General features: G+C 32.2%; 56 protein-coding genes (2 of these 56 running past the window's edge). 38 read left to right on the top strand and 18 right to left on the bottom strand.

From position 1 onward, the window contains the following. The 4 genes from SAMSHR1132_RS11900 to SAMSHR1132_RS11885 form a co-directional block, all read left to right on the top strand. On the top strand, positions 1 to 924 hold the 3' portion of the coding sequence (locus SAMSHR1132_RS11900) for an MDR family MFS transporter (RefSeq protein ID WP_000078863.1). 516 nt of this gene lie to the left of the window's left edge; the window shows 924 of its 1,440 coding nt (coding positions 517-1,440); its start codon lies beyond the left edge, outside the window; its stop codon occupies positions 922 to 924. Positions 925 to 1,044: 120 nt separating this feature from the next. Further along, positions 1,045 to 1,824, top strand: coding sequence for a transporter substrate-binding domain-containing protein (locus SAMSHR1132_RS11895; protein ID WP_000825919.1), 780 nt, complete (start codon positions 1,045 to 1,047; stop codon positions 1,822 to 1,824). Next, a complete protein-coding gene (locus tag SAMSHR1132_RS11890) occupies positions 1,805 to 2,524 on the top strand; it encodes an amino acid ABC transporter permease (protein ID WP_000479573.1) in 720 nt (239 codons plus the stop codon). The genes SAMSHR1132_RS11895 and SAMSHR1132_RS11890 overlap by 20 nt, the downstream gene beginning before the upstream one ends. Further along, positions 2,521 to 3,252 carry an amino acid ABC transporter ATP-binding protein gene (locus SAMSHR1132_RS11885; protein ID WP_000615469.1) on the top strand — a complete coding sequence of 244 codons (732 nt, stop codon included), beginning with the start codon at positions 2,521 to 2,523 and terminating at the stop codon, positions 3,250 to 3,252. The genes SAMSHR1132_RS11890 and SAMSHR1132_RS11885 overlap by 4 nt, the downstream gene beginning before the upstream one ends. Positions 3,253 to 3,346: 94 nt before the next feature. Here the strand turns inward: SAMSHR1132_RS11885 and SAMSHR1132_RS11880 are convergent, their stop codons facing one another. After that, a complete protein-coding gene (locus tag SAMSHR1132_RS11880; protein WP_001012242.1) occupies positions 3,347 to 4,597 on the bottom strand; it encodes an aminoacyltransferase in 1,251 nt (416 codons plus the stop codon). 295 nt (positions 4,598 to 4,892) lie between these two features. On the opposite strand from SAMSHR1132_RS11880, the gene SAMSHR1132_RS11875 reads away from it, so the two are divergent. From SAMSHR1132_RS11875 to nreC, 20 genes are all read left to right on the top strand, one after another. After that, positions 4,893 to 5,213 (top strand): DUF4467 domain-containing protein, encoded by a 321-nt coding sequence (locus tag SAMSHR1132_RS11875; protein ID WP_072292152.1) that lies wholly within the window; start codon positions 4,893 to 4,895, stop codon positions 5,211 to 5,213. A gap of 19 nt (positions 5,214 to 5,232) precedes the next feature. Continuing rightward, on the top strand, positions 5,233 to 5,832 hold the full coding sequence (locus tag SAMSHR1132_RS11870) for a DsbA family protein (RefSeq protein ID WP_000162802.1): 600 nt from the start codon (positions 5,233 to 5,235) through the stop codon (positions 5,830 to 5,832). Between the two features lie 271 nt (positions 5,833 to 6,103). After that, positions 6,104 to 6,355 carry a type II toxin-antitoxin system Phd/YefM family antitoxin gene (locus SAMSHR1132_RS11865; protein WP_000635923.1) on the top strand — a complete coding sequence of 84 codons (252 nt, stop codon included), beginning with the start codon at positions 6,104 to 6,106 and terminating at the stop codon, positions 6,353 to 6,355. After that, complete coding sequence (locus tag SAMSHR1132_RS11860) at positions 6,355 to 6,621, top strand: Txe/YoeB family addiction module toxin (RefSeq protein WP_000113258.1); 267 nt, start codon at positions 6,355 to 6,357, stop codon at positions 6,619 to 6,621. Before SAMSHR1132_RS11865 ends, SAMSHR1132_RS11860 begins: the two co-directional genes overlap by 1 nt. A gap of 296 nt (positions 6,622 to 6,917) precedes the next feature. Continuing rightward, the gene (gene adcA, locus SAMSHR1132_RS11855) at positions 6,918 to 8,462 is read left to right on the top strand and encodes a zinc ABC transporter substrate-binding lipoprotein AdcA (protein WP_000727753.1); all 1,545 of its coding nucleotides are present in this window, start codon (positions 6,918 to 6,920) and stop codon (positions 8,460 to 8,462) included. A 181-nt stretch (positions 8,463 to 8,643) separates the two neighbouring features. Further along, a complete protein-coding gene (locus SAMSHR1132_RS11850) occupies positions 8,644 to 9,111 on the top strand; it encodes an SRPBCC family protein (RefSeq protein WP_000153336.1) in 468 nt (155 codons plus the stop codon). A gap of 83 nt (positions 9,112 to 9,194) precedes the next feature. After that, positions 9,195 to 9,380 carry a hypothetical protein gene (locus tag SAMSHR1132_RS11845; RefSeq protein WP_000230291.1) on the top strand — a complete coding sequence of 62 codons (186 nt, stop codon included), beginning with the start codon at positions 9,195 to 9,197 and terminating at the stop codon, positions 9,378 to 9,380. 215 nt (positions 9,381 to 9,595) lie between these two features. Continuing rightward, positions 9,596 to 10,420: a formate/nitrite transporter family protein gene (locus tag SAMSHR1132_RS11840; protein ID WP_000572040.1), complete on the top strand. Its 825-nt coding sequence runs from the start codon at positions 9,596 to 9,598 to the stop codon at positions 10,418 to 10,420. 231 nt (positions 10,421 to 10,651) lie between these two features. Next, positions 10,652 to 11,188 carry a GNAT family N-acetyltransferase gene (locus SAMSHR1132_RS11835; protein WP_000169313.1) on the top strand — a complete coding sequence of 179 codons (537 nt, stop codon included), beginning with the start codon at positions 10,652 to 10,654 and terminating at the stop codon, positions 11,186 to 11,188. Positions 11,189 to 11,416: 228 nt separating this feature from the next. Continuing rightward, positions 11,417 to 12,148 carry a sirohydrochlorin chelatase gene (locus SAMSHR1132_RS11830; protein WP_001014056.1) on the top strand — a complete coding sequence of 244 codons (732 nt, stop codon included), beginning with the start codon at positions 11,417 to 11,419 and terminating at the stop codon, positions 12,146 to 12,148. Between the two features lie 63 nt (positions 12,149 to 12,211). Beyond that, complete coding sequence (gene nirB / locus SAMSHR1132_RS11825) at positions 12,212 to 14,617, top strand: nitrite reductase large subunit NirB (RefSeq protein WP_000166123.1); 2,406 nt, start codon at positions 12,212 to 12,214, stop codon at positions 14,615 to 14,617. A gap of 3 nt (positions 14,618 to 14,620) precedes the next feature. Next, positions 14,621 to 14,935, top strand: a complete 315-nt coding sequence (gene nirD, locus SAMSHR1132_RS11820) for a nitrite reductase small subunit NirD (protein ID WP_000403080.1) — start codon at positions 14,621 to 14,623, stop codon at positions 14,933 to 14,935. Beyond that, a complete protein-coding gene (cobA, locus tag SAMSHR1132_RS11815) occupies positions 14,926 to 15,903 on the top strand; it encodes a uroporphyrinogen-III C-methyltransferase (RefSeq protein ID WP_000109702.1) in 978 nt (325 codons plus the stop codon). Before nirD ends, cobA begins: the two co-directional genes overlap by 10 nt. Before the next feature lie 305 nt (positions 15,904 to 16,208). Further along, entirely contained in the window at positions 16,209 to 19,898 is a 3,690-nt protein-coding gene (locus tag SAMSHR1132_RS11810; RefSeq protein WP_000514371.1) for a nitrate reductase subunit alpha, read from the top strand. Next, positions 19,888 to 21,447, top strand: coding sequence for a nitrate reductase subunit beta (gene narH, locus SAMSHR1132_RS11805; protein WP_000692654.1), 1,560 nt, complete (start codon positions 19,888 to 19,890; stop codon positions 21,445 to 21,447). Before SAMSHR1132_RS11810 ends, narH begins: the two co-directional genes overlap by 11 nt. Next, the gene (gene narJ / locus SAMSHR1132_RS11800; RefSeq protein ID WP_000606764.1) at positions 21,440 to 22,015 is read left to right on the top strand and encodes a nitrate reductase molybdenum cofactor assembly chaperone; all 576 of its coding nucleotides are present in this window, start codon (positions 21,440 to 21,442) and stop codon (positions 22,013 to 22,015) included. The genes narH and narJ overlap by 8 nt, the downstream gene beginning before the upstream one ends. Next, positions 22,008 to 22,685, top strand: coding sequence for a respiratory nitrate reductase subunit gamma (gene narI / locus SAMSHR1132_RS11795; protein ID WP_000934158.1), 678 nt, complete (start codon positions 22,008 to 22,010; stop codon positions 22,683 to 22,685). Before narJ ends, narI begins: the two co-directional genes overlap by 8 nt. A gap of 18 nt (positions 22,686 to 22,703) precedes the next feature. Beyond that, positions 22,704 to 23,156, top strand: coding sequence for a nitrate respiration regulation accessory nitrate sensor NreA (gene nreA, locus SAMSHR1132_RS11790; protein ID WP_000186939.1), 453 nt, complete (start codon positions 22,704 to 22,706; stop codon positions 23,154 to 23,156). Positions 23,157 to 23,179: 23 nt separating this feature from the next. Beyond that, positions 23,180 to 24,214: a nitrate respiration regulation sensor histidine kinase NreB gene (gene nreB / locus SAMSHR1132_RS11785; RefSeq protein ID WP_000128184.1), complete on the top strand. Its 1,035-nt coding sequence runs from the start codon at positions 23,180 to 23,182 to the stop codon at positions 24,212 to 24,214. Positions 24,215 to 24,236: 22 nt separating this feature from the next. Then, entirely contained in the window at positions 24,237 to 24,890 is a 654-nt protein-coding gene (gene nreC, locus SAMSHR1132_RS11780) for a nitrate respiration regulation response regulator NreC (RefSeq protein ID WP_000706312.1), read from the top strand. 196 nt (positions 24,891 to 25,086) lie between these two features. On the opposite strand, the gene SAMSHR1132_RS11775 is transcribed toward nreC, so the two are convergent. Both SAMSHR1132_RS11775 and SAMSHR1132_RS11770 read right to left on the bottom strand, forming a co-directional pair. Further along, entirely contained in the window at positions 25,087 to 25,806 is a 720-nt protein-coding gene (locus SAMSHR1132_RS11775; RefSeq protein WP_000332057.1) for a MerR family transcriptional regulator, read from the bottom strand. Then, positions 25,785 to 26,699, bottom strand: coding sequence for a DUF2268 domain-containing protein (locus tag SAMSHR1132_RS11770; RefSeq protein ID WP_000276772.1), 915 nt, complete (start codon positions 26,697 to 26,699; stop codon positions 25,785 to 25,787). Before SAMSHR1132_RS11770 ends, SAMSHR1132_RS11775 begins: the two co-directional genes overlap by 22 nt. A 371-nt stretch (positions 26,700 to 27,070) precedes the next feature. Between SAMSHR1132_RS11770 and SAMSHR1132_RS11765 the strand changes: the two genes are divergently transcribed. Beyond that, positions 27,071 to 28,243, top strand: a complete 1,173-nt coding sequence (locus SAMSHR1132_RS11765; RefSeq protein ID WP_000278567.1) for a nitrate/nitrite transporter — start codon at positions 27,071 to 27,073, stop codon at positions 28,241 to 28,243. A gap of 89 nt (positions 28,244 to 28,332) precedes the next feature. On the opposite strand, the gene SAMSHR1132_RS11760 is transcribed toward SAMSHR1132_RS11765, so the two are convergent. Next, positions 28,333 to 28,770, bottom strand: a complete 438-nt coding sequence (locus tag SAMSHR1132_RS11760; RefSeq protein ID WP_048657553.1) for an Hsp20 family protein — start codon at positions 28,768 to 28,770, stop codon at positions 28,333 to 28,335. Between the two features lie 217 nt (positions 28,771 to 28,987). Then, positions 28,988 to 29,434 (bottom strand): MarR family winged helix-turn-helix transcriptional regulator, encoded by a 447-nt coding sequence (locus SAMSHR1132_RS11755; protein WP_000289218.1) that lies wholly within the window; start codon positions 29,432 to 29,434, stop codon positions 28,988 to 28,990. Positions 29,435 to 29,831: 397 nt separating this feature from the next. On the opposite strand from SAMSHR1132_RS11755, the gene SAMSHR1132_RS11750 reads away from it, so the two are divergent. Then, a complete protein-coding gene (locus tag SAMSHR1132_RS11750; protein ID WP_000730461.1) occupies positions 29,832 to 30,197 on the top strand; it encodes a DUF3139 domain-containing protein in 366 nt (121 codons plus the stop codon). Positions 30,198 to 30,381: 184 nt separating this feature from the next. After that, positions 30,382 to 31,659: a cation:dicarboxylate symporter family transporter gene (locus SAMSHR1132_RS11745; RefSeq protein WP_001173160.1), complete on the top strand. Its 1,278-nt coding sequence runs from the start codon at positions 30,382 to 30,384 to the stop codon at positions 31,657 to 31,659. 465 nt (positions 31,660 to 32,124) lie between these two features. On the opposite strand, the gene SAMSHR1132_RS11740 is transcribed toward SAMSHR1132_RS11745, so the two are convergent. From SAMSHR1132_RS11740 to SAMSHR1132_RS11725, 4 genes are all read right to left on the bottom strand, one after another. Then, positions 32,125 to 32,481, bottom strand: coding sequence for a DUF4889 domain-containing protein (locus tag SAMSHR1132_RS11740; protein ID WP_000727331.1), 357 nt, complete (start codon positions 32,479 to 32,481; stop codon positions 32,125 to 32,127). A gap of 264 nt (positions 32,482 to 32,745) precedes the next feature. After that, positions 32,746 to 33,168 carry a pyridoxamine 5'-phosphate oxidase family protein gene (locus SAMSHR1132_RS11735; protein ID WP_000070702.1) on the bottom strand — a complete coding sequence of 141 codons (423 nt, stop codon included), beginning with the start codon at positions 33,166 to 33,168 and terminating at the stop codon, positions 32,746 to 32,748. Between the two features lie 64 nt (positions 33,169 to 33,232). Next, positions 33,233 to 35,338: an AraC family transcriptional regulator Rsp gene (gene rsp / locus SAMSHR1132_RS11730; protein WP_000128373.1), complete on the bottom strand. Its 2,106-nt coding sequence runs from the start codon at positions 35,336 to 35,338 to the stop codon at positions 33,233 to 33,235. A 1,495-nt stretch (positions 35,339 to 36,833) separates the two neighbouring features. Beyond that, complete coding sequence (locus SAMSHR1132_RS11725) at positions 36,834 to 37,217, bottom strand: YbgA family protein (protein WP_000654862.1); 384 nt, start codon at positions 37,215 to 37,217, stop codon at positions 36,834 to 36,836. A 181-nt stretch (positions 37,218 to 37,398) separates the two neighbouring features. Between SAMSHR1132_RS11725 and SAMSHR1132_RS11720 the strand changes: the two genes are divergently transcribed. Next, positions 37,399 to 38,841 carry a sucrose-specific PTS transporter subunit IIBC gene (locus SAMSHR1132_RS11720; protein ID WP_001107105.1) on the top strand — a complete coding sequence of 481 codons (1,443 nt, stop codon included), beginning with the start codon at positions 37,399 to 37,401 and terminating at the stop codon, positions 38,839 to 38,841. Between the two features lie 95 nt (positions 38,842 to 38,936). On the opposite strand, the gene SAMSHR1132_RS11715 is transcribed toward SAMSHR1132_RS11720, so the two are convergent. Both SAMSHR1132_RS11715 and SAMSHR1132_RS11710 read right to left on the bottom strand, forming a co-directional pair. Continuing rightward, a complete protein-coding gene (locus SAMSHR1132_RS11715) occupies positions 38,937 to 39,881 on the bottom strand; it encodes a magnesium transporter CorA family protein (protein WP_000633072.1) in 945 nt (314 codons plus the stop codon). Between the two features lie 46 nt (positions 39,882 to 39,927). Next, positions 39,928 to 40,551, bottom strand: coding sequence for a TetR/AcrR family transcriptional regulator (locus SAMSHR1132_RS11710; protein WP_000656761.1), 624 nt, complete (start codon positions 40,549 to 40,551; stop codon positions 39,928 to 39,930). Between the two features lie 158 nt (positions 40,552 to 40,709). On the opposite strand from SAMSHR1132_RS11710, the gene SAMSHR1132_RS11705 reads away from it, so the two are divergent. The 5 genes from SAMSHR1132_RS11705 to SAMSHR1132_RS11690 all read left to right on the top strand — a co-directional run bounded on the left by SAMSHR1132_RS11705 (position 40,710) and on the right by SAMSHR1132_RS11690 (position 44,322). Further along, on the top strand, positions 40,710 to 41,987 hold the full coding sequence (locus SAMSHR1132_RS11705; RefSeq protein WP_001020033.1) for a YhgE/Pip domain-containing protein: 1,278 nt from the start codon (positions 40,710 to 40,712) through the stop codon (positions 41,985 to 41,987). A gap of 201 nt (positions 41,988 to 42,188) precedes the next feature. Next, positions 42,189 to 42,620: a DUF2871 domain-containing protein gene (locus SAMSHR1132_RS11700; protein WP_001253464.1), complete on the top strand. Its 432-nt coding sequence runs from the start codon at positions 42,189 to 42,191 to the stop codon at positions 42,618 to 42,620. 118 nt (positions 42,621 to 42,738) lie between these two features. Further along, complete coding sequence (locus SAMSHR1132_RS14155; RefSeq protein ID WP_031787226.1) at positions 42,739 to 42,840, top strand: hypothetical protein; 102 nt, start codon at positions 42,739 to 42,741, stop codon at positions 42,838 to 42,840. Between the two features lie 10 nt (positions 42,841 to 42,850). Beyond that, positions 42,851 to 43,885, top strand: a complete 1,035-nt coding sequence (locus tag SAMSHR1132_RS11695; protein ID WP_000655969.1) for an NAD(P)/FAD-dependent oxidoreductase — start codon at positions 42,851 to 42,853, stop codon at positions 43,883 to 43,885. Positions 43,886 to 43,920: 35 nt separating this feature from the next. Further along, positions 43,921 to 44,322 carry a GNAT family N-acetyltransferase gene (locus SAMSHR1132_RS11690; RefSeq protein ID WP_000241593.1) on the top strand — a complete coding sequence of 134 codons (402 nt, stop codon included), beginning with the start codon at positions 43,921 to 43,923 and terminating at the stop codon, positions 44,320 to 44,322. Between the two features lie 517 nt (positions 44,323 to 44,839). Here the strand turns inward: SAMSHR1132_RS11690 and SAMSHR1132_RS11685 are convergent. After that, positions 44,840 to 45,844, bottom strand: a complete 1,005-nt coding sequence (locus tag SAMSHR1132_RS11685) for an oxidoreductase (protein ID WP_000230420.1) — start codon at positions 45,842 to 45,844, stop codon at positions 44,840 to 44,842. Positions 45,845 to 46,037: 193 nt separating this feature from the next. Between SAMSHR1132_RS11685 and SAMSHR1132_RS11680 the strand changes: the two genes are divergently transcribed. Together SAMSHR1132_RS11680 and SAMSHR1132_RS11675 are read left to right on the top strand one after the other, a co-directional pair. After that, on the top strand, positions 46,038 to 46,553 hold the full coding sequence (locus SAMSHR1132_RS11680; RefSeq protein ID WP_000145514.1) for a GNAT family N-acetyltransferase: 516 nt from the start codon (positions 46,038 to 46,040) through the stop codon (positions 46,551 to 46,553). Between the two features lie 314 nt (positions 46,554 to 46,867). Continuing rightward, on the top strand, positions 46,868 to 47,497 hold the full coding sequence (locus SAMSHR1132_RS11675; protein WP_000827013.1) for a hypothetical protein: 630 nt from the start codon (positions 46,868 to 46,870) through the stop codon (positions 47,495 to 47,497). 153 nt (positions 47,498 to 47,650) lie between these two features. On the opposite strand, the gene SAMSHR1132_RS11670 is transcribed toward SAMSHR1132_RS11675, so the two are convergent. Continuing rightward, positions 47,651 to 49,324 carry a CDP-glycerol glycerophosphotransferase family protein gene (locus tag SAMSHR1132_RS11670; protein WP_000595295.1) on the bottom strand — a complete coding sequence of 558 codons (1,674 nt, stop codon included), beginning with the start codon at positions 49,322 to 49,324 and terminating at the stop codon, positions 47,651 to 47,653. 316 nt (positions 49,325 to 49,640) lie between these two features. Between SAMSHR1132_RS11670 and SAMSHR1132_RS11665 the strand changes: the two genes are divergently transcribed. Together SAMSHR1132_RS11665 and mqo are read left to right on the top strand one after the other, a co-directional pair. Then, the gene (locus tag SAMSHR1132_RS11665) at positions 49,641 to 51,239 is read left to right on the top strand and encodes an L-lactate permease (protein ID WP_000960865.1); all 1,599 of its coding nucleotides are present in this window, start codon (positions 49,641 to 49,643) and stop codon (positions 51,237 to 51,239) included. Between the two features lie 379 nt (positions 51,240 to 51,618). Next, positions 51,619 to 53,097 (top strand): malate dehydrogenase (quinone), encoded by a 1,479-nt coding sequence (gene mqo / locus SAMSHR1132_RS11660; protein WP_000211378.1) that lies wholly within the window; start codon positions 51,619 to 51,621, stop codon positions 53,095 to 53,097. A 114-nt stretch (positions 53,098 to 53,211) separates the two neighbouring features. Here the strand turns inward: mqo and SAMSHR1132_RS11655 are convergent, their stop codons facing one another. Continuing rightward, positions 53,212 to 54,294, bottom strand: coding sequence for an ABC transporter permease (locus SAMSHR1132_RS11655; RefSeq protein WP_000691018.1), 1,083 nt, complete (start codon positions 54,292 to 54,294; stop codon positions 53,212 to 53,214). Beyond that, entirely contained in the window at positions 54,291 to 55,019 is a 729-nt protein-coding gene (locus SAMSHR1132_RS11650; RefSeq protein ID WP_000194412.1) for an ABC transporter ATP-binding protein, read from the bottom strand. The genes SAMSHR1132_RS11655 and SAMSHR1132_RS11650 overlap by 4 nt, the downstream gene beginning before the upstream one ends. 133 nt (positions 55,020 to 55,152) lie before the next feature. Here SAMSHR1132_RS11650 and SAMSHR1132_RS11645 point away from each other — a divergent pair, with 133 nt between their 5' ends. Continuing rightward, the gene (locus tag SAMSHR1132_RS11645; RefSeq protein ID WP_000372848.1) at positions 55,153 to 55,716 is read left to right on the top strand and encodes a TetR/AcrR family transcriptional regulator; all 564 of its coding nucleotides are present in this window, start codon (positions 55,153 to 55,155) and stop codon (positions 55,714 to 55,716) included. Positions 55,717 to 55,891: 175 nt separating this feature from the next. On the opposite strand, the gene SAMSHR1132_RS11640 is transcribed toward SAMSHR1132_RS11645, so the two are convergent. From SAMSHR1132_RS11640 to SAMSHR1132_RS11630, 3 genes are all read right to left on the bottom strand, one after another. After that, on the bottom strand, positions 55,892 to 56,347 hold the full coding sequence (locus tag SAMSHR1132_RS11640) for a DUF3021 domain-containing protein (protein WP_000793157.1): 456 nt from the start codon (positions 56,345 to 56,347) through the stop codon (positions 55,892 to 55,894). Then, a complete protein-coding gene (locus tag SAMSHR1132_RS11635) occupies positions 56,344 to 56,787 on the bottom strand; it encodes a LytTR family DNA-binding domain-containing protein (protein ID WP_000977029.1) in 444 nt (147 codons plus the stop codon). The genes SAMSHR1132_RS11640 and SAMSHR1132_RS11635 overlap by 4 nt, the downstream gene beginning before the upstream one ends. A 162-nt stretch (positions 56,788 to 56,949) precedes the next feature. Next, positions 56,950 to 57,671 carry the 3' portion of a HAMP domain-containing sensor histidine kinase gene (locus SAMSHR1132_RS11630; protein WP_000477320.1) on the bottom strand. 652 nt of this gene lie beyond the right edge of the window, so only the last 722 of its 1,374 coding nucleotides appear in the window; the start codon falls outside the window, past its right edge; it ends in the stop codon at positions 56,950 to 56,952.

Here is a 57,671-nt window from a genome sequence, read left to right as displayed (position 1 = left end):
GCGATTACGTTTTTTATTGGTTTTAAAACAGTTAAAAATGTAGGGACAAATGTTAAAGTGCCTATCGACATGATTTCTATTATATTATCTGTGCTAGGTTTCGGTGGTTTATTATATGGTACAAGTTCAATTTCTGAAAAAGGATTTGATAATCCAATTGTATTAATATCAATGATTGGTGGCATTGTACTTGTCGCATTGTTTGTACTACGTCAATATCGTTTAACAACACCGCTGTTAAATTTTGGTGTGTTTAAAAACAAACAATTTACTGTTGGAATTATTATTATGGGTGTCACTATGGTTTCAATGATTGGATCAGAAACAATTTTACCAATTTTTGTACAAAACTTACTGAATCGTTCAGCTTTAGATTCTGGTTTGACTTTATTACCTGGTGCTATTGTAATGGCATTTATGTCAATGACTTCTGGCGCATTATATGAAAAGTTTGGTCCGAGAAAATTGGCGTTGGTAGGTATGTCTATTGTAATTATAACAACTGCCTACTTTGTTGTGATGGATGAACATACATCTACAATTATGTTAGCAACAGTATATGCAATTAGAATGGTTGGTATCGCTTTAGGATTAATACCAGTTATGGCACACACGATGAATCAATTGGCACCTGAAATGAATGCACATGGTTCATCAATGACTAATACAGTTCAACAAATTTCTGGTTCGATTGGTACAGCAATGTTAATTACTATTTTATCGCATGCTAGTAAAAACTTTTCGCCGAACATGTCCGATTATCACGGATTGAACAAAATTGAAATGATGAATCAAATTAAAATTGATTCGATGTTACATGGCTACCATACAGGATTCTTATTTGCTCTGTTGATTACAGTTATAAGTTTCTTTTGTTCATTTATGTTACAAGGTAAGAAAAAGCAAGTTGATGAGCATCAATAAATAAAAGTTGTTAGCTATATAACGCTTTTTAACAAAAGTTCAACATATTGACTTATCTGGCGTTTCAGATTAAAATATTTTTATTCCGATTAGAATAATAAGAATAAGGAGATATATTCTATGAAAAGACTTTTATTTGTGATAATAGCTTTTGTTTTCGTACTAGCTGCATGTGGAAATGATTCGTCAAAAGACAAGGAAGCTAGTAAAGATAGTAAGACAATTAATGTTGGTACTGAGGGCACTTATGCACCATTTAGTTTCCATGATAAAGATGGTAAATTAACTGGTTATGATATCGATGTTATTAAGGCAGTAGCGAAAGAAGAAGGGTTGAAACTTAAATTCAACGAAACATCTTGGGATTCAATGTTTGCAGGATTAGACGCAGGGCGTTTTGATGTAATTGCGAACCAAGTTGGTATTAATCCAGATAGAGAAAAGAAATATAAATTTTCAACACCGTACACATTCTCTAGTGCTGTATTAGTTATTCGTGAAAATGAGAAAGATATCAAAGATTTTGATGATGTTAAAGGTAAGAAGTTAGCACAAACATTTACGTCTAATTACGGTAAATTAGCTAAAGATAAAGGTGCTGATATTACAAAAGTTGATGGCTTTAACCAATCAATGGATTTATTATTGTCTAAGCGTGTTGATGGTACATTTAATGATAGTCTGTCATACTTAGATTATAAAAAACAAAAACCTAATGCTAAGATCAAAGCTATTAAAGGTAATGCTGAACAAAGTAAATCTGCATTTGCATTTTCTAAAAAAGTAGATGACAAAACAGTTCAAAAGTTCAACGATGGCTTGAAAAAAATCGAGGAAAACGGTGAATTAGCTAAAATAGGTAAGAAATGGTTTGGTCAAGATGTTTCTAAATCTAAATAGTGAACAACTACATGCACTTGATGCTGCAAAACAAGCTTTCGGGCCAATGCTCGAAGGATTAGTGAAATATTCTATTCCAATTACATTAGTTACATTTGTATTAGGATTGATTATTGCATTATTTACAGCATTGATGCGAATTTCAACGAGTAAAGTTTTGAGAAGTATTGCACGTGTTTACGTCTCAATTATTCGAGGGACACCCATGATAGTACAATTGTTTATCATATTTTATGGTATCCCTGAATTAGGCAGATTGCTAACAAATGACGCAGACAATCAATGGACATTAGCACCTGTGGTCGCTGCCATTATTGGTTTGTCATTAAATGTAGGTGCATATGCTTCAGAAATTATTCGTGGCGGTATTATTTCTATACCAAAAGGACAAACGGAAGCTGCATATTCTATTGGTATGACATATCGTCAAACGATACAACGCATCATATTACCGCAGGCAATTCGAGTATCAATACCTGCGCTTGGTAATACATTTTTAAGTTTAATCAAAGATACATCATTACTAGGATTTATTTTAGTAGCAGAAATGTTTAGAAAAGCTCAAGAAGTTGCGTCTACAACATATGAATATTTAACAATTTATGTGTTAGTTGCGCTAATGTACTGGGTGGTATGCTTTATTATTTCAATAATCCAAGGTATCTATGAATCTTATATTGAAAGAGGGTATCGCTCATGATTCAATTGAACAATATCCATAAATCATTTAATGATGTTGAAGTTATCAAAGGAATTGATTTATCTGTTAATAAAGGTGAGGTTGTAACATTAATTGGTCGCTCTGGTTCTGGTAAAACAACATTGTTACGGATGATTAATGCATTAGAAATTCCAACAGAAGGTACTGTTTATGTTAACGGCAAAACATATACATCTAAAGATAAAAAATCACAAATAGAAGTTCGTAAACAATCTGGTATGGTATTTCAAAGTTATAATCTTTTTCCACATAAGACTGCATTAGAAAATGTGATGGAAGGTCTTATTACAGTTAAAAAGATGAAAAAGGTTGAAGCACGACAAAAATCACTTGAATTACTTGAAAAAGTTGGTTTGACACATGTTAAAGATCAACGACCACATGCATTGTCAGGTGGTCAGCAACAACGTGTTGCCATTGCGAGAGCATTAGCTATGAATCCTAAAGTGATGTTATTTGATGAACCAACATCTGCACTTGATCCTGAGCTTGTGAATGATGTTTTAAAGGTTATTAAAGATTTAGCAAATGAAGGTATGACAATGGTCATTGTGACACATGAAATGCGTTTTGCTAAAGAAGTATCAAATAACATTGTATTTATTCACGAGGGCATGATTGGAGAACAAGGGGCACCTGAAGATATATTCAACCGTCCGAAAACAGAAGAATTAAGACGTTTCTTAAATGTTATAAATGAAGATTAATACAATAGAACCACATATCATGTTAATATGGCGATTTTGCCATGAACATGATGTGTGGTTCTTTGTTATGTTTACGAGACAATATATTAATCTGTTAACGACGTTTGTGATTTAAATACTGTTGAACTTTATAAAACATTGGCTTAATTGGTTTGATAAAATCACCAATATACTCTTCAACGTGCGCGTTAAAACCTTTTTTGAATTGTTGTACACCGTAGTCTTCAGCAGACTCTGAAAAGTCTCCAGTAATACCGTAGAAGTTATAACGATCAATATGATGCGCTTTGGCGAATTTAATCATTTCCCATTGCAAATGATAAGCACCCATGTAAGCATTATATTTAGGATTTGATCCACTCGATAAATAATAAACTTCATGGTCATTATAGATGAACAATGCGGAGGCTAAGTTTAACACTGCACCTTCTTGTTCAATTTGTTCGATTGTGTTGTCGATTTTACGCTTATTACTATTTAACTGTTGTTCTAGCTGTGTACGTTTTGTTTTATTTTTCTTTGAATTAGGACTCTCTTTTAACGCTTCTTCAACACCTGAAAGCTCTGCAGTTAATTGTTGATGTTTTAATTGTAAAGTTTTTAAATAATCGTTCAAATCGATATAAGCTAACTTTAACATGGCATGGTCACCGTATAATTTTTGCATTTCTTCAAAATATGGTAGCTCTCGGAATTTGAAACCATGTTTTTCTTCGGCCATATGGAATAAATCGAAAAATGTTTGCGTTTCATCAATCGTTAACGTTTTAGTTTTAACGCCGATATCGTATGTTTTTTTAATATTACGTCGCGTTTGATAATCCATTTCTTTTAATAATTGATCTTCTGTCTTGTCTTTTAAATCTAATACTGATAGCCAACGAATTTGACTCATTGAATCATAACCCACTGGGAACCCTTGATGTTTATAACCTAATGATGACATTGTTTTAACGAATGCTCGGTTATCAAAGGATTTAATGATTTCACCGTCTGCATTACGTAAGTTTTCAATTAAATATGGATCTACAAGTACATATAAACAATTTTGTTTCTTTAAATATGAAGTTAATGATTTAAAGAAAAATGCGACTAATGATTGATTTGTATAATCCATCACTGGTCCACGATGTGTATAGAAATATTTGAAAAACTTAAGTGTGCGTGCCTCTGTTAATAAGCAAGCTGCTACTACTTCTCCGCTGTCATCTTTAACTCCCACAAGATGCACATCACCTTTTAAATCAACTCTGTTATCAAAATGAATAGCTGATTGTGTGTAATGTGAGAAATACTTTGTTGTAAAATCATTGAATTCTTCTGAAGTCAAAGTTACAAAGTTCATTTTATCCCGTCCCTCTCTGAATAGAACTGTAAATTTTCAATTTATTAACAATACTATTGTTTTATTTTATCAAAAAATGAATATAAACACACATAGAAAATCAAATATATTTTTCTGTTACTATACACAACAATTATATCTTAGTTGTTTTATATTAAATGTATAACAGTTGTTGTAGCGCGTTGATGTTAGACGGTGTATAGTATTAAATATATTAAAAGTTAGTTGGATATAAAAATTAGGAGTGGATGTATTGAAGCGATTGGTAATAGCGATATTTTTATTACTTATCTTTATGGCGGGATGTGGTAATGACAAATATGTGAAAGAAATAGATGAAGCAGTTAAACTTCAAAATCAGAAACAAGAGCAACTTGCTAAAAATGGCAATGGTGATCGTGTTGATCATTTTGAACGCAAAGATGCTAATATTTATGTCTACGATAAGGATAAAATCATCATATTAGCCTATAAACCATTGAGTAATGATGACGAAGTACATTACTTTGGATATGATTTTAGTGGTAAACATGTGACATTTAAAAAGGATTTTGATTCTAGACGATACTATCAACAACATGAAGCGGATTATCAAGAAGAAAATATGACAAACTAGTCTATGAATAGGAGTAACTATGACTAAAAAATTACTAACTATACTTATTGTAAGCATGTTAGTTTTAACAGCTTGCGCTAAAAAAGAATCAGCAACGACATCTACGAAAAGTGGCAAGCCATTAATTGTCATCTATGGCGATTATAAATGTCCTTATTGTAAAGAATTAGATGAAAAGGTTATGCCTAAATTACGAAAACATTATATAGATAACCACAAAGCGGAATATCAATTCGTAAATTTAGCTTTCCTAGGTAAAGATTCAATAGTAGGTTCGCGTGCGAGTCATGCAGTTTTGATGTACGCACCTAAATCATTTTTAGATTTTCAAAAGCAACTATTTGCTGCGCAACAAGATGAAAATAAAGAATGGTTAACAGAAGCAGTGTTAGATAAACAAATTAAAAATCTTCATTTAGATAAAGATACGGAAAATAAAATTATAAAAGATTATAAAACAAAAGATAGTAAATCTTGGAAAGCTGCTGAAAAAGATAAAAAAATAGCTAAAGATAATCATATTAAAACGACCCCGACGGCATTTATTAATGGTGAAAAAGTCGAAGATCCATATGATTATGAAAGTTATGAGAAGTTATTAAAAGATAAAATTAAATAATTTTAATTGTTGAGATATGTTTGTTACATAATTTTACTGGACAATACGATAAGGCAATTTCTATTGTGGATATAATAGGAATTGCCTTTTTCAATCTATGAAGTTTGAAAAGTTGGAATTTGCTATGTCAACTTTATTTGAGGAGAATAAGAGAAGATATTATAGTTATTTATTTTCTTCATTATTTTGACAGGCGTATTTTAAGACATCACCCTTGTATAGTTGTACAAATATTTGTACAATTAAATTGCGGTAAAAGGAGGCAATAAATATGATTGTAAAAAACTATTCTTACGCTAGACAGAATTTAAAGACGCTTATGACAAAGGTAAATGACGATAGTGATGTGGTAACTGTAACATCTACTGATGATAAAAACGTAGTAATTATGTCAGAAGCAGATTATAATTCTATGATTGAAACCCTTTACCTTCAACAGAATCCAAATAATGCTGAACACTTAGCCCAATCAATTGCTGACTTAGAACGAGGCAAAATGGTAACGAAAGAAATAGATGTGTAATGGCTAGGTTAAACATTACGTTCTCGCCTCAGGCATTTGAAGATTATGAGTATTTTCAGCAGAACGATAAAAAAATGGTAAAGAAGATTAATGAGTTACTTAAAAGCATTGATAGAAATGGTGCATTGCAAGGTATAGGTAAGCCTGAAAAGTTAAAATCGAATTTATCTGGCTATTATAGTAGACGTATCAATCACGAACATAGGTTGGTTTATACAGTTGACGATAATCACATAAAAATAGCATCCTGTAGATACCATTATTAAGTCTGAAAAACTAATATTTTAAAATGAGAGCGCTATTTTTAGGACAATACGATAAGGCAATTTCTATTGTGAATATAATAGGAATTGTCTTTTTCTTGTATTATTGATGTCCGTATATATACTATAAAATTTCTAAATCATTTACGCACTGCGTTCATGTATCATATGGATTAAAAATGGGAATAACATCTAAAGTATGATTCGACTTTATATTATTTGTAAAAACAGTGCTTGTATTTTAAGTAGCATGAGTATATAATTTTAAAACGTAAAGATTACTATTTAGGAGGGTGACTATGAAAAAGAAATTAGGTATGTTACTTCTTGTGCCAGCCATAACTTTATCATTAGCCGCATGTGGGAATGATGATGGAAAAGATAAAGATGGTAAGGTAACAATTAAAACGACTGTGTATCCATTACAATCTTTTGCAGAGCAAATTGGTGGGAAACACGTAAAAGTATCGTCAATCTATCCAGCAGGAACAGATTTACATAGTTATGAACCAACGCAAAAAGATATTTTAAGTGCAAGTAAGTCAGACTTGTTTATGTATACAGGGGACAATTTAGATCCAGTTGCTAAGAAAGTAGCATCAACAATCAAAGATAAAGATAAGAAGTTATCTTTAGAGGAAAAATTAGATAAATCAAAACTTTTAACTGATCAGCATGAACATGGTGAAGAACATGAAGATCATGATCATGAGAAAGAAGAACATCATCATCACCATGGTGGTTATGATCCACACGTATGGTTAGATCCTAAAATTAACCAAACGTTCGCTAAAGAAATTAAAGATGAGTTAGTGAAAAAAGATCCAAAACATAAAGATGATTACGAGAAAAATTATAAAAAATTAAACGACGATCTTAAAAAACTTGATAATGATATGAAGCAAGTTACAAAAGATAAGCAAGGTAATGCGGTATTCATTTCGCATGAATCTATCGGATACTTAGCTGATCGTTATGGTTTTGTACAAAAAGGTATTCAAAACATGAATGCTGAAGATCCATCACAAAAAGAATTAACTAAAATTGTTAAAGAAATTAGAGATAGTAATGCTAAATATATTCTTTATGAAGATAACGTAGCAAATAAAGTGACTGAAACGATTCGTAAAGAAACAGATGCAAAACCATTAAAATTCTACAACATGGAATCTTTAAATAAAGAACAACAGAAAAAAGATAACATCACTTATCAATCACTAATGAAAACAAATATTGAAAATATCGGCAAAGTTTTAGATAGTGATATTAAAGTGAAAGACGACAAAGCTGAAAGCAAACATGACAAAGCGATCTCTGATGGTTATTTTAAAGATGAACAAGTTAAAGATCGTGAACTTAGCGACTATGCTGGTGAATGGCAATCTGTTTATCCATATTTAAAAGATGGTACGCTTGATGAAGTAATGGAACATAAAGCTGAAAAAGATCCTAAGAAATCTGCAAAAGATTTAAAAGCGTATTATGAAAAAGGATATAAAACTGATATTTCTAATATTGATATTAAAGGTAATGAAATTACATTTACTAAAGATGGTAAGAAACATACTGGTAAATATGAATACAATGGTAAGAAAATATTGAAGTATCCTAAAGGAAATCGTGGTGTAAGATTTATGTTTAAATTGGTAGATGGTAATGATAAAGATTTACCGAAATATATCCAATTTAGTGACCACAATATTGCACCTAAAAAAGCTGAGCATTTCCATATCTTTATGGGTAATGATAATGACGCTTTATTAAAAGAAATGGATAACTGGCCAACGTATTATCCTTCAAAATTAAATAAAGACCAAATCAAAGAAGAAATGTTAGCACATTAATTCAACAGCTCTACACACTTTATTCAACTGTAAAAGTCGAATGGAGTGTGTTTTTTATTTTGCAGTCATTTATTCAACTGTAGCAATGATATACTTATTGCTAATTAATAAACAATGATATGGTAATGCATATTATTGAATGCATGTTAAGATGAAAGAAGATAAAATAGGGAGTGAGTATATGACGATTAAAGTTGAAGATAATAAAATTATTTTTTCAAGAATAATACAAGCACCAATAGAAAAGGTATTTGATGCTTATACTAAAAAAGAATTATTTGAAAAATGGTTTCATCCAAAAGGGGCTAGCACAAAAGTGTTTCGTTTTAATGCAGAAACTGGTGGCGATGCATTTTACGCAATCAAAACACCTGCAATGACGAGCTATACGTTAGCAGAATACGAAACAGTTAAACGTCCGCATTTAATTGAATATATTGACTCATTTGCAACATCAGAGGGAAACAAAGATACTAAAATGCCAAGTATGAAGATAACTTTGTCATTTTCAGAAACTAGTAAAACTGAGACGACTGTGACATCTATTTCAACATTTCCAACAAAAGAAGCAGCGCAACAAGTAATTGAAATGGGTGTGGAAGAAGGCATGAATCAAACTTTAGATCAACTAGATGCATTATTGAAATAAAGTTGTTGAAAATATGTAAAAACTTTTTTGTTTCATTCGGTTTATAATAATCTTGTAATATTATAAAAATGAGGGATGATTCGATGGTAGAACGTTACATCAAAGTTTTAATATTGTATATTTTCACAACACTACTATCTTCTATTTCAGTAACGTCAAAATGTGTACCTAATAAATTTATAAGGTTTATTTTACGTACTGCAATTGGTTACAGTGTATTTGCCTACGGTTTACATTTCTTTTCAAACTTAAAAAAATATAAAAAATAGCTTGATAATAAAGCGAGATAAAATGAGCGTCGTAATATCTATAAGCACAAAGATATTAGCCAATCACGCGATTTATCTCGCTGTTTTTATGAAAGAAAACTACATTTTTGAGATAATAAAAAGATTTTTCTGAAATTTAATCTATCAATTACATTGATTTACTAATATAATTAGAAAGTAAATTTTATTTGATCAAAGTAAATGGGGGAAGTACTGTGATAGAAAATAAGAAAACAGTTGAAGATACATATTCAACAGGCGCAATTGTTGATTCAATATCATCTTCAGTACAAATGAAGCAAGTAATGGTACAGCAAACACCTGGACGATACATGCTTAAAGCAATGATGGCAGGGTTTTTACTCTCAATCGTTACTGTATTTATGTTCGGAATAAAGACGCAGTTTGCGAGTACTCACGTAGATGGACTCATCAATTTAATGGGAGCCATTGCGTTTAGTTTAGGTTTGATTTTAGTTGTATTAACTAACTCTGAATTATTAACAAGTAACTTCATGTACTTTACAGTAGGCTGGTATTATAAAGTCGTATCTGTTAAGAAGATGACTTGGATTTTATTATATTGTTTCTTAGGTAATATTTTAGGTGGGTTTGTGCTATTCTTCTTAATGAAATTTGCGCATGTTATGACACCTGAAATGACACAAGCTTTAACAGCTTTAGTTCAGAAAAAAACTGTTGATTCAACATGGTTGAATATTTTTACAAAAGGTATTTTCTGTAACTTCTTTATCAATATTGGTATTTTCATCTCTATGCAATTCAAAGGCGGCCTAACAAAGGCATTCTTCATAGCTTGTGGTGTCGTTGTCTTTGTATACATGGGATATGAACACGTTGTGTTTAATGCAGGTCTTTACGCAGGCATGGTATTCTTTAACCTTGATGCAGTTTCATGGTTACACGTTTTAAAAAATATCGTTTTTGCTTTCTTAGGTAACTTTGTCGGTGGCGGTATTTTTGTAGGTCTCGTGTATGCTTTCTTAAATGGTAAGCGTAATCGTTTAGAGCAACAATAATTAAGATGTAGTGATTAAATAGCGTAACATCGAATCAACCTTCTAAACCATTCATGAATTTGAATGGTTTTTTACGTTGAGAGAGTGAATTTTAATATGATTAATGCGAGTATTGGTTTATTCAGATGAAGCATACTTTCTGACATGTGATAAATTTATTGGTACACTTTGATGGATATTTATTTTAAAAACAAAATATGGTTAAATCATTTAAAAAAAGTGGGGATTAATATGACAAAAACAATGATTCGACTTGCAAATGAAAATGATGCAGAGGTGCTACATCAATTAATGCATGAAGCATTCACACCTCTTAGAGAACTAGGTATTGATTGGCCTTCAGTTAATGCAAATTTAGATGCTGTGAAAGAAAACATAGATAAAAATACGACATTTGTCATGACCATTGATGATGAAATTATTTCTACGATAACGGTTAGATATCCATGGGGCAGTTTAAAAAGTATTTCTGGTTATCCTTTTGTCTGGTGGTTCGCGACTAATCCGGAATATGAAGGTCAAGGCTATGGCAGTCAATTACTTACTTATGTTGAAGAAAAATTTTTACGAGATACATTAAAGGCAGCAGCAGTAACTTTAGGTACATCTGCTAGGTTGCATCCATGGTTACTTAAAATATATGAAAAAAGAGGTTACGAAATTTATAGTGAACATGAAAATGATGATGGTGATTTAGGTGTTATTATGCGTAAAGTTCTTATTCCTGAACGGTTTGAAGAATCAATCTTAGGTCAACCACCATTTTAAAGAAAATCACACGCACAACAAGCGATTGATATATTGGTGCTTGCTCAAATGAATGTTGAGTAGGTGTTAATATATTAGTCGCTTTTTATTTTAGCAAATATAAAAAAACGTATAAGGAATATGCATGATTACAGGCATCAGGGAAATCCCTGATTTTATAGTTTTATGTGATTGTTTTCACAAAAACAAAAAGATTTGGTATACAATACGTGTGAAAGGGTGGTCAAGGTGAATGGGAATATCATTATTGCACATGGCATGAGGCGTGGACAACAGAATAAAGCTTTAGAAACATTTATATCTGAATTAATAAAAGATGAGATACATCATTATCATATTGCATTTTTAGAAAGTGAGCATCAGGATTTAGAAACAGTGATGACGACGTTGATTCAAAACGGAGTTATACACTTCAAAATTGTACCTTTGCTTATTTTTAGTGCAATGCACTATCTCAAAGATATACCGAATATCATTCGTGAAATGGAGCAAATGTATCCAGGTATAACGGTTGAAGTTAGCGAACCACTTGGCACACATCCTTTAATGACAGAAATCATCATGCAACGTATTGATGACGCACTAGTAGATGAAGAACAACAAGTAAGTATTGTCGTTGTTGCACATGGCAATATAAATGGGAAGTATACAAAGGCACATGATGAGTTACAAACATGTGTTCAAACACTGCAACTTAATCATCCAACTTATGCGAGAACACTTTATGGTTCAATCAGCTTTACGCTTGATTTAAAGGAAATTGCGAAACAGTACCAAAGGTTGATTATCGTGCCTTTGTTTTTATATGACGGGCGACTAGTTAACAAAGTAAAACAACGAATTAATGACATGGCTATTAATACAGATATACACATCACACCTTCAATTAACTTCGACCCAATTTTAAAGCGGATAATTAAAGATAGATTAGAAAACTTAATGACTACAATAAAAATGTAAAATCACAAACGAAACATTAATACCTTTTTGAAATAAATATTATGTAGTAAAGGGGCATATTTTATGACAAAGCAAAAATTAGTAATGATTGGTAACGGTATGGCGGGCATTCGAACAATCGAAGAAATATTAGAGCGTGCCAACGATTTATATGATATTACAATAATTGGTAAAGAACCTTATCCTAACTATAACCGCATCATGCTTTCAAATATTTTACAAAATAAAATGACTGTTGAAGAAACAATTATGAATCCTTATGAGTGGTATGAGGAACACGATATTAAGTTAATTACAAATGATCCCGTAGTTGAAGTAGATAGAGAGAATCAAAATGTAACGACTGCTAATGGCGTTGAAGTTGCATACGATAAGTTGATTTTTGCGACAGGATCTAAGGCATTTGTCATTCCTGTTCCAGGTTCAACATTACCAAGTGTTATTGGTTGGAGAACGATTGATGACACTGAAAAAATGATGGACATTGCTAAGACCAAAAAGAAAGCGATAGTTATTGGTGGGGGCTTATTAGGTTTAGAATGTGCGCGTGGTTTATTAGATCAAGGTATGGAAGTGACAGTGTTACATTTAGCTGAATGGTTAATGGAAATGCAGTTAGACCGTAAAGCTGGTAACATGCTTAAAGCTGATCTAGAAAAGCAAGGTATGAAGTTTGAAATGCAAGCGAACACAACTGAAATCTTAGGCGAAGATGATGTTGAAGGCGTTAAATTAGCAGATGGACGTGAAATTCCAGCAGACTTAGTTGTCATGGCGGTTGGTATCAGACCGTATACTGAAGTCGCAAAAGAATCAGGTTTAGAAGTTAATCGAGGTATTGTAGTCAATGATGTGATGCAAACAAGTGATAATAATATATATGCTGTCGGTGAATGTGCAGAACATAACGGTAAAGTTTATGGACTTGTTGCGCCATTATATGAACAAGGTAAAGTATTAGCAGACTATTTAACGGGTAACGAAACAAATGGATACAAAGGTTCCACAACATTTACATCATTGAAAGTGTCAGGATGTGACTTGTATAGCGCTGGTCAAATTGTTGAAAATGCTGAAATTAAAGGGATTGAAATATTTAATAGCATTGATAATAACTATAAGAAGATATTTTTAAAAGACGGTAATGTGGTAGGTGCAGTGTTATATGGTGACATTGATGATGGTTCGCGCTTCTATAACATGATGAAAAAAGGTGAATCCACTGAAGATTATACACTTGTATCATTGCTTACTAAAGGCGGAGAAGAGGCAACAACATCAATTGCAGATATGGCAGATGATGAAACGATTTGTGGCTGTAATGGTGTTGATAAAGGCACTATAGTAAATGCGATTACAGAAAATGGCTTTACAACAGTTGAAGAAGTAACGGCTAAAACAAAAGCGGGTAATTCATGTGGTAAATGTAAACCGCAAATTGCTCAAATTTTGGAGCATACCTTAGGTGATGACTTTGTTGCTGCAAAACCTGCTGGTATATGTGGTTGTACAGATTTGACACGCGATCAAATTGTAACGCAAATACGAGCGAAAGGTTTAAAAACATCTAAAGAAGTTCGACATGTTTTAAACTTTAAAAATAAAGGTGGCTGTCCAAAATGTCGACCAGCGATTAACTATTATTTAAATATGGTTTATCCACATGATCATGAAGATGAAAGAGAATCAAGATTTGCTAACGAACGTTACCATGCGAATATTCAAAATGATGGTACATTTTCTGTTATTCCTCAAATGCGTGGAGGTGTTACAGATGCAGATCAACTAATTCGTCTAGGAGAAGTGGCTAAGAAATATCATGTACCACTGGTTAAAGTGACAGGTTCACAACGTGTTGGTTTATATGGAGTTAAAAAAGAAGAATTACCAAATATATGGGAAGACCTAGGTATGCGCTCGGCATCAGCATATGGTAAGAAAACACGCTCAGTTAAAAGCTGTGTTGGTAAAGAATTTTGTCGATTCGGTACGCAATACACGACGCGACTTGGCATTCGTTTAGAAAAAACATTTGAATACATCGATACGCCTCATAAATTTAAAATGGGTGTATCAGGTTGCCCAAGAAGTTGTGTTGAATCAGGTGTTAAAGATTTTGGTATTATCTCAGTTGAAAATGGATTCCAAATCTACATCGGTGGTAATGGTGGTACAGAAGTTGAAAAGGGAGAATTTTTAACAACTGTAGAAACAGAAGATGAAGTAATTAAATTATGTGGTGCTTTGATGCAATATTATCGTGAAACAGGTATATATGCTGAAAGAACGGCGCCGTGGTTAAGAAGACTTGGATTTGAAAATGTCAAAGAAGTGTTACTTAACCCAGAAAGACAAAATGAACTATTCGAACGCATAATGGATGCTAAAAAAGCAGTCGAAGCTGAACCTTGGGAAGCAATAACTAGCAATGCGCAAGCACGTAAAATTTTTGAAGTGGAGAAGGTGTAATACATGGAAATAAAAGAAAAAATTAAAGTGACAACTATAGATGAATTAACACCCCTAATCGGAAAAAAGGTTATTGTTAAAGGCAAAGAGGTAGGATTGTTTTTAACAGAAAGTGGTAAAATTCATGCGATTCACAATATCTGTCCACATAAACAAGGGCCATTATCTGAAGGAACAGTGAGTGGTGAATATGTATTTTGCCCACTCCACGATCAAAAAATTGATTTAAATACAGGTATCGTTCAAGAACCTGATGAAGGTTGTGTAGATGTTTATGAGGTAGAAGTTACAGACGGGAACGTATATATATGTCTGTAGATGATTATGGCAAGGTTTACTTGATAGGGGCGGGCCCAGGTAATCCGAATTATTTAACTAAAAAAGCTGAGCGATTAATACGTGAAGCGGATGTCATACTATATGATCGATTAGTGAATCCGTTAATTTTACAATATGCGAAGTCGACTACTGAAATTATCGATGTTGGTAAAAAGCCTTATGCAAAACACATTCAACAAGAAAAAATAAATGAATGTATCGTGGAAGCAGCACGTCGATATAATAAGGTTGTTAGGCTTAAAGGCGGCGATCCAGCGATATTTGGTCGTGTGCAAGAAGAAGTCGATACACTAAATGAACATCATATTGCGTTTGAAATTGTACCAGGAGTGACATCTGCAAGCGCAGCTGTTGCTACGATGCAGACAGGTTTAACAATGCGTACAGTTGCTAAAAGTGTGACATTTTCGACAGGTCACTTTAAAGATTCAGAAGAAAATGAAGTTGATGTCAATTCCTTAGTGAGTGGTGGCACGTTAGCAATTTATATGGGAGTAAAACGTTTAGGGAAAATTATCACACAGATACAACAATACACAGATATTGATTATCCGATAGCGATTGTCTTTCAAGCATCGTGTTTTAATGAGTTTGTTGTTAAAGGGCGTTTAAGTAATATCATTTCAAAACTGCAACACTATTCAATTGAGGCGAAACCGGGTATATGTATTATTGGTGAAGTTGTTGGTTATACTGAAAAGAATCACAAATCATTAGATCCTACGAAACAATTTTATGTTGTAAGTGGTTCTAAGCATGACGCCCTTATGCTCTGTGAACATTTATATGACGAAGGTTATGGCTGTATGCTAAATCCAAATGATACATCGAATGGCACATATCATCCGTCGCAATATAGTTATTATGATACGTTTATTAAGCAACAAGAAAATGTGACATATATTTCAACCGAGTGTGCAGATACTAATACAGTACTATGTCATTAATTTATTAAAAAATGTATAAGTAAGGTTTCAACCGAGTGAATATATTCGTGTTGAAGCCTTATTTGTCGTTGTACCAAATTTCAAAGATTTAGGTTGGCAATAAGTATGACCATACATGATTGTATAGTATTTCAATAAAATCCTGTTATTGATAGGGAAATTCCTATAGTTATTAGGTAATTCCCTAATATTTTATGTTTGTGAAAAAATGTACAATCTAATTAAAGCAATAGTCTTGGGCATTTTAAAGTATTAAAAAACACGACATCTACACATCGTATTTTTATACGTAGGAGGATATAAATATGGGAAAATTTGGATTGAATTTCTTTAAACCAACAGAAAAATTTAATGGAAATTGGTCGATCCTTGAAAGTAAAAGTAGAGAATGGGAAAAAATGTACAGAGAACGTTGGAGCCATGATAAAGAAGTAAGAACAACGCATGGTGTTAACTGTACAGGGTCATGTTCTTGGAAAGTGTTTGTGAAAAATGGTGTTATTACCTGGGAAAACCAACAAACTGACTATCCAAGTTGTGGACCGGATATGCCTGAATATGAACCGAGAGGATGTCCTCGAGGTGCGTCATTCTCTTGGTATGAATACAGTCCACTTCGAATCAAATATCCATATATTCGTGGAAAACTTTGGGATTTATGGACTGAAGCATTAGAAGAAAACAATGGTAATCGCGTTGCTGCATGGGCGTCTATTGTTGAAAATGAAGACAAAGCCAAACAGTATAAGCAAGCCCGAGGTATGGGAGGGCATGTGCGTTCCAATTGGAAAGATGTTACAGATATAATCGCGGCACAATTACTGTATACAATAAAAAAATATGGTCCTGACAGAATCGCTGGATTCACACCAATCCCAGCGATGTCTATGATTAGCTATGCGGCTGGTGCTCGATTTATCAACTTACTTGGGGGAGAAATGCTTAGTTTTTATGACTGGTATGCAGATTTACCTCCGGCATCTCCACAAATTTGGGGAGAGCAAACAGATGTGCCTGAATCAAGTGACTGGTATAACGCCTCATACATAATTATGTGGGGATCTAATGTACCACTAACACGTACGCCAGACGCACATTTTATGACAGAAGTTCGCTATAAAGGTACAAAAGTTATTTCAGTAGCACCTGATTATGCAGAAAATGTGAAGTTTGCTGATAACTGGTTAGCACCGAATCCTGGTTCAGATGCTGCAATTGCACAAGCAATGACACACGTTATTTTACAAGAACATTATGTTAACCAACCTAATGAACGCTTTATAAATTACGCCAAACAATATACAGACATGCCATTTATCATTATGTTAGATGAAGATGAAAATGGATATAAAGCGGGTCGATTTTTAAGAGCGAGTGACTTAGGTCAAACAACAGAACAAGGTGAATGGAAACCAGTTATTCATGATGCAATCAGCGATAGTTTAGTCGTACCTAATGGCACAATGGGTCAACGTTGGGAAGAAGGTAAGAAGTGGAACTTAAAACTAGAAACAGAAGATGGTTCTAAAATTAACCCTACGTTATCAATGACAGAAGGTGGATACGAATTAGAAACGATTCAATTTCCTTACTTTGATAGTGATGGAGATGGCATATTTGAACGTCCAATCCCAACAAGACAAGTTACTTTAGCAAATGGTGACAAAGTTCGAATTGCTACAATTTTTGACTTAATGGCGAGTCAATATGGTGTTCGACGTTTTAATCATGAATTAGAATCAAAAGGTTATGACGATGCAGAGTCAAAATATACACCTTCTTGGCAAGAAGCAATTTCAGGTGTTAAACAAAGCGTTGTCATTCAAGTAGCTAAAGAATTTGCGCAAAACGCCATCGATACTGAAGGACGTTCAATGATTATCATGGGTGCAGGTATTAACCATTGGTTTAACTCAGATACTATTTATCGTTCGATTTTAAACTTAGTTATGTTATGTGGCTGTCAAGGTGTGAATGGTGGCGGTTGGGCTCACTATGTGGGACAAGAAAAATGTCGTCCAATAGAAGGCTGGAGTACTGTCGCTTTTGCGAAAGACTGGCAAGGACCACCACGTTTACAAAATGGAACAAGTTGGTTCTACTTTGCGACAGACCAATGGAAATATGAAGAGTCTAATGTAGATAGATTAAAATCTCCATTAGCTAAAACAGAGGAGTTAAAACACCAACATCCAGCTGATTATAATGTGTTAGCAGCTAGACTTGGTTGGTTACCATCATACCCACAGTTTAATAAAAATAGCTTGTTGTTTGCAGAAGAAGCCAAAGATGAAGGTATAGATTCAAATGAAGAGATTTTGCAACGCGCAATAGATGAAGTTAAGTCAAAACAAACGCAATTTGCGATAGAAGATCCGGATTTGAAAAAGAATCATCCGAAATCATTGTTTATATGGCGTTCAAATCTAATTTCAAGTTCTGCAAAAGGACAAGAATACTTTATGAAACATTTGCTTGGCACAAAATCAGGGTTATTAGCTACACCAAATGAAGATGATAAACCAGAAGAAATTAAATGGCGTGAGGAAACGACAGGGAAATTAGATTTAGTCGTTTCTTTAGATTTCAGAATGACAGCTACACCTTTATATTCTGACATTGTATTACCAGCAGCGACTTGGTATGAGAAGCATGATTTGTCATCTACAGACATGCATCCATATGTACATCCTTTTAATCCAGCTATTGACCCTTTATGGGAATCGCGTTCAGACTGGGATATTTATAAAACGTTGGCAAAAGCATTTTCAGAAATGGCAAAAGACTATTTACCAGGAACATTTAAAGATGTAGTGATAACACCACTTAGCCATGATACAAAGCAAGAAATTTCAACACCATACGGCGTAGTGAAAGATTGGTCTAAGGGTGAAATTGAAGCGGTACCTGGCCGTACAATGCCTAACTTTGCAATTGTAGAACGCGACTACACTAAAATTTACGACAAATATGTCACGCTTGGTCCTGTACTTGAAAAAGGGAAAGTTGGCGCACATGGTGTAAGTTTCGGTGTCAGTGAGCAGTACGAAGAATTAAAAAGTATGTTAGGTACGTGGAGTGATAGAGATGATGATTCTGTGAGAGCGAATCGACCACGTATTGATACAGCACGTAATGTAGCTGATGCGATATTAAGTATTTCATCTGCTACGAACGGTAAATTATCACAAAAATCATATGAAAATCTCGAAGAACAAACTGGAATGCCATTAAAAGACATCTCTAGTGAACGCGCTGCTGAGAAAATTTTGTTTTTAAATATAACTTCACAACCACGAGAAGTAATACCGACAGCAGTATTTCCGGGTTCAAATAAACAAGGTCGACGATATTCACCATTTACAACGAATATAGAACGTCTAGTACCTTTTAGAACATTAACAGGACGTCAAAGTTATTATGTGGATCACGAAGTTTTCCAACAATTTGGGGAAAGCTTACCAGTATATAAACCGACATTGCCACCAATGGTATTTGGGAATAGAGATAAGAAAATTAAAGGTGGTACAGATGCGTTAGTACTGCGTTATTTAACGCCACATGGAAAATGGAACATACACTCAATGTATCAAGATAATAAGCATATGTTGACACTATTTAGAGGTGGTCCAACGGTTTGGATATCAAATGAAGATGCTGAAAAACATGATATTCATGATAATGATTGGCTAGAAGTGTATAACCGTAATGGTGTTGTAACGGCAAGAGCAGTTATCTCGCATCGTATGCCTAAAGGCACAATGTTTATGTATCATGCACAAGATAAACATATTCAAACACCTGGATCAGAAATTACAGATACTCGTGGTGGTTCACACAATGCACCGACTAGAATTCATTTGAAACCAACACAACTAGTTGGAGGATATGCGCAAATTAGTTACCACTTTAACTATTATGGACCAATTGGGAACCAAAGGGATTTATATGTAGCAGTTAGAAAGATGAAGGAGGTTAATTGGCTTGAAGATTAAAGCGCAAGTTGCGATGGTATTAAATTTAGATAAATGCATAGGATGCCATACGTGTAGTGTGACATGTAAAAACACTTGGACAAATCGCCCAGGTGCTGAGTACATGTGGTTCAACAACGTAGAGACTAAGCCAGGTGTAGGGTATCCGAAACGTTGGGAAGATCAAGGACACTACAAAGGTGGTTGGGTACTAAATCGTAAAGGGAAACTTGAATTAAAATCTGGAAGTAGAATTTCAAAGATTGCATTAGGTAAAATTTTCTATAATCCAGATATGCCACTAATTAAAGATTATTACGAGCCATGGAACTATAATTATGAACATTTAACAACTGCGAAATCAGGGAAGCATTCGCCAGTTGCTAGAGCATATTCAGAAATTACGGGGGATAACATTGAAATTGAATGGGGACCTAACTGGGAAGATGACTTAGCAGGTGGTCATGTTACAGGTCCGAAAGATCCTAACATCCAAAAAATAGAAGAAGATATTAAATTCCAATTTGACGAAACATTTATGATGTATTTACCACGTTTATGTGAGCATTGCTTGAATCCAAGTTGTGTTGCATCGTGTCCTTCAGGAGCTATGTATAAACGTGACGAAGATGGCATTGTCTTAGTTGACCAAGACGCATGTCGAGGTTGGCGTTACTGTATGACTGGATGTCCATATAAAAAAGTTTATTTTAACTGGAAAACGAACAAAGCAGAAAAGTGTACTTTCTGTTTCCCGAGAATTGAAGCGGGGATGCCTACAGTGTGTTCTGAAACTTGTACAGGACGTATGCGTTATTTAGGTGTTTTATTATACGATGCGGATCGAGTACATGAAGCTGCATCAGCAGTTGATGAAAAAGAATTATATGAAAAACAACTAGATTTATTTTTAGATCCATTTGATGAAGAAGTCATTGCTCAAGCTGAAAAAGACGGCATTGGTTATGATTGGATTCAAGCAGCACAAAACTCGCCAATTTATAAGTTAGCAATTGAATATAAACTTGCATTTCCATTACATCCTGAATTTAGAACGATGCCGATGGTTTGGTATTGCCCACCGCTTAGCCCGATTATGAGCTATTTTGAAGGAAAAAACACAACTCAAAATCCGGATGCTATTTTCCCAGCCATTGAAGAAATGCGTTTACCAATTGAATATTTAGCTAATATTTTCACTGCGGGAGATACAGAACCAGTAAAAGGAGCCCTACAACGTATGGCAATGATGAGAAGTTATATGAGATCTCAAGTCACTCAACAGCCATTTGATACATCACGTTTGGAACGATTAGGTATAACAGAGCGTCAAACTGAAGACATGTATCGCTTATTAGGACTAGCTAAATATGAAGATCGATTTGTTATTCCAACATCACACAAAGAAACCTATTTAGATACGTATCATGCACAAGGTAGTACAGGATACAATTACGGCGGTGAGCATTTTGGAGATAACTGTGAAGGCTGTGGCGTTGCAGTAGGTTCAGGGAAAACTGGTCAAGAAATTTATAATGAGAATTTCTATGGAGGGATTTTCCGTGATTAATTTCGATAATTTTAAAAAATATCAAGAAAGTTTTGGATATATGGCACAACAGTTATGTTTTCCAGAAAAGTTAACGTTTCATCCAAAGACTTTTGAAGAAACAATTTCGGAACACCACCCAGGGTATGACGATTTAGTAGCATTTAGAAATGTAATGATGACATTTTCATTATCAGAAATTAAAGCGATTTATACAGATACATTTGATTTTACCAAAAAAGCACCATTATATATGACGTATAACAAGTTTGATACACAAAAAGAACGTGGACAAATGTTAGCGAAATTAAAGGTGTTGTATGAGATGTTTGGTCTAGAAATGGTAGATAATGAACTTTCTGATTATCTACCGCTGATGCTGCAATTTTTACAAGTAGCAGAATGGAGAAATGATCCAAGAGCTGAAGAGAATATCCAATTAATTATTATGATTATTGAAGATGGAACATATGTGATGGCGAATGCACTTGGCGAAGAGAATAATCCTTACGCTTATGTGATTCAGGCATTAAGAAAGACATTGAAATTATGTTTGACAGCATCTAAAGGAGTGGAACATCATGCTTAATCAATTTTTGTGGGTAATATTCCCTTATTTATGTTTAGTTGTCTTTGTCGCAGGTCATATTGCACGTTATCGTTATGATAAATTTTCGTGGACGGCAAAATCGACAGAATTAATTGAAAGAAAGCAATTGATGTGGGGAAGTTTATTATTTCATTTAGGGGTTATACCGGTATTTTTCGGACATATTGTTGGGTTATTGATTCCTAAATCTTGGATGGATGCCTTCGGTATTTCAGAACATTTATATCATATTGGTGCTGTGTATATTGGTAGTATCTTTGGTATAATAACGCTGATTGGTATGTTTTTATTAACGGCTAGACGTATTACTACAAAGAGTATACGTAAATTAAGTTCTGCGTCGGATATTTTTGTAAATGTCTTATTATTAATTATCGTATTTATGGGTTGTTATGCAACACTTGTAACTAATGGGCAACATCCTGATTTTAATTATCGTACATCATTATCGATTTGGTTTAGACAATTATTTATGTTGAAACCAGATGCAGCGTTAATGAGTGGTGTGCCAATCGCATTTAAAATTCATATATTATTAGGATTTACAATTATGGCATGTTGGCCATTCACACGTTTAGTACATGTGTGGAGTGTACCTTTGACATATATAAATCGTAGATATATTATTTACCGTAAAAATAAAGCGTGAACATAAGAGGTGAGAGAATTGACACCAGAAGCAATGATTGAAGATCAAAGTTTTCAAGAGACATTAGATAAAATACGCAAAGAAGAAGGGTATGATTTTGCGGCAATCGCTTTCTATGAATCGAATAAACCTTCATCTCCAATTAAATGGCATTATGTTTCAGGTAATAAAAATAATCGATTTAAATTGATTATTTTAAGAAAAGGTAAAGGGTTAGCTGGAACTGTTATGAAAACAGGAAAGCGTATGATAATTGCAAATGTAGGTTTGGCATTAGGACCTGAAGAAAAGATTGATTATCCAATATTATTGAGTGAATCATTAACGGCAGTCTTTGCTGTTCCATTGTGGTATAAAAATCAAGTTTATGGTGTGTTGCTATTTGGTCAAAGAGATGGACGCCCATTGCCGAAAATTTTCGATTATGAAGATATTCAGTATAAATTCGGCATTTTTAATGATGATAAATAATGAGATGAATTAGGGTGAAAGCAATGACATGTGATGATGAAATTCAATTAGACGTATTACTAAAAAAGTATTATGAGCATTCGATTGAAAAAATAGTGTTTGTCGATGATAGTGGTAAAATCATTGCAATGAATGATGCAGCAAAGGACATTTTATCTGAAAAAGATAACTATAGTGCAGTAACCAATGCAATTTGCCATAGATGTGAAGGGTATTCTAATGCGTATGATGTACAGTCATGTCAAGATTGCTTTTTGCAATCTATGCAAGTTCAAGCATCTAATTTTCAAGTGTTTATGAAGACGAAAGATCACAAAGTAATGCCTTTTACTGCGACGTATCAAACTATTGATCCTGACAAAGGCATTCACGCGTTTACATTACAAAATGTATCGTCTCAAATTGAACAACAAGAAAAGTTACATCAACAACGTATGATGCGTAAAACAATTTCTGCTCAGGAAAATGAACGTAAGCGAATATCGAGGGAATTACATGATAGTGTTATTCAGGAAATGTTAAATGTAGATGTACAATTACGTCTATTGAAATATCAACAGGATAAAGAAAAACTACTTAAAGATGCTGAGAATATTGAATATATCGTTGCAAAATTAATCGATGACATACGAAATATGTCAGTAGAATTGCGTCCAGCTTCACTTGATGATTTAGGACTTGAGGCAGCGTTCAAATCGTATTTTAAGCAGTTTGAGGAAAATTATGGAATCAATATAAGGTATAATTCAAATATTAAGAACATACGCTTTGATAGTGAAATTGAAACAGTTGCTTATCGAGTTGTACAAGAAGCTACATTAAATGCGTTGAAATATGCTGATATTAATGACATACATGTAACGATTTGTCAGCAAGATCAACATTTAGTCGCAGAAGTCATAGATTATGGGAATGGATTTGACCCTAGTTCGAAACCTAAAGGATCAGGTCTTGGTTTGTATGGGATGAATGAGCGGGCAGAACTTGTGAATGGTATTGTGGATATTGAAACAAAGATTGGTGAGGGTACCAAAGTTAGATTAAGTATTCCAATTTGAAACATGCAGTGGGGGAATGAAATTGAAAATAGTAATTGCTGATGATCACGCTGTAGTGCGTACAGGATTTTCTATGATTTTAAATTATCAAGATGATATGGAAGTAGTTGCAACTGCTGCAGACGGTGTTGAGGCTTATCAAAAAGTTATGGAATATAAACCGGATGTATTGCTTTTAGATTTGAGTATGCCGCCTGGAGAATCAGGGCTTATCGCTACAAGTAAAATTGCTGATAGTTTTCCAGAAACTAAAATCTTAATATTAACGATGTTTGATGATGAAGAATATTTATTCCATGTGTTACGTAATGGCGCAAAAGGTTATATTTTAAAAAATGCACCAGATGAACAGTTATTGTTAGCTATTCGAACTGTATACAAAGGTGGAACTTATGTAGATATGAAAATGACAACATCATTAGTGAATGAGTTTGTATCTAATTCAAATCAGGATACTGCAAACACATCAGATCCTTTTAAAATCTTATCAAAACGAGAACTAGAAATATTGCCACTTATTGCTAAAGGTTACGGGAATAAAGAAATTGCAGAGAAATTATTTGTATCTGTGAAAACTGTAGAAGCGCATAAAACACACATAATGACGAAGCTTGGGTTGAAAAGTAAACCAGAATTAGTTGAATATGCGCTAAAAAAGAAACTGTTAGATTTTTAGTTGTTATAAGAGCGCCAGAAGACGAAAACGTCTCCTGGCGCTCTTATAATGTGGTTGTTTTATTGTCCATTAAACATATATGCTTCGTTTTCCATAATAAGAAGTTTTCTGGTTTGTCTAATGTTGTTGGATAAGAGAAATATAATGTGGTTATTTGTATTCAAATTTATATCATTTTAAATTGATTTTCATTACTTTATTTACATAAAAAGTAATGGACAGCTTTTGAAATGTACGAAGTTAAATCTTCGTTATGGTAAGTACTAAAATAATCATTAAAGCGCGTATCATTTTCATATGTTTTAGCAATACAACATAATGTACTATCATCAAAATCTGCAATGGTAATCATTAACTTTTTCCATTTTAATACGATATCTCGACAATCTTGAATTGGATGATTATTTAAAGACATTCGGTTAAATTGATTGAATAATGATGTCATTTCATCATGTATATCATCAATTTGAAGACTATCTTGATGTTTAATAAATGATTGATATGATTTTGTATTACCATACTTTATTGAAGCTTCTGTTTCATATTGTGATTGTAAAGGGTTATTTAAAATGCCAGAATTCAATAGTGAATCACCATTAACAAAATTACTTATTGATTGTTGTATAGCTTGTAAGTCAGAAATTTTTTTATCCAAATTTGTAAGTTCTTCAGATAATATTTTGCGAAGTTCATTATTATCATATGAAATATATTGCTTTATTTTAGAAATATCTAAGTCTAAAGATTTAAACACTAAAATTTTCTGTAACTTTTCTAAATCTTGTTGTTCATAAATACGATAATTTTTATTATTTTTCTTTGGTAATAATAAGCCAATTTCATCATAGTAATGTAAAGTTCTTTTTGTAACACCTGTAATCTTCATGATGTCTTTTATAGTGTATGTGTATGCCAAAATTCAGTCACCTCGTTCATAATTTTTTTAGCCGGCATGATTGTAGCCTTTTCAATCGGAATACCAGTCTTCTCTAAAAAATATTTTATTAAGTAATAGCCACAAGCATATCCTGCAGCGTGCGGTAAGCCAACGGGTTGTCTACCTTGAATTGTACTTATTTCGTCGCCAAACAGGTAAGGTATCGCATCAAACATATGATTCAAGTGTAAATGATTATAAATAGTTTCTTTGATTTTAATATTGTCACTGTCCCAATCTATATTTGTTACCCAAGGACCAACGTAATGTTGACCATATAATGCTTCTACATAATTTTCAGCTAAACCTTCCGAAATAATTAATTCAAGAAGACTGCCTCCATCCCATTTAACATATTGGTATCGCATATTGTGATTTGTCTCATGTGCAATAATGCCTTTTATCGAATATAAAGTACTTGGACTTGGGACTAAGTAAAGCATAATATAACCTGGGATGCCACCTTCGCCGCAGCGATTTTCGTTTAATGACATCATTGGCTTTTTACTATCTCCAAGTAAAACAGTGAAGTTATAATTGGATATTTTAGATTTAATACCGTACTTTTCAAAATGATTTATAGCATTTTTTAAATATTGTTCACAGTTGTGCCAAAATAAATCGTCAAAGTATTGAATTGAGGATTTATCCGACTCATTAATATGCTCAGGTGATTTTTGGAATGCATCTAATAATTGAATTGCACTAAATGATTGCGACTTGTCATTTTGAATTGGAATATTTTGTGTGTCGAACTTTCCTCTAAACGGTACTAAAATTTCATTTGTGAAAAATGATACACGTTCATTTAATGGTATTTTTAACAATTGATTATATATATAATCGCTTCTAATAATGTTGATTTTGTACATTGTATCCCTCCTTATATAGTCATCATAAAGGGTGACGTAACGTGATACTCAAGAAGAAAATATAACCTATTTTATGTTTGATAATAAGGGACCGTTATTTAATAGGAAATTTTCGTTTTTTAATCATAATAAAAGATTGTCTTTTTTGAATAATGTGCAATATTGTATAGGGGAAATCACCATCTAAATAAGGGAATATCCTTATGTTCATTTTTTCACAATCATTATAAAATAAATGTGTAATCAATACTTTGTCTATGAATAATGTTTTCATACATGTGAATGCATTTTTAAATAACATTGACCTCTAACCGTATAGACAGAGTATTGATATCTATTAAAAATATATTATTTTGATGAAGGTGAAACGTATGTATAAGACAAAAGGTGGCTTTCAACTAACATTACAAACTTTAAGTTTAGTTGTTGGGTTTATGGCGTGGAGTATTATAGCGCCGTTAATGCCATTCATTAAACAAGATGTCAATGTTACAGAAGGACAAATCTCGATGATTTTAGCCATACCAGTAATTTTGGGATCCGTACTTCGTGTGCCATTTGGTTATTTAACAAATATTATTGGCGCAAAATGGGTATTCTTTACTAGCTTTATTGTATTATTATTCCCAATTTACTTTTTAAGCCAAGCTCAAACACCGGGTATGTTGATGGTATCAGGATTCTTTTTAGGTGTGGGTGGCGCGATTTTCTCAGTTGGTGTAACTTCTGTTCCTAAATATTTCCCTAAAGAAAAAGTAGGCCTAGCAAATGGTATTTATGGTATGGGGAATATTGGGACAGCGGTATCCTCTTTTTTAGCACCACCGATAGCTGGCATCATCGGTTGGCAAACAACAGTTAGAAGCTATTTGATTATTATTGCGTTGTTCGCATTAATCATGTTTATCTTTGGAGATGCACAAGAACGTAAAGTTAAAGTGCCATTAATGGCTCAAATGAGAACACTATCTAAAAACTATAAGCTATATTATTTAAGTTTATGGTATTTTATTACGTTTGGTGCTTTTGTAGCGTTTGGTATATTTTTACCAAACTATTTAGTGAACCACTTTGGTATTGATAAGGTAGATGCAGGAATTCGTTCAGGTGTATTCATTGCGCTGGCAACATTTTTAAGACCAGTCGGTGGTATGCTTGGAGATAAATTTAATGCAGTTAAAGTACTGATGATTGATTTTATAGTGATGATTATAGGTGCAGTTATATTAGGTATCTCGGACCATATCGCATTATTTACTGTAGGTTGTTTAACAATTAGTGTATGTGCCGGAATCGGTAATGGTTTAATCTTTAAATTAGTACCATCATACTTTTCAAAAGAAGCTGGTTCGGCGAATGGTATCGTATCTATGATGGGTGGTCTAGGAGGATTCTTCCCACCATTGGTTATAACATATGTTGCTAATTTAACTGGCTCAAGCCACCTCGCGTTTATTTTTCTAGCATTTTTTGGCGTCATCGCATTATTAACGATGCGACATTTGTATCAGAAAGAATATGGCGCTTTGAAAAAAACGAGTTAATAAAACATTATTAAAATTAAGATATTTAAAAAGCCTTAATCTTCATGTACCTATGTAGGGACATGTTATTAAGGCTTGGTTGTATTTAATTAAGAAATCGGAATTGTTGTTGATGACGACGTATCTTGATTTGGTTGAATTTTAGGCAATGTCATTGTTAAAAGACCATTTTCAAAATTTGCAGTGATTTTATTTTTATCGATATTTTCAAAATCGAATTGACGATATAATTGATTAGCTTTTCGTTCATCTAAAGTTAAGTTTTCATTTGGATGTTTTAAATGTTTAACAGCTTGTATCGTTAAAACATCATTATTAAAATCTATCTGGATATCTTCTTTATTGACACCGGATAGTTCTGATTCTATATAAAAAACATTATCTATTTCATATATATTTGTGGGGAACGTGGGTGAAGAAAAATAATTAAATACTTGTTTCCCTAAATCTTTAAATGTGTCACTCGGATTATTATTAAAAATGTTTTGACTATCGAATTGATTGAAATTCATTATAATCACTTCCATTATTATATTTGTTGTATAAAGTCATTATATGAGTAGTAAATAAAAAGATAAAGTAAAAGGGGATAAATGATCAATAGGTATAGGTATGTATAGGAAGGAAAATGCAATAAGAATCAGGGCAAACGAAATAAGCATCGAAATTCACGTAACAATGTAAAAGATAATGAATAAAGATATTTATTCCTATTTCTGCCCTTTTTCTTATGCAAAAGGGGTATTACTTTTTGTCGTAATTGTCGAAATTTTTAGAAACAAAATTACGCAAATTTTGGATTAAATCAGATGCTTCAGGACCTGAAATATTAAATTCTTTAAATACTTTAATTGAAATTTCTGTCAGTGGCTCTTTAATTTCTTTACCATGTTCTGTAAGTGAAATTTGAAGATTTCTTTCGTCTTTTTCTTCACGTGTGCGAACGACATAATTTTTCTTTTCTAATTTCTTTAATAATGGTGTCAATGTTCCAGAATCAAGGAAGACACGTTCACCTAATTTTTTGATGTTAAGTTTCTCATCATTTTCAATCGCCATTAAAACAATGTAACCTGTATAGGTTAAATCATACTCTTTCAGATATGTTGTATATTTTTTGATTATTTCTTTTGAAGAAACGTAAAATAAAAAACATAGCTGTTTACTAAGATAACTGTTTTCTACATACATCCAATCACTCCTTGTTAAAATAAACAATATTATGAAGTGTAATAGTTGTCAAGTACTGATTTCATCGCAATCATCGAATTGTCTTAAATTGAATTTTAATGTTAAAAAATACAATTCTGAATTATAACCTAGTATTTTTATCGGTAATGGGCGGATTGAAAGTTTTTTACAATTGCCACGAATGCAATTATATCAATCTTAATCGTTCAAAGTAGTCAATTATTTTAATTAATAGTAAAATGTGATTTGTTATTAAATTTAATAAAAGATGTGCATTTGAAATTCAAATTTTATCATTAAAATTGTGAATAAAAAAATTGTTACAATCTGGTAAAATCTCTTTATTAAATAAATTTATTCGTTCATACTGAACAGATAATCAAAAAGGAGTCGTATAATGAAGAAGAAAAGCAATGTTTTTAAAGTTGTCATCATATTATTTATTTCATTAATTGTTGCTGTTGCATTTTTCTTTGGTCTGAAAACATATCAAGGTCATAAGAATATTCAACTAATTGACAGTTATTTGGAAGAGAAAAATCTAAAAGATAAAATTAAATCAGAAAAAGCACTGTATAGTGCTAAAAAAGGTCTCTACTATAAAGAAGTTACTTTTAAAGATGAACCAGGTGTGACTTATATAGTTCAACCGATTAGTACTTATAAAGGCCTATTTGTTGAGGGCTTTGATACTGAAACAAAGAAAAGTTTGAAAACTGCAAAGCATAAATATTTTAATCAAAATTACAAGCCTTCAAAGTAAGATAGAACATTTATATAGCACTAACGATAAAATTTGTTGAGTTTTAATTGTTTGTATTATACAGTTTTGATATGAAAAATTGTCAATTTTGACATCTATAAAGTTTAAATAGTTTAAATTTTTATAGATAATTATCAATTATCTGATATAATTGAGTGATGTCAGATGAAGGGGAGTTTGTACTATGGCTCTATTCAAGAGAAAAATCAGCCTACCTATGCAAGTAGTTATTGCTTTAGTGTTAGGTGTTGTCGTAGGACTTTTATTATATGGACAAGAGAATGTAGCGAATTACATTAAACCATTTGGCGATGTATTTTTAAATTTAATTAAAATGATCGTTATACCGGTTGTATTTTGCTCACTAGCGCTTTCTATTTCGAACGTTGGGGAATCGAAAACTGTAGGGCGTTATGGCTGGAAAACAATACTTTACTTTGAAATTATTACAACAATCGCAATAGGTTTAGGGATTATCTTCGGTAACCTGTTTAAACCAGGTGCTGGATTAGACCCAAATAAGTTACCTAAAGGTGATATTTCTAAATATCAATCAACTGCTCATGCAGCAGAACAATCTACATATGGTAATCATTTTATTGATACCATTGTACATATTATTCCAACAAACTTTTTTGAAGCTTTGAATAAAGGTGAATTGTTACCGATTATCTTCTTCGCAGTTTTCTTTGGATTAGGATTAGCTGCAGTAGGTAAAAAAGCAGAACCAGTTAAAGAGTTCTTAAGTGGATCATTAGAAGCTGTGTTCTGGATGATTAATAAAATTTTGAAATTAGCACCACTTGGTGTGTTTGCATTCATCTGTACTACAATTATTACATTTGGTGCATCAGCATTATTACCACTATTAAAATTAGTATTAGTAGTTGTCTTTGCAATGGTATTCTTCGTATTCGTTGTACTTGGAATAGTTGCATGGATGTGTCGTATTAATATTATGAGCATTATTAAGATTTTAAAAAGTGAACTGCTATTAGCTTTTTCAACATCAAGCTCAGAAGCTGTATTACCTGTAATGATGAAGAAAATGGAAAACTTCGGTTCACCTAAAGACATTACATCTTTCGTTATACCAATTGGTTATACATTTAACTTAGATGGTTCTGCGTTGTATCAATCAATCGCAGCATTATTCGTTGCACAAATGTATGGTATGCATTTAACATTATCAGAACAAATTGTTTTGATGTTAACGTTAATGATTACATCTAAAGGTATGGCAGCAGTACCAGGTACATCAATTGTTGTATTACTTACAACATTAGGTGCAATGGGCTTGCCAGCACAAGGCTTGGCATTAATTATTGGTGTAGACCGTATATTAGATATGGTTCGTACATGCGTTAACGTTATTGGTAACGCATTATCAACAGTAGTTATTGCTAAATGGGAAAATGTATACGATAGAGAAAAAGGTCAAGAATATTTAAAATCAATTTAAAAAAATTACTATCTGACATTTAAAGCCCCTTACAACCTTTGGTTGTTAGGGGCTTTTATGCATGCGCAAAGCGCAGGCGAACCGAAAGAGAAACAACCTTTGGTTGTTAGGGGCTTTTATGCATGCGCAAAGCGCAGGCGAACCAAAAGAGAAACAACCTTTGGTTGTTAGGGGCTATTATGCATGCGCAAAGCGCAGGCGAACCGAAAGAGAAACAACCTTTGGTTGTTAGGGGCTATTATGCATGCGCAAAGCGCAGGCGAACCGAAAGAGAAACAACCTTTGGTTGTTAGGGGCTATTATGCATGCGCAAGGCGAAGTCGAACCGAAAGAGAAGCCATTCAACATGAAGTATTTCAAATATAAAAAGCAGCAGTAAAATGATTTCAAATTGGAAATCAACTTACCGCTGCTTTTACTGTTATATTATCGAAAAAGTAATTAAAAATTTAATTTAAACCACGATTAATGTTTCATGTGCATTTTGCCCATGTCATGAATTTTCATCATTAAACCGTGAGGAACGTCATCATGGTCAACTTTTTTAACTTTAACAATTTTATCTGAATCTGCTAATTTATAAACAATTACAAAATCACCTTTTTTAACATTAACATCTGAATCTGAAGGTAATTTAACATTTTTTTCAATACTTTCATCTTTTTCACTAATCATTTTTTCAATAGTTGTATTATCTTTCATAATTCCGTAATATGTATCTTTCTTTCCACCAGTCATCATCATGATTACTAATACAATACATACAATTAACATGATGGCAATTAAACTAATACCAAGACCAAAACCTTTTTTCTTTTTCATGGTTCATCAATCTCCTTAAATGTAGTTAATTCTGTTATACCTAAAAGTGCAACAGTTTGCAAATGCAGTATTTATATTACATAAAATTAATTTAAAAAGACACACCATAATCACGTTAAATGTGAATAAAGTGTGTCTAAAAAAACAATATATTGCAAATATAATTGTAAAAATATTAAACACTTAAGAATAATGGATTACATTAAGTAATTAACATAGTTATAGCTATGCTTCATTAAAGTTATTTCCTATATATACTTTGTTTTATAAATCGATTTTGATAGGTGTATCTAATGATTTGTCATTCATCAATTTAACAGATTGTGGTATCACCTTTAAAACGCAGAGTTCTGGATCTTCTTTTGAGCTGAAAAAGCTTTTATCTTGAGTCTCCCATAACCAATCGACTACTTTTTGATCAGAAACTACTTCTATCGTAGCTTCCATTTCAACGAAACTGCGATTTGTCGTGTCATTGTATCCTAACAATACATAGGCTGCTGGGTTTTCTTTAATTTCTTTTACCTTTGCAGAATGAATGTTTGTCTTAGTGTACAATGTGAGTCCATCATTATAGAAAACCATATATCTACTATTAGGTTTATTATTAAATGCAGTTGATAAAACGCCAACTTTTGACGTTGATAAAACATCCTCTATTGCTTGAATTGCATGTTGGTTACTCATATTAAACCATCTCCTTACAATATAAATAGCCTTTAATATAAGTCACTAAACACGAGAGTTCATTTTAGCTTGGCTTGAAGCAAATATATTTTACTTCATCATGGTTTAACTTAAGTTCGAAAGTTCTACCTGATTCTTCCTGGACAGCAAGTTCTGTTTTGGGATAATTCGTTTTATCTAATTCATCTAAAATTTCTTTTTCAATGTAGACAAGTTTGTCACTCATTGGTAGCAAATGTTGAATTGAACCATGTTCATGATTCAAAGTCTTAATAATCATTAATGAATCTTGAGGCAGTTCATTATGAAAAATAAAATCTTGTTTTACATCTGACATATAACGATCATTAATTTTATTGAATAATAAGAAGTGGTAATTATTATCTTTACGACTCAATACATAATTATTAGTTATTTCTATATCTTCATTTACAAAAGGTCTGAACATCTTATATAGATGCATTAATGGAAGGGGACTACCGTACTTGTTATATAAAGATATATAATTCGAATGATCATCTAATAATTGATAACTTATTCCACCGCCATAGCGTAATAATGCAATTAAATGATATACGATGTCAGACAATTGAATCGGATTTTTACCATCATTAGTATACTTAAAACCACTTACTGACAAATTGTTATAAACAAACTGAGTTGATGATATACCTGAATCTAGTATAAACTTTTTGTACTGTTCAAAATGAGTATCAGTTTGATGATAGTGCTGATTTTTAGTAATGAGCTGCTCTGCTGTTTTTGAATTTTCAATATCAATAAAGTAATAATGGAATTTAAGACGTTGCATGACATCATAAACTTGTTCAACAGTAGAATATGTTTCTAAAAATCCATCAACAGTTACACTATACTTGATTTCTTTATTTTTATTTTTAATTTTAAGATGACATAGATGAATTTCTTCAGCCGTCATTGAATTTGAGCAAAATACTAACATGAATTTGACTAGTTTTTTGCTTGTTTTATAATCCTGGTTACCTTGTAAAAAGGTTAAAATCAATTGTTTCATCGTTTCAAATTGTTGTGTCGATTTGATAGCGATGGCTAAGCCTATATTTTTTTCAAAAAGCTTTTCAAAACATCTATTTAAAAGATTGTAATTGGTTTGACTCACTTCAATATCGTGAATATCATCAATGAAAACGACGGGCTTTGGTAAATGTTCAAAGTTTATATCGTAATACTCATTGAAGATAAATTGAAATAGTTCATTAAAATTACTAAAACGAACAAATACTTTTGCGCGTTGGCTTCGATCTTTCGGGTCAAAATCATCTATATTAATATCTGTTGTATTTGTGGCTAGCTGAGCTGTTAAATCAATTTTTGAAATCAACTCAGTAAACTGTGATACGTTATCTTGTTGGAAATGTATTTGCGGTGGTTCTGTAATTTTGGAAACGAGTGAACGGAACTGCTTCGGGCTGGAGTTTAAGTAATTTTTAAATTGATTTGCAAAATTTGTATGACTGTTGAAACCAGCCAATTCTGAAACTGTTGTAATAGAATGTTTTGTAGAAAGTAATAAATTGATGGCATTAACGAGTTTGATACTTGTAAAATAATCTTTAAAATTCATACTCAAATATCGAACAAATAAGTTTGAACAATATGATTCTGAAATGTTACAATGCATCGCAATATCTTTTAAAGATAAATGTGCATCAATATTACTATGAATATAATTTACGCAATCAATAAATACGGGATTACTTAAGGCTATATTCGGTAAATATTCATGATCGATTTTAATAAAAGCTTCTTTAAGTAAAGTATCAATTATACTTTGTCCGATATTTTTCCCCATTAATGATGAGCTTGTTGGGGTACTTATTAAATCAGCGATTAAAGATTTGATATAATTACTAGATTGTAGCAAGTGACGATCTAAGTAACCGTTAAAGAAATCTTCGTCTTGCTGGTAAAAATAAAAAACTGGTATCTTTAATTCGATAATATTTTCACCGTGGTTGATATTATAAATATCACCATGGTTAATTAAAATTATATAATTACTTACGTCTTTGGTTTCACCATTAATCGTAATGTTGAGTTTATTTGTTAATGAGAATAACACCATAATCTGATTGATATTACGACTTGGTACTGTCGATAATGTATGATGTATTTTAAGTTGGCATGTCATATTTCTCTCTCCTGCCTAATATATATTGAAATCTATCGTTTAAATTTTAAACATGGTATTTTTTCAAATCATGGATAGTATAACTATTATAGTTGAATATTTTTGAAAAGGTAATAGTGAAAAATAAAAGAAAATAATGAAAATCACTATGAAAACGCTTGTTATTATGCATTGTGCACAATATAAAAGTAAAATTAGAAAGATAGTAAGCAAATTTTGGAAATTTTCGATAGAGTCTAATTAAATTATTTGGTGCATAATTAATATAGATTTCAAACCTATGTATTTCATAAAACAATACATGGCCATTTTGAACTAATATGCTAATATTTTTTTGATATTCAACTATGTTATAAAAAAAGCATGTTGACCAAAATGGAAGTTTGAATCAAAAAACATTAAATGTACCCATTACTTAAATTTTATCGCCATTATTTAAGTTTTGACATACACTTAAGTCATCGAACGCTAGAATTTAGTACGATTGAACTCACTTCTTGTTTATAAAAATTCTTAGTAGCCCTGTTACAAAGTATTCGCTACAAAATTATTCAATCCAAACAACAATAACCATCAACTAAGAAATTTTAAACAATCTACAAAATAAAAGCGTTTAAAAAGTTCTGTTTAGAAAAACATCAAGATAAGTATAAACATCTAGAAAAGTGAACATCTAAGAACATCCATCTTGTTATTGCCGTAACAATTAGAATAATCATTAGAAAAGTGCATTAGACAACGAGAATTCACCATCGAGATAATGAAACAACAAGAATCAGCACGCAACAATGAATTAACACCTTAGATTCATCATGAGAAAATGCATGACACAACTAGATTTACCATCAAGATAATTCTTAAGCAGCGAAGAATTAACATCTAGAAATGCATAAACACCTTAGATTTACCATCAAGAGATGCGATTAATGATAATCAACTAGAAACGTCACCAAGAAGTGCACAACATAGAATCAGCATCTAGACATCGCACTAACATCTAAGAATCAACATCAAGTATTTTATTAACATCAGAGATAACTTCATCAAGACAGGCATCCACATCTAAGAAACTCATCTAGAATAGCTAACACCTAACATCAAAGAATATTCATCAAGAACAGTAACTAACAGAACTTTTTGACTATATATGAATTAATTATGTTACTAGCTAAATCATCTATTATTAACTTTCACACTCAATTTCTACATCAAAATATCAATTTATTAACAATAGAATTAGCAGCAACAAAATATTACTTAAAATTACTCCCCCGAATTTAAAATATAAACAATGTAATAATTAAGAATATAAATTGATTTATGCAGTAACTAATTAAAGGTGTATGATATCTTCCTAACATCATGAAACGCACTTTAATATAGATATGTACATTTAAAACCCTGAGAGATAGATTAAAGTAAACTTTAGTACAAAGTATGAATTGCTGAACTCCAATGACTACTATTTGTCCGTTACAACTAAAGTTTCAAATGTCTATCTCTTTCTTTTTGTCTTTAAAACACGACTCTCAATTAAATAATGTACGTTGTATTTAGCAGCTAAATCTGCTAAAAAGTCTAACATTACATCTCTTTCTATCTTTCCACTAATAAAAGCCGATTTGAGCAATTTAGATTGCTGTTTTTCATCTTCATTTGCACATTTTTTAAAATAACCCCACATATGATCAAATGCATTACATACACTTCCGATAGTGGGCTCAATTAATAATGCTTCATCAATCATTTGTTGTAATTGATGAAGTGAAATATCTTTTTTTAAAGTATTTCTAATTGATTGATAACTTTGTTGACTGTGTAGTAATACGTGATATTTTTCTTCGCGCCAAAGCTGTTCTACATAACCCCGATCTTTCATAAAACGACCTCCAATTACAAATGTAATATACATATACATGTAATAGCAAGATTAATGAATGCGTTAACATAAATGATATAAGTGAATGTGAAAAATTACAAATACAGTATTGCAAAAATTTTTGGAACCGGTTACAATTAAATAGAGTAATGGAACCGGTTCTAATTAGGAGGCTAAATATATGAACTATAAACAATCCGCAGAAGATATTTTAAATGCGATAGGCGGAGAAGAAAATTTAGACGCAATGGCACACTGTGCGACAAGATTACGCTTAGTGCTAAATGATGAAAGTTTAGTAAATGAAGAAGCGCTAAACAATATGGATGTAGTTAAGGGGACTTTTTCTACTGGGGGACAATATCAGATTATAATTGGATCTGGTACAGTCAATAAAGTATTTAGTGAACTTGAAAAATTAACGGGTAAAGAAGCGTCAACAACTTCTGAAGTAAAAGCCCAATCAGCTAAAAATATGAATCCGTTACAACGATTTGTAAAAATGTTATCAGACATATTCGTTCCGATAATTCCTGCCATAGTTGCTGGTGGTTTATTAATGGGACTAAATAATATTTTAACTGCAAAAGATTTATTCTTTGCAGGGAAATCATTAATTGATGTATACAGTCAATTTGCAGGGTTAGCAGAAATGATTAATATTTTTGCCAACGCACCATTTACATTGTTACCTATTTTAATTGGATTTAGCGCAGCCAAACGCTTTGGTGGAAATCCATTTTTAGGTGCTGCATTAGGTATGATACTAGTTCATCCAGCGCTAATGAGTGCGTATGATTTTCCAAAAGCAATTGAAGCAGGTAAAGCAATCCCGTATTGGGACGTTTTTGGTTTCCACATCAATCAAGTAGGTTATCAAGGGCAAGTGTTACCTATGCTTGTAGCAGCTTACATATTGGCTTCAATTGAAAAAGGATTACGTAAAGTAATTCCAACTGTATTAGATAATTTATTAACACCATTGTTATCTATTTTTGTAACAGCATTTCTAACATTTTCATTTGTGGGCCCTATTACTAGACAATTAGGTTATTGGTTATCAGATGGCTTAACTTGGCTTTACGAATTCGGTGGGGCAATTGGTGGATTAATTTTCGGATTATTATATGCGCCAATTGTGATTACAGGTATGCATCATAGCTTTATTGCTGTTGAAACAACACTCATTGCGGATGTGGCTAAAACAGGCGGGTCATTTATATTCCCGATTGCCACAATGTCTAACGTTGCGCAAGGTGGGGCAGCTATTGCAGCATTCTTTATTATAAAACAAAACAAAAAATTAAAAGGTGTAGCATCAGCTTCAGGAATTTCAGCATTACTTGGTATTACTGAACCTGCAATGTTTGGTGTTAACTTAAAACTAAGATATCCATTTATTGGTGCTATAGTCGGATCAGGAATTGGTTCTGCATATATAGCTTTCTTCAAAGTAAAAGCAATCGCATTAGGTACTGCGGGATTGCCAGGATTTATTTCAATTAATCCTGTACATGCAGGATGGTTACACTATTTTATAGGAATGGCGATATCATTCATAGTTGCTATTGTAGTAACGTTTGTACTTTCGAAAAGAAAATCAAATAAAGAAATTGTAGAATAACAAAAAGGTATGACAGTTATGGAAATATAAGCGATTGTACTTAGAATTAGTGCAATCGACATTATACTTCGGACTGTCATACCTTTTATTTTTAGCTATAACTTTTGCTTACGCCATAAGAAAATACTAACAATTACGACAAGAATTAATGAAATACCTACCACGATAATCCAAGAAATATAACTATGATCGTCAATTGGTAACGGTACGTTCATACCGAAAAAGCTAAATACGAGTGTTGGTAACGTTAATAATACTGTGAATAACGTTAATGTTTTCATTATCGTATTCATATCATTAGATAATAAAGAAGCATATGATGTTGTGATACTCTCTAGGATACGCTGGTGTAATTCGGTTGTTTCGATGGCTTGGTTATTTTCAATGATTAAATCTTCTAGTAATTCTTCATCTTCTTCAAAACGTTTAATTGCAGGTAATCGGAATAATTTTTTAATAATTGTATCATTACCTTTTAATGCGGCTAAAAAGTATACTAAACTTTTTTCGACTTCCATCAATTTGAAAAGTTGTTTGTTAGTAATATTGTTTTTTAGTTCTTTTTCAATACGAATTCTACTTTTGTTTAATAAACGTAAGTTGCGATTATAATGATCGGAAATCGTAATTAAAATTTCTAATGCGAAACGGCTATGGAATTTTAAATTAATATCACGTTTTGGTAAATTTTCTAAAAATTCATTTTCAGCGTCACAAACAGTGACAATAATACCATTTCCGATAATAATACCTAGTGGAATCGTAACGAAAGATAGCACACTTCGATTTGTTGAATTGACGATTGGTAAGTCAATGATAATCAATGAATACCCAGTATCTTCGTCGTATTCAATACGTGCACTTTCTTCGGAATCCAATGGGTCACGAATAAAGTCTTCAGGTATATTATATTGTTCCATAAGACTTTCAATTTCTTCACGATCTGGTTCTACAACATTAATCCATGAAGCTGTATGATCTAATGGTGTTTCTATAATATGTTTATCTATATGTTCTGAGTGTCTGAATGAAGTAATCATAATTCATATTTCCTTTCTGAAGGATTTAGAGGAAAGCAAACAATGGTTACGATTGTATATCTGCCTTTGATTTATGTAAACGATTTTCTGCCATTATTCTTAAAGGTCCGTTAAAAATAATATTATGCACATGTTTAGCTAAGTCATCAACCGAAATGGGTTGCTTGTCCAATACCCAATATTTAATAACTGAAATCGTTGCTCCGGAAACATAGCTATAAAAGTACATTTCGGGTATACCTCCAATAGTATGATCGATACTAATATATCGTTGCATATTATTTTTAATGTGTTCATTGATTTTCAACTCTAGTTGACTTGTACGCTCAAGTTGTAAGATAGTGTGATAAAACTCTAAATTATCGTGAATATGCTGAAAAATATTTTTAAGTATATTATTCACAAATGTATTTGCAATATCTTCAATTGAGGAGCCATGTAACAAATCAAACTGTGTGTATGTTGACAGTTCAGAAATATACTCATCTTCCATATCAGCGAGTAACATATATTTATCTTCATAATGTAAGTAAAATGTACCTCTATTGATATCTGCGCGAGTTGTTATGTCGCGAATAGTAATTTTTTCTAAATCTTTTTCTTGTAGTAGTTTAGTGAACGCATGTTTAATGGAGGATTTGGTCTTTCTAATTCGCCTATCTTCTTTCAAAAATGAATCAGCCTCCTTTTAATTGAACAAAATGGGATAATGTGTTGATTATTAAACAACTTGATGAACATTGTGTATTGTTTAATCCCATTAACATATTATAATAGACAACATGCGAAATATTCAACACATTGTCTAATAAGGAGGTAAAAAATAAAATGAATATATTTAAAAATAAAATGTTATGGATTGCACCGATAGCAGTTATGGTTATCCTTGTTATATTTTCTTTAGCTTTTTATCCAGCATATAATCCAAAGCCTAAAGATTTACCAATTGGTATTTTAAATGAGGATAAAGGTACAACAATCCAAGATAAAAATATTAATATTGGGAAGAAATTAGAAGATAAACTATTAGATAGCGACTCTGATAAAATAAAATGGGTTAAAGTTAAAAATGAAAAAGATCTAGAAAAAGATTTGAAAAATCAAAAAATCTATGGTGTAGCGATAATTGATAAAGATTTTTCAAAAGATGCTATGAGTAAGACACAAAAAGTGGTTATGGATAGTAAAAAAGAAGAAATGAAGCAAAAAGTTGCTTCTGGTGAAATTCCACCGCAAGTTGTTCAACAAATGCAACAAAAAATGGGGAATCAGCAAATCGATGTTAAACAGGCTAAATTTAAGACAATTGTAAGCGAGGGATCAAGCTTGCAAGGTTCTCAAATTGCTTCAGCTGTATTAACTGGAATGGGTGATAATATTAACGCTCAAATTACGAAGCAAAGCTTAGAAACATTAACAAGTCAAAATGTTAAAGTCAATGCATCAGACATTAATGATTTAACAAACCCTGTTAAAGTAGATAATGAAAAACTTAATAAAGTTAAAGATCATCAAGCAGGTGGTAATGCACCATTCTTAATGTTTATGCCGATTTGGATTGGTTCAATTGTAACCTCTATCTTATTGTTCTTTGCATTTAGAACAAGTAATAATATTACAATTCAACATCGTATTATTGCATCAGTTGGTCAAATGATATTCGCTGTTATTGCAGCATTTGCGGGTAGCTTTGCTTATATTTACTTCATGCAAGGTGCACAAGGGTTTGATTTTGGACATCCAAATCGTATCGCAATCTTTGTAGGATTTGCAATTTTAGGGTTCGTCGGACTTATTTTAGGTGTCATGGTATGGCTAGGTATGAAGTCAATTCCAATTTTCTTCATATTAATGTTCTTTAGCATGCAGCTTGTAACATTACCAAAACAAATGTTGCCTGATAGTTATCAAAAATACGTATACGATTGGAATCCTTTCACGCATTATGCAACAAGCATAAGAGAATTATTGTACTTAAATCATCATATTGAATTAAATAGTACAATGTGGATGTTCATTGGATTTATGATTTTTGGAGCTGTATCAAGTTTAGTATCAGCTATTGTTAGAAAACATAGCACAAAACGTACTGAAGTGCCGTCATAATATAATAAATGTGAAAATAGCTATGCAAGACGTTTGTAGCGAGCGTCATTGTATAGCTATTGTTGTTTTTTATTTTAAAACGATGTTGTACTGGATAAAATAGTTTAAGTTAAATGAAAAGGTTGTGTGATTTCTTCGCGATTTTGTCACTGTTATAATCAGTATAATCGGATATAATGAAAAGGTGAGGGAGGATTCAAAATGCGTAGGTTATTATATTCATTTCTTTTTTATATGATCATAGGTCTATTCAGTGGCTTCTTTTATAGAGAGCTAACAAAAGCATATGATTTTACGGGTACAACTCAATTATCACTTGTACACACACATACACTTATTTTAGGTATGTTTATGTTTTTAATATTATTACCTTTGGAGAAGTTATTTAAATTATCAAGTTATTACTTATTTAATTGGTTCTTCTATGTATACAATATAGGTGTTATCGTTACAATAGGTATGATGGTGACTAAAGGATTTTTCCAAGTTACAGGTAAATCATATTCTCCAGAAGCATTTGCGGGCTTTGCGGGTATAGGCCACACAGGTATGCTTGCAGGTTTATTATTGCTGTTTTTCTTATTAAGACAAGCAATACTTAAAGAACCACGTGATGAGTCTTTTAAAAAATAAAATAATTAGAATTAAAAATATACACATCTTTCAAAGATAACAATTTTGTTTGGAGCTTTGGGAGGTGTGTTTTTCTATAGTTAAATATTTGTTTTAATTATCCGCTACAAACTATGCGATTTATTTTAACAATGTATGTATAAATAGTATAATGGTTTTAAATGATAATTATTATCAATTTGAGTGCGTTAATGAAAGAAATGAATATAGAGAATCATAGGAGGCACATAATGAAAGACGTTACAATCATTGGTGGCGGTCCATCTGGTTTGTACGCAAGCTTTTATGCTGGATTGCGAGATATGTCTGTAAGATTGATTGATGTTCAATCTGAATTAGGGGGTAAAATGAGAATTTATCCTGAAAAAATTATTTGGGATATTGGTGGTATTGCACCGAAACCTTGTCATGAAATTTTAAAAGATACAATTAAGCAAGGTTTATATTTTAAACCGGATGTGCATTTAAATGAACGTGTGATAGATATTAGGAAAAAAGGTGAGCGACATTTTGAGGTCGAAACAGAAGCGGGGCAAATTTATACTTCGAAAGCAGTTATCGTTGCGATTGGCGCCGGCATTATTAATCCAAAACAATTAGATATTAAAGGAGTAGAACGATATCAATTAACTAACCTGCATTACGTTGTGCAAAGCTATAGACGTTTCAAAGACAAGGATGTTTTAATTTCAGGTGGTGGCAATACTGCATTGGATTGGGCGCATGATATTGCTAAGATTGCTAAAAGCGTGACCGTTGTTTATCGGAAAGAGGACATAAGTGGTCATGAAGTTATGAAAACACTTGTGACAGACTTGAATGTGAAATTACGACCGAAAACACGTATTAAATACTTAGTCGGCAATGATGATGAAACGCATATTAGTGAAGTTGTTTTGGAACATGTCGAGAGCGGTGATACACAATCAGTTAAATTTGACGATGTAATTATTAGTCATGGATTTGATCGCTGTAATACATTATTGAGTGAAACATCTTCAAAGTTAGATATGCATGATGATTGTCGTGTTAAAGGATTTGGTAATACGACAACAAGTATTCCAGGGATTTTTGCTTGTGGTGATATAGTTTTTCATGATGCAAAATCACATTTAATTGCAAGTGCATTTAGTGATGGTGCGAATGCGGCAAACCTTGCCAAAACATATATCGAACCTGATGCCAACGCAGAAGGCTATGTTTCAAGTCATCATGAGGTTTTTAAAGAAGCGAATAAGACTATTGTAAATAAACATTTATACTAAGTCGGTTTAATGTGTGATGAAAAGTGGGGTTAATGATGGTAAAAGTGACTTATGATATTCCAACATGTGATGATTATTGTGCATTAAGAGTAAATGCAGGTATGAGTCCTAAGACACGGGAAGCCGCAGAAAAAGGACTACCCAATGCCTGTTTTACTGTAACTTTGTATGATAATGAACAGTTGATTGGCATGGGTAGAGTGATTGGCGATGGTGGTACAGCATTTCAAATTGTTGATATTGCTGTTTCGAATAGCTATCAAGGTCAAGGATATGGCAGTCTAATTATGGAGCATATTATGGCATATATTAAACAAGTTGCTGTTGAAAGTACATACGTTAGCCTGATCGCAGACTACCCGGCGGATAAATTATATACAAAATTTGGGTTTATACCTACCGAACCAGATTCAGGTGGAATGTATATTAAGTTTTAAAAATAAAAAATTGTACTAATAAGGGAATGTCTAAAATTTTAATAGCCATTCCCTTTTTGGTGTTCTAAGAAAATATTTTTATAAAATGAGTATTTTATGATAAAGCTCAATTTGATATTATTTAGAAGATTCGACTTTATAACTAAGGGAGTTAGAACAATGAAAACCGATACATTGAGACAAGCTATAATATACTATTTTGTTGCACTTATTATATCAGCTTTAATGATATATTTACTTTTATTAAATTTTGAAATAGTTATTTTATATAGTTGTGTATTCACGGTCATTTACTGGTTAATATATGCCTTTGATGTATATAGGAAAAGAAATTAAATTTGAATTGTAAACTAATTAACATTTATTTTGTATAGTGTGTAGGCATGATAGGGGCTGAAAATACATGACTTTCCAAAATGCACTAAAGTAAAATGTTAATTGGTGAAGTATCGGAAAATTGACAGTCCACAACAAATAAAAAGACATCTCGCATAACGGGATGTCTTTTTCATGAATACTATTTATCTACACCGAAATCGATAACGATGCGACCTTTATTTTCATGGTTAATTACTTTATTAAGTTGTTCTGGAAGTTCATCAAATGTTATGACTTGCTTGATTTCATGTAAATTTTCAGGCTTTAAATCTTTTGCGAGACGACGCCAGACACGTTGTCTTAATTTCATGGCTGTAAATACAGAATCGATGCCTAAAATATTTACACCTCTTAAAATGTGAGGGAATACAGAGTTAGTATAAGTATTACCAGCAGTCATACCAATAACTGCAATTGACCCACTGTGATTTAAACGCTTAGTAACATAATTTATACCTTCACCACCGACAGGATCAACACAAGCTTGCCAAGTTGATGATGCAAGAGGTTTTGTACTATCTTCTTCAACGGGAAGACGATCGATAACTTCTTTAGCACCAAGTTCAAGTAATTGATTGCTAACATCTTTCTTGCCTGTACTTGCGATAACCTTGTAACCAAGTTCATTTAGCATGAGTACAGCTAATGTTCCTACACCACCTGAAGCGCCGCGAACTAGTACAGGACCATCTTCGATATTCATTCCAACTTTTTCAAGACGTTCAATGGCTAATCCAGCAGTATAACCGGCTGTTCCATAAATCATTGCTTCTTCTAATGTTATTGTATCAGGGAGTTTAACGATCCACTCTGATTTAACACGAGCATATTCACTAAAACCACCAAAATGGCTGACGCCTAAGTCATAACTCGTTACAATTACTTGTTCTCCTTTTTCAAAGCCTGGTGCTTCGGATTCAACAATTGTACCAGCTAAATCAATTCCAGGAACCATAGGGTATGATTTTACTACTGCATTGTGATCTTGAGTTGCTAAAGCATCTTTATAGTTTATACCAGAGTAATGGACTTTAATCAGCACATCTCCTTTAGGTAAGTCGGCAGGTGATAACTGTTTAAAAGTAGATGTCACTTTACCACTTTCATCCTTATCAATGACAAACGCTTTAAATGTTTCTACCACAACGATACATCCTCTCTTTTCTCTTTTCAAATACGATCATTTTACTGGAATAAATGTATCATTTATCGATGTTACACACAATAAATACAATTTGTAATTGCTTTGTGTTAATGTATTTTTACATAGTTACTTAGAAAATGAACTCATGAACAAACATTTATAAAGTAAATTACAGTTCGTTGGAGGGGAAAATATGACAGGGGAAGTAAAAGTAATTACAGATAAAGATGCGATGGAATTGGTAACATTAGCTAAAAAAACATTTTATGATACATTCGGAGCATACTATGACGACAAAGATTTCGAACAATTTTTTAAAGACAATTACACTGTAGAAAAATTTACACAAGAAATTAATGATGTATCATCATTTCATTATTTTTATCAGGAAAATGGTGAAAACGTAGGATATATTAAGATGAATATCAACGATGCACAAACTGAAGAAATGGGGGAGGCCTATTTAGAAGTACAGCGCATATATTTTTTGAAAGAATTTCAAGGTGGCGGTAGAGGTTCACAATTAATAGCATTGGCTGAAAAAATTGCACAAGAACATAATAAACATAAAATTTGGCTAGGAGTTTGGGAGCATAATCCTCGTGCGCAAGCATTTTACCGACGTCATGGATTTAAGGTGATTGGTGAACATCATTTTCAAACAGGTGATGTCACAGATACAGATTTAATTATGGAAAAAGAGTTATAATGGTTGTTTTTGTAGCAGGTAAAATGAATTCATTGTAATAAATGTTATGTATGAGCAGAAATGCCTAGGTTGTAATGAAGTGTAAAAGTGAAATAATTAAATTTATAGAAAACATAAAATTCACAAAAATTAAATAATAATGAACAAAAATTAGGGTATAATAAAAAGAAGCTTAGATTGTAGTTATGGATATTGTGATAATTCAACTCATTTTAGTGTTGGCGTCTTTGGTAACAAGCCATGAAATGTTACACATGGTAGATATGTATTTCAAGCTTTATTCAATGAATATCGAATTATAGGAGGAGATATGTATGAAAAGATTAGTTACAGGGTTACTAGCATTATCGTTATTTTTAGCTGCATGTGGTCAAGATAGTGATCAACAAAAAGACAGTAACAAAGAAAAAAATGATAAAGCGAAAACTGAACAACAAGATAAAAGAACAAATGATTCATCTAAAGACAAAAAAGACAATAATGATGATAAAAAAGACGTAAACAAAGATAATAAAGATAATAGTACAAACGATAACCAACAACAGTCTAACTCAAATGCAACAAACAATGACCAAAATCAAACAAATGATAACCAATCAAGTAATAATCAAACGACTAACAATCAAAAGTCAAATTACGTTGCACCATATTATGGACAAAATGCAACGTCAGTGGCGCGTAATATTTATCCGTTTAATGGTAATAAAACTCAAGCTTTACAGCAATTACCAAATTTCCAAACTGCTTTAAATGCGGCTAACAATGAAGCTAATAAATTTGGTAGTAATAATAAAGTATATAATGATTATTCTATTGAAGAACATAATGGTAACTATAAATATGTGTTTAGTTTCAAAGATCCAAATGCAAATGGTAAATATTCAATTGTAACGGTTGATTATACTGGACAAGCAATGGTTACTGATCCAAACTACCAACAATAAAGTTAATGTATTTATAATACAAATTAAAAATAAAAACGGTAAACGCTATAACATGTATTAGGGTTTACCGTTTTTTGTGTACATTAAAATTATAAAAAATGTTGGGCTATATTACATTTAATACTTATTCACAGCCGCTGAGGTATTTAAACACTATTGGCCAGATTGCATCTTAGACAATATAAGTTGTGAAATTGATTCTAATGGCTGTTCTTTATGTTGTATTTGAGGATATTTGATCACTGGTATTGCCTGGGAAATTAAATTATTAATTAATAATTGTCTGTCTGTATACCAAATTTTTGATAGATGACGCCAAATATCCTCGTTAACGTCTTGCGCTTCAATATATTGACTGTGGTTTGGGGTATATAATGCTACTGTTTTGTCTATAGCCATCGCATCAAATATTATATTTGAATAATCAGTGATAACGACATCAGACATTAGAATTAAGTCTTGAGCACTAAGATATGTTGGAGCAACAATAACTTCCTCTGGCAATATTGATTCTTCAACACCTTGTACAACAACGTGATAGGCTTTGAGTAATGCGTCTGATAATGGTAATTGTTGAGCGCGAACTAATCCTATCGGTGCATAAAATAACACTGGTTTACTATCGTCTATTTTGAATGATTTCTTATATTGTTGTTGAATCGTTATTTCATTGCGTTTTTGTAATAAATATTGTTGTTTAGCATTACCATACGCCAAAACGTTTGCGTGATGACTAGGAAAGGCCGTTTGATAAAAGTGACTAACATCATCAGCAGAATGTATAACGTAATCGAATTGTAACCAGCGATTATACCTTTTAGCACGATAAAAAGGTGTTTCTAAATTTTTAACAGGTTCTTTACTGTCTAAAAATAATTGCATTATTGGTGTGCCTTGATGTAATTGAATTAAAGTACCGTTTGGTTGCAATGTTTCAGGTATGTCGTTTTCAACTAAAACTACGCGTGCGCTGTTAATCAATTCATCAGCTTTTTCAGTATTAGGTGATATGAAATGTGGTCCGCGACGATCGTCAGTAACAAAATAACAGGCAGTCATTGGATTATGTTTAACGAAGTAAGTAAATAAATATTTTGAATTACCTACATATTGATAATGATCACCGATAAAAACGATATGATCCTTTAAAGCGTTTGGTTGCTTTGTGTAAATACCTAGATGTTGCAATTGCTTGTTATCGAAACGTTGCTTTGATATTTTGTATAACCATTTAGGTAGTAAAAACTTTGTAGAATATAACCAATTATCTGGTGCGTTAAGTTGTTCTGTGTCTTCAACATAAACGTTTCGGAAAGGGATGGCATGTCGATTAATATACGCGATTTTATTTAAATAGAACTGTGACGTCATATCAATATCTTCAAAATTTTGAACAATCTCCCATATTGAAGGGCTTGTTGCTAATGGTGCTTTGAAATCGAAGACGACATGACCATCGATTGATAAATCACCTTTCAGAAGTGTCAATAAAGCTAAATCGAAAATCGTTTCTACAGGGTAATAATGTATTAAATCAAGAGTCTGTTGAATCGCATATATCATGTTAGGATAATAATTATTATTTTGAGCCCAGTCAGCAAAGTTAATCGATGATTGTCCGAAATATCGACAATCATTTTTGTATTGACCATCCACAGTATAGTCGACCACGATTGATGTGTGCCGCAATTGAACAGCATCTAACATTGATTGGTAAATCATGATTTCATTAGCATATGGAACGATATGTGTATAACCTTCAGCTTGAGTTTTTATTAATTGTGATTCAAATTTTTGCATATTAGATACATTTATCTGTTTAATCATAGCTATTACTTCCATTTCTCATCGTAGTATCTTTCTCATTTTATCACGGTCTTATGTAAAATTCATGAATAGAACGCGTAGCATTATTACATTAAGTACAATTCATTTTGGTGAGCAGATTTAAAATGAAAAATAAATCAATTAAATAGGAAAGTGATATTGTTAATAGTCTGAAAAAATGGTATATTTTAATTGTGAAAAAAATCACATTAATCTCACTGTTCTGTAAAATGTTATCGATAACAAAATGCTATAGCCAGAACATGATTTTAATGAAGCAATAACACTACTACTTTATGGAAAGAAGAGTCAGCCTATGTTAGTAAATACGTTTAACCCATTTGATAATTTATTATTATCGTCTTTAATTGCAGCAATACCGATTGTACTATTTTTACTTTGTTTAACAGTCTTTAAAATGAAAGGTATTTATGCGGCAATTACTACACTTGTTGTAACATTACTTATTGCAATACCATTTTTCAAATTGCCAGTTGGTATCGCTTCTGGTGCAGTAGTCGAAGGTTTCTTCCAAGGTATCATTCCGATTGGCTATATCGTTATGATGGCAGTACTTTTATACAAAATTACTGTTGAATCTGGGCAATTTTTAACAATTCAAGATAGTATTACAAATATTTCACAAGACCAACGTATACAAGTTTTACTTATTGGCTTTGCATTTAACGCATTTTTAGAAGGTGCAGCAGGCTTTGGTGTGCCGATTGCAATATGTGCGCTATTATTAACTCAATTAGGATTCAACCCATTAAAAGCTGCAATGTTATGTTTAGTTGCAAACGCAGCATCTGGTGCTTTTGGTGCAATTGGTATTCCAGTTGGTGTGGTTGAAACATTGAAATTACCTGGCGATGTTTCAGTGTTAGGTGTTTCTCAATCAGCAACTTTGACACTAGCTATCATTAATTTCATTATTCCATTCTTACTTATCTTTATCATTGATGGCTTAAGAGGCGTTAAAGAAACATTACCAGCAATCTTAGTAGTTTCAGTTACTTATACTATTACTCAAGGTTTATTAACAGTTTTCAACGGACCAGAATTAGCTGATATTATTCCACCGTTATTAACTATGTTAGCGTTAGCAGTATTTTCTAAAAAATTCCAACCAAAACATATTTATCGTGTTAATAAAGATGAAGAAATCGAACCTGCTAAAGCACACTCTGGTAAAGCAGTATTACATGCATGGAGCCCGTTCATTGTTTTGACAGTCATCGTAATGATTTGGAGTGCACCATTCTTTAAAAACTTATTCTTACCAAATGGCGCTTTATCATCATTAGTATTTAAATTCAACTTACCTGGAACAGTAAGTGACATTACGCATAAACCATTAGTATTAACTTTAAATATTATAGGGCAAACTGGTACAGCTATTTTACTAACTATTATTATTACAATTTTAATGTCTAAAAAGGTTAACTTTAAAGATGCAGGTAGATTATTCGGTGTTACATTTAAAGAATTGTGGTTACCAGTTCTTACAATTTGCTTCATCTTAGCAATTTCTAAAATCACAACTTATGGTGGTTTAAGTGCAGCAATGGGTCAAGGTATTGCGAAAGCAGGTAATGTCTTCCCAGTTCTGTCACCAATCTTAGGTTGGATAGGTGTGTTTATGACAGGATCAGTTGTAAATAACAACTCATTATTTGCACCAATTCAAGCTTCTGTTGCACAACAAATTGGAACAAGTGGTTCACTTCTTGTATCTGCGAATACAGTGGGTGGTGTAGCGGCAAAACTGATTTCACCACAATCAATTGCGATTGCAACTGCAGCAGTTAAACAAGTTGGTAAAGAATCAGAATTATTGAAAATGACATTGAAATACAGTGTTTGTTTATTAATCTTTATCTGTATTTGGACATTCATTTTGTCATTACTATAAAACGTATTTCAAAATACAATATAACAAGGATGAGATGTTTTCTAACGTCTCATCTTTTTTTAATGGATTATTAAAGAAAGAAGTTTGATATTACAATAATGATAGCGCTTTATGTTAAAATGAAAAATGAGTAATCGTATATCAAAGTAATATTGTTGATAGCTGTTAAGGTTCATGGTTTTGTCTTTTTCCTAACGCTTATAAAGTATATAATTAAAGTAGTTTAGTTCTTATAAAATAATTTATATACATAATCAGATAATAAGGAAGCATAACCATAGGAACCTGTATAGACACTTATTTATTCAAAGTGGTATCAATACGTAGGATTTAGTCGAAAGTTCCATTATTCATTTTAAAAAGGGGGACTGTATTTGTTATGACAACACAACATAGCAAAACAGATGTCATCTTAATAGGTGGCGGTATTATGAGTGCAACTTTAGGAACATTATTGAAAGAATTATCACCCGAGAAGAACATTAAAGTGTTTGAGAAATTATCACAACCTGGCGAAGAGAGTTCAAATGTATGGAATAATGCCGGTACAGGGCATTCAGCACTTTGCGAGTTGAACTATACAAAAGAAGGCAAGGATGGCACGGTCGATTGTAATAAGGCTATTAAGATAAACGAGCAATATCAAATATCTAAGCAATTTTGGGCATATTTAGTTAAAAATGGACAATTAGATAACCCAGGGCATTTTATTCAAGCGGTGCCGCACATGAGTTTTGTTATTGGAGAAGAAAATGTCGCATTTATTAAAAATCGTGTAGCAACATTGCAAAAAAGTGTTTTATTCGAAAAAATGAAGTTATCTCAAGATGAAGAAGAAATGAAATCTTGGGTTCCATTAATGATTGAAGGTCGTAAGTCTGATGAACCTATTGCGTTAACATATGATGAAACAGGTACAGATGTGAACTTTGGTGCTTTAACTGCAAAGTTATTTAATAATTTAGAACAAAGTGGTGTTGATATTCAATACAAACAAAATGTTTTAGATATCAAACAACAAACAACAGGGGCATGGTTAGTAAAAGTAAAAGATTTAGTAAATAATGAAACAAAAACTTATGAAGCTGATTTTGTATTTATTGGTGCTGGTGGCGCGAGTTTGCCATTATTACAAAAAACAGGAATTAAGCAATCAAAACATATCGGGGGATTCCCTGTTAGTGGTTTATTCCTTCGTTGTACGAATCAAGAGGTCATTGATCGTCATCATGCTAAAGTTTATGGGAAAGCAGCAGTCGGTGCACCACCAATGTCAGTACCACATTTAGATACACGCTTTGTAGACGGTAAACGTTCATTATTATTTGGTCCATTTGCAGGATTTTCACCAAAATTTTTAAAAACAGGTTCACATATGGATTTAATTAAATCTGTTAAGCCGAATAATATTGTAACGATGTTATCTGCAGGTATTAAAGAAATGAGTCTTACGAAGTATTTAGTGTCACAATTGATGTTATCAAACGATGAGCGTATGGATGATTTAAGAGTCTTTTTCCCAAATGCCAAAAATGAAGATTGGGAAGTTATTAAAGCGGGTCAACGTGTACAAGTAATTAAAGATACTGAAGATGCTAAGGGTAATTTACAATTTGGTACAGAGGTTATTACATCAGATGATGGTACGTTAGCTGCATTACTAGGGGCATCTCCTGGAGCATCAACAGCTGTTGATATTATGTTTGATGTTTTACAGCGATGTTATCGTGATGAATTCAAAGGATGGGAACCAAAGATTAAAGAAATGGTGCCGTCATTTGGTTATCGCTTAACAGATCATGAAGATTTATATCATGAAATTAATAAAGAAGTAACAAAATATCTGAATGTAAAATAATAATAAAACGGTAAGTTCTGTTTCAATGAGATAGAACTTACCGCTTTTTTAGATTGGTATTTAGAAATTTTAAAATTGTAAAGTGGCATTATAAATTAGTTGCGTTTATAAAATTTATACCTGTCTGTAGTGTTTTAGACCAACGATATTTAAGATGATAAAGATAGTGATGAAAATGACTAGTACTAATAAATCAAACCAAATATGATTCCAGCCTTGCCCTTTAATCATGACATTTGTTAATGCATCACCAGCATATCTTAGCGGAAATAGATATCCGATATTACCTAGCCAATCAGGCATATTTTCAAGTGGGAAAATTCCTGAAAAGAATACCTGAGGTACAGCAACTAGTGGAATAAATTGAATCATTTGAAACTCAGAATTAGCAAATGTAGAAATGAAAATACCCATTGATAGCGCAGTGATAGCTAAACAAATATTGATTAAAACAACATACCATAAGCTACCTGCTAAATTAATGTTCAATAAATATATTGAAAATAGGACTATGATTAATGTTTGAATGATTGCGAATATACCATAGCCAATCAGATAGCCGATGACGATTTCACTTCGACGAATTGAAGTTGATAATACACGTTCTAACGTACCTGTTGTACGTTCACGTAATAAAGCTATACCTGATATTAGAAATACAAATAAAAATACGAAGAAACCCATTAGTATTGGAAACATTTTATCGAAATAAGTACTATCAGAATTACCGTATAAATAAGAATGTGAAATGCTTATATTTTGATTGTTCGTTGGTTTCATTGATGCAGGCAATTTTTCAATTAGATGCTTTATATCACTTATTTTATCTTGTTGTATAGCTTTGCCAATCATTTGTTTGATCATATTAGATTTGTTAGGATCTTCATTTGTATATATGACATGTAATGTTTGATTTTCTTGATAAATAAAACCATCAAGGTGATTATTTTCTATTTTAGATTTGATATTTTCATGAGAATGGAACGTTTGAGTTTTTATGTCTGATGATGGCAATTGTTTTGTTATATTTGATGAAACAGATGTATCGATACCGATTTTCAAATCGTTTTCATCACCGTTAAAAATAAAATACATAAGCGTCAATATTAAAATTGGTGCTAGAAACATTAGCGCAAGTGTACGTTTATCACGTAACATTTCTTTCAATACGCGTCCTATAATGGCTATAATTTTCATGATTGGCGAACCTCCTCAGCTTTAATAAATACCGCTTCAATTGTGTCTACATTAAATTGTTCTTTTAAATTAGCTGGTGTATCTAAAGCGAATAGTTTTCCGTCAACAATAAGACCCACTTTATCACAACGTTCTGCCTCGTCCATAACATGTGTAGTGACGACAACACTTTTACCATTTTGCGTCATTTCTTTAAATTGTTTCCAAATATGTTGGCGTAATTTAGGGTCTATCCCAACAGTTGGTTCATCTAAAATAATCAAATCCGGTTCCGATAATAGTGTCATTGCTATAGATAGTCGACGTTTCATTCCCCCTGAAAATTGACTCACTTTTTTAGTTAAAGCATGTTCTAAATCTACTAATGTTGTATGCTTGTTTATATGTTCTTCTAATACTTTTCCTTTAAGCCCTGATAAATGACCGAAAAACTTCAAGTTTTCATAAGCAGTTAAATTTTCATATAACGCATCTGTTTGCCCCATATAACCTAATCGTTTTAAAACATTACGATTAGGCATTTTTTGATTGAAAATCTCTGCTGCCCCTTTATCAATCTTTTCCATGCCTAAAAGGCACTTTATTGTAGTTGTTTTACCAGATCCACTAGGTCCTATTAAACCAAGTAATTCACCTTCGTTAATAGTCATACTAATTTGATCTAACACGAGTTGTTTATTATACGTTTTAACAACATTGTCTAATGTTGCTATACTTTGAGTCATCATAATCCCCCCTGTATTAATACACATTTTACTTTATTTATATATCATCTTAAGCGTATATTATGGTTGCGGATAATAAATTAATAAATAGTGAACATATTTGCTTTGAATGTTCGGAAAAGGTGGTGAACTTATGGATCAAACAGCTTTTACAGATAGTCGTATAACAAGAACGGTCAATCGTATTCATGATGGATTGTATAGTCTTTTAACAAGAAAGTCATATACTGATATCACAATTAAAGATATTTGTAATGAAAGCCAAATAAGTAGAACAACGTTTTATGCGCATTTTAAAAGTAAAGACGATTTTGTCTATATTTACCTTAATATGTTATTGAAAAATGCAAAAAAGAAGTTTCTTAAAGAAAGTGTTACTACGCAAGTAATCTTTTTAAATAAGATGATTCATTTTTGGTTAAGTGAAGGGCAACTGATATTAAAATTATTAGGCGATGATAGTGCATATAAAATACATCAAGTTATCAAAAAATCTATACAACAAAGAATTGAAATTAATATCGTACCAGTGTTAAATACAAAAATGTTAACGACAAAAGAGAAATATTTTTTATTAATATTTATGAGTAATGCTGTAATTGGTGTTTTACAAGATTGGGTGATAAGAGGATATAAAGAAAGTCCTAAAGAAGTAGCGGAAATAATGAATAAAATATTTGTGAATGCATTTCGTTAGGTTTTTATCATGATATGATGATGTCGTAAAGGACAGTTGCAGTTACAATTCAATTTGAGATTAGTAAAAACATATTATTCAATTCATGCGTGTTTAAAATAAATACGGCATAAAGCTATACATTGCAGAAGAGACTACTTTAATGCAATGTATAGCTTTTATAATTTTAATAAAATTATTTTAATTGTTTCAGTTGCTCGTTAATAGTGTCTACGTAGTTCTTGTTTTTAAAGAATTGAATTATCCAAATCAATGTGTAAACCACAATAAAGATAATTGTAAATATGATTAGGTAATTTATTGTTAGTGGAAACCAACCGGCAAGTATTGCTAAAGGTAAGAATCCGAAATACGTTGTTATGAAATGCACTATAGTTGCTTTAGTAATGCCCCAATCTGTGTATTTAAAGATAAAATCTCCAAGGAAAAAGACGACGCCTATGAGTAACCATAAAATGATAGAAATCAACATTACGGTAGTTTCTGTGAAATGAGTGTAATAAAATATGCCGATAGTTGATTGTGGATTGAGTGGATAATATTTGCCGTCCGAAAATAACATACTAAAGAACAGTGAAAGGGACAAACCAATGATTAAGCTAATAAATAATGCGTTTTTTAAATTTTTCATATTGATAAGCGCTCCTTTATAGATTTTAAATAGCGTCTAGAAGAATAGGTGTAGTGTGCATCTTTAAGATACATACGTATAAGTCCATTTGGCTCTAATAATAATTTTTCAATGTAATACTTGTTGACGATTTCTGATTTGGAAATGCGAATGAAATGTTGTGGTAATTGTTTTTCTAGTTCATAAAGTCGTAATTTTAGTTTGAATTTTTGGTTGCTTGTAATTGCTGTAACATTTTTATTAATAACTTGGAATGTTATAACATCTGATACGTGAATGATATGGATTTCTTTGTCTATGTATCCGACTAGTGTATGTGATTTGTCTAAATCATTGACTGCATTAATAATACTTTGAACGTGATCATTCATTTTAGGTGCATGTATATCAATATAAGATTCCGTCTCATTTGCATTGATAAATAAATTGAGTTTCATCATAGGTTAATGCCTCCTTTAAAATTATTAAACCATAAACGACCATCGATATATTTAAATTTTGTTGAATGGTAGAAATTAAATGTTAAGTGGCTAGAAAGTGCCAATCAATATAAAAGATACCTCCTGAAATAAAAACAGAAATGTTTTTTCAGGAGGTAAAGATTAATGTGAATTATTTGGCAGTGTAATAGTAAAGGTGGTTACATACTCGTTACTTTGTGTGAATTGGATTGTACCATGATGCAATTCAATGATGGATTTTGTAATTGCGAGACCTAAACCATTGCTATTATCATGTTTGCTCACTTTATAAAAACGTTCAAATAAACGTGCTTCAGTTTGTGGACTAATTGGTGAACCCTCATTACTTATTGTGAAAATGATGTTGTTGTGACTATGTTGCAAAGCGATGTCAATCGCACCACCAACATCTGTATACTTAATGGCATTGATTAACAAATTACTCATTGCTTGATGCAGTAATCGTTGATTTCCTAGGAAATGTATAGGTTCCAAGTCGGCTAAAATGATTAAAGACTTTTCATCGGCAGCAAATTGCTCGTGACGAATGATTTCTTTAATGAGTTGATCTATTTCTATATGATCATCAAAGGATAAATGTTGATGATTATCTATTTCAGATAAAAGTAACAATTCAGTTGTCAAACCGCTTAGCTGCTTAGTAATGGTAAAAATATCGTTAATGTATTGTTGTTGTAACTGTTTATTAGACGTTTGTTGTAACTCGCTTAATAAATGATGAATATGCGTTAATGGTGTTTTTATTTCGTGTGACACATTTTGTACGAAATGTTGTCTCATTTGATCAACTTGACCCAGTGATTGTCTCATTTTATTGAAATGGAACTGTAATGTACCAATTT

Source organism: Staphylococcus argenteus, from assembly GCF_000236925.1.
GTDB classification, from domain to species: Bacteria; Bacillota; Bacilli; order Staphylococcales; family Staphylococcaceae; genus Staphylococcus; species Staphylococcus argenteus.
The sequence above is the reverse complement of the archived record's forward strand: the minus strand, read 5'-3'. Positions and strand labels throughout refer to the sequence as shown.

Bases quoted from the DNA above. Each gene is read 5' to 3' on its own strand.
- SAMSHR1132_RS11715 (WP_000633072.1), bottom strand. From the start codon at position 39,881: ATGATTACTTCATTCAGACACTCAGAACATATAGATAAACATATTATA.
- SAMSHR1132_RS11665 (WP_000960865.1), top strand. From the start codon at position 49,641: ATGTTAGTAAATACGTTTAACCCATTTGATAATTTATTATTATCGTCT.
- SAMSHR1132_RS11735 (WP_000070702.1), bottom strand. From the start codon at position 33,168: ATGAGTAACCAACATGCAATTCAAGCAATAGAGGATGTTTTATCAACG.
- SAMSHR1132_RS11650 (WP_000194412.1), bottom strand. From the start codon at position 55,019: ATGACTCAAAGTATAGCAACATTAGACAATGTTGTTAAAACGTATAAT.
- cobA (WP_000109702.1), top strand. From the start codon at position 14,926: ATGTCTGTAGATGATTATGGCAAGGTTTACTTGATAGGGGCGGGCCCA.
- SAMSHR1132_RS11885 (WP_000615469.1), top strand. From the start codon at position 2,521: ATGATTCAATTGAACAATATCCATAAATCATTTAATGATGTTGAAGTT.
- SAMSHR1132_RS11745 (WP_001173160.1), top strand. From the start codon at position 30,382: ATGGCTCTATTCAAGAGAAAAATCAGCCTACCTATGCAAGTAGTTATT.
- SAMSHR1132_RS11695 (WP_000655969.1), top strand. From the start codon at position 42,851: ATGAAAGACGTTACAATCATTGGTGGCGGTCCATCTGGTTTGTACGCA.
- SAMSHR1132_RS11760 (WP_048657553.1), bottom strand. From the start codon at position 28,770: ATGGAAGTGATTATAATGAATTTCAATCAATTCGATAGTCAAAACATT.
- SAMSHR1132_RS11675 (WP_000827013.1), top strand. From the start codon at position 46,868: ATGAAAAGATTAGTTACAGGGTTACTAGCATTATCGTTATTTTTAGCT.
- SAMSHR1132_RS11680 (WP_000145514.1), top strand. From the start codon at position 46,038: ATGACAGGGGAAGTAAAAGTAATTACAGATAAAGATGCGATGGAATTG.
- SAMSHR1132_RS11860 (WP_000113258.1), top strand. From the start codon at position 6,355: ATGGCTAGGTTAAACATTACGTTCTCGCCTCAGGCATTTGAAGATTAT.
- adcA (WP_000727753.1), top strand. From the start codon at position 6,918: ATGAAAAAGAAATTAGGTATGTTACTTCTTGTGCCAGCCATAACTTTA.
- SAMSHR1132_RS11655 (WP_000691018.1), bottom strand. From the start codon at position 54,294: ATGAAAATTATAGCCATTATAGGACGCGTATTGAAAGAAATGTTACGT.
- nirD (WP_000403080.1), top strand. From the start codon at position 14,621: ATGGAAATAAAAGAAAAAATTAAAGTGACAACTATAGATGAATTAACA.
- SAMSHR1132_RS11890 (WP_000479573.1), top strand. From the start codon at position 1,805: ATGTTTCTAAATCTAAATAGTGAACAACTACATGCACTTGATGCTGCA.
- nirB (WP_000166123.1), top strand. From the start codon at position 12,212: ATGACAAAGCAAAAATTAGTAATGATTGGTAACGGTATGGCGGGCATT.
- SAMSHR1132_RS11845 (WP_000230291.1), top strand. From the start codon at position 9,195: ATGGTAGAACGTTACATCAAAGTTTTAATATTGTATATTTTCACAACA.
- SAMSHR1132_RS11765 (WP_000278567.1), top strand. From the start codon at position 27,071: ATGTATAAGACAAAAGGTGGCTTTCAACTAACATTACAAACTTTAAGT.
- SAMSHR1132_RS11810 (WP_000514371.1), top strand. From the start codon at position 16,209: ATGGGAAAATTTGGATTGAATTTCTTTAAACCAACAGAAAAATTTAAT.
- SAMSHR1132_RS11740 (WP_000727331.1), bottom strand. From the start codon at position 32,481: ATGAAAAAGAAAAAAGGTTTTGGTCTTGGTATTAGTTTAATTGCCATC.
- narI (WP_000934158.1), top strand. From the start codon at position 22,008: ATGCTTAATCAATTTTTGTGGGTAATATTCCCTTATTTATGTTTAGTT.
- SAMSHR1132_RS11880 (WP_001012242.1), bottom strand. From the start codon at position 4,597: ATGAACTTTGTAACTTTGACTTCAGAAGAATTCAATGATTTTACAACA.
- SAMSHR1132_RS11705 (WP_001020033.1), top strand. From the start codon at position 40,710: ATGAATATATTTAAAAATAAAATGTTATGGATTGCACCGATAGCAGTT.
- SAMSHR1132_RS11720 (WP_001107105.1), top strand. From the start codon at position 37,399: ATGAACTATAAACAATCCGCAGAAGATATTTTAAATGCGATAGGCGGA.
- SAMSHR1132_RS11755 (WP_000289218.1), bottom strand. From the start codon at position 29,434: ATGTATGTAGAAAACAGTTATCTTAGTAAACAGCTATGTTTTTTATTT.
- SAMSHR1132_RS11670 (WP_000595295.1), bottom strand. From the start codon at position 49,324: ATGATTAAACAGATAAATGTATCTAATATGCAAAAATTTGAATCACAA.
- SAMSHR1132_RS11725 (WP_000654862.1), bottom strand. From the start codon at position 37,217: ATGAAAGATCGGGGTTATGTAGAACAGCTTTGGCGCGAAGAAAAATAT.
- mqo (WP_000211378.1), top strand. From the start codon at position 51,619: ATGACAACACAACATAGCAAAACAGATGTCATCTTAATAGGTGGCGGT.
- SAMSHR1132_RS11635 (WP_000977029.1), bottom strand. From the start codon at position 56,787: ATGATGAAACTCAATTTATTTATCAATGCAAATGAGACGGAATCTTAT.
- SAMSHR1132_RS11850 (WP_000153336.1), top strand. From the start codon at position 8,644: ATGACGATTAAAGTTGAAGATAATAAAATTATTTTTTCAAGAATAATA.
- SAMSHR1132_RS11875 (WP_072292152.1), top strand. From the start codon at position 4,893: ATGGCGGGATGTGGTAATGACAAATATGTGAAAGAAATAGATGAAGCA.
- SAMSHR1132_RS11690 (WP_000241593.1), top strand. From the start codon at position 43,921: ATGGTAAAAGTGACTTATGATATTCCAACATGTGATGATTATTGTGCA.
- SAMSHR1132_RS11870 (WP_000162802.1), top strand. From the start codon at position 5,233: ATGACTAAAAAATTACTAACTATACTTATTGTAAGCATGTTAGTTTTA.
- nreB (WP_000128184.1), top strand. From the start codon at position 23,180: ATGACATGTGATGATGAAATTCAATTAGACGTATTACTAAAAAAGTAT.
- SAMSHR1132_RS11640 (WP_000793157.1), bottom strand. From the start codon at position 56,347: ATGAAAAATTTAAAAAACGCATTATTTATTAGCTTAATCATTGGTTTG.
- SAMSHR1132_RS11865 (WP_000635923.1), top strand. From the start codon at position 6,104: ATGATTGTAAAAAACTATTCTTACGCTAGACAGAATTTAAAGACGCTT.
- SAMSHR1132_RS11835 (WP_000169313.1), top strand. From the start codon at position 10,652: ATGACAAAAACAATGATTCGACTTGCAAATGAAAATGATGCAGAGGTG.
- rsp (WP_000128373.1), bottom strand. From the start codon at position 35,338: ATGACATGCCAACTTAAAATACATCATACATTATCGACAGTACCAAGT.
- SAMSHR1132_RS11895 (WP_000825919.1), top strand. From the start codon at position 1,045: ATGAAAAGACTTTTATTTGTGATAATAGCTTTTGTTTTCGTACTAGCT.
- SAMSHR1132_RS11700 (WP_001253464.1), top strand. From the start codon at position 42,189: ATGCGTAGGTTATTATATTCATTTCTTTTTTATATGATCATAGGTCTA.
- SAMSHR1132_RS11750 (WP_000730461.1), top strand. From the start codon at position 29,832: ATGAAGAAGAAAAGCAATGTTTTTAAAGTTGTCATCATATTATTTATT.
- SAMSHR1132_RS11770 (WP_000276772.1), bottom strand. From the start codon at position 26,699: ATGTACAAAATCAACATTATTAGAAGCGATTATATATATAATCAATTG.
- SAMSHR1132_RS11645 (WP_000372848.1), top strand. From the start codon at position 55,153: ATGGATCAAACAGCTTTTACAGATAGTCGTATAACAAGAACGGTCAAT.